General features: G+C 47.3%; 37 protein-coding genes and 2 pseudogenes (1 of these 39 cut by a window edge). 6 read left to right on the forward strand and 33 right to left on the reverse strand.

Features of this window, described 5'->3' with window-relative positions; genetic code table 11:
* Window positions 1–1,139, forward strand: the 3' portion of a protein-coding gene (locus DW743_RS12710; RefSeq protein WP_022462725.1) for a tRNA(Met) cytidine acetate ligase. 112 nt of this gene lie to the left of the window's left edge; the window shows 1,139 of its 1,251 coding nt (coding positions 113–1,251); its start codon lies beyond the left edge, outside the window; it ends in the stop codon at window positions 1,137–1,139.
* On the opposite strand, the gene DW743_RS12715 is transcribed toward DW743_RS12710, so the two are convergent.
* The 4 genes and pseudogenes from DW743_RS12715 to DW743_RS12730 all read right to left on the reverse strand — a co-directional run bounded on the left by DW743_RS12715 (window position 1,082) and on the right by DW743_RS12730 (window position 4,525).
* A complete protein-coding gene (locus DW743_RS12715; protein WP_147326121.1) occupies window positions 1,082–1,393 on the reverse strand; it encodes a hypothetical protein in 312 nt (103 codons plus the stop codon). The genes DW743_RS12710 and DW743_RS12715 overlap by 58 nt on opposite strands.
* A gap of 121 nt (window positions 1,394–1,514) precedes the next feature.
* Window positions 1,515–1,838 (reverse strand): annotated as a pseudogene (locus tag DW743_RS12720) (response regulator); the annotation flags it as partial.
* Between the two features lie 239 nt (window positions 1,839–2,077).
* On the reverse strand, window positions 2,078–2,263 hold the full coding sequence (locus DW743_RS12725; protein WP_243004583.1) for a hypothetical protein: 186 nt from the start codon (window positions 2,261–2,263) through the stop codon (window positions 2,078–2,080).
* 87 nt (window positions 2,264–2,350) lie between these two features.
* Complete coding sequence (locus tag DW743_RS12730; protein WP_117761779.1) at window positions 2,351–4,525, reverse strand: hybrid sensor histidine kinase/response regulator; 2,175 nt, start codon at window positions 4,523–4,525, stop codon at window positions 2,351–2,353.
* Window positions 4,526–5,005: 480 nt separating this feature from the next.
* On the opposite strand from DW743_RS12730, the pseudogene DW743_RS12740 reads away from it, so the two are divergent.
* Window positions 5,006–5,188, forward strand: a pseudogene (locus tag DW743_RS12740) (IS66 family transposase); the annotation flags it as partial.
* On the opposite strand, the gene DW743_RS19085 reads toward DW743_RS12740, so the two are convergent.
* The 25 genes from DW743_RS19085 to DW743_RS12860 form a co-directional block, all read right to left on the reverse strand.
* The gene (locus DW743_RS19085) at window positions 5,109–5,348 is read right to left on the reverse strand and encodes a hypothetical protein (protein ID WP_438267032.1); all 240 of its coding nucleotides are present in this window, start codon (window positions 5,346–5,348) and stop codon (window positions 5,109–5,111) included. The pseudogene DW743_RS12740 and the gene DW743_RS19085 overlap by 80 nt on opposite strands.
* A 220-nt stretch (window positions 5,349–5,568) precedes the next feature.
* Window positions 5,569–6,933, reverse strand: coding sequence for a PFL family protein (locus tag DW743_RS12750; RefSeq protein WP_055267333.1), 1,365 nt, complete (start codon window positions 6,931–6,933; stop codon window positions 5,569–5,571).
* Window positions 6,934–6,952: 19 nt separating this feature from the next.
* Complete coding sequence (locus tag DW743_RS12755) at window positions 6,953–7,225, reverse strand: ACT domain-containing protein (RefSeq protein WP_022462719.1); 273 nt, start codon at window positions 7,223–7,225, stop codon at window positions 6,953–6,955.
* Between the two features lie 99 nt (window positions 7,226–7,324).
* Window positions 7,325–8,122 carry an MBL fold metallo-hydrolase gene (locus DW743_RS12760; protein ID WP_117761781.1) on the reverse strand — a complete coding sequence of 266 codons (798 nt, stop codon included), beginning with the start codon at window positions 8,120–8,122 and terminating at the stop codon, window positions 7,325–7,327.
* Window positions 8,109–8,708 carry a dephospho-CoA kinase gene (gene coaE, locus DW743_RS12765; RefSeq protein WP_117510320.1) on the reverse strand — a complete coding sequence of 200 codons (600 nt, stop codon included), beginning with the start codon at window positions 8,706–8,708 and terminating at the stop codon, window positions 8,109–8,111. The genes DW743_RS12760 and coaE overlap by 14 nt, the downstream gene beginning before the upstream one ends.
* Window positions 8,709–8,742: 34 nt before the next feature.
* Window positions 8,743–11,418 (reverse strand): DNA polymerase I, encoded by a 2,676-nt coding sequence (gene polA, locus DW743_RS12770; RefSeq protein WP_117761782.1) that lies wholly within the window; start codon window positions 11,416–11,418, stop codon window positions 8,743–8,745.
* Window positions 11,415–11,774: a zf-HC2 domain-containing protein gene (locus tag DW743_RS12775; protein ID WP_055267330.1), complete on the reverse strand. Its 360-nt coding sequence runs from the start codon at window positions 11,772–11,774 to the stop codon at window positions 11,415–11,417. The genes polA and DW743_RS12775 overlap by 4 nt, the downstream gene beginning before the upstream one ends.
* A gap of 164 nt (window positions 11,775–11,938) precedes the next feature.
* A complete protein-coding gene (locus DW743_RS12780; RefSeq protein ID WP_022462715.1) occupies window positions 11,939–12,931 on the reverse strand; it encodes a 2-hydroxyacid dehydrogenase in 993 nt (330 codons plus the stop codon).
* A 150-nt stretch (window positions 12,932–13,081) separates the two neighbouring features.
* Window positions 13,082–14,902 carry an ATP-dependent helicase gene (locus DW743_RS12785; RefSeq protein ID WP_117761783.1) on the reverse strand — a complete coding sequence of 607 codons (1,821 nt, stop codon included), beginning with the start codon at window positions 14,900–14,902 and terminating at the stop codon, window positions 13,082–13,084.
* Entirely contained in the window at window positions 14,899–16,350 is a 1,452-nt protein-coding gene (gene gltX, locus DW743_RS12790; protein ID WP_022462713.1) for a glutamate--tRNA ligase, read from the reverse strand. The genes DW743_RS12785 and gltX overlap by 4 nt, the downstream gene beginning before the upstream one ends.
* A gap of 142 nt (window positions 16,351–16,492) precedes the next feature.
* The gene (gene acpP, locus DW743_RS12795; protein WP_022462712.1) at window positions 16,493–16,726 is read right to left on the reverse strand and encodes an acyl carrier protein; all 234 of its coding nucleotides are present in this window, start codon (window positions 16,724–16,726) and stop codon (window positions 16,493–16,495) included.
* Window positions 16,727–16,821: 95 nt separating this feature from the next.
* A complete protein-coding gene (locus DW743_RS12800; protein WP_022462711.1) occupies window positions 16,822–18,054 on the reverse strand; it encodes an FtsW/RodA/SpoVE family cell cycle protein in 1,233 nt (410 codons plus the stop codon).
* A gap of 30 nt (window positions 18,055–18,084) precedes the next feature.
* Window positions 18,085–19,932 (reverse strand): glycerophosphodiester phosphodiesterase, encoded by a 1,848-nt coding sequence (locus tag DW743_RS12805; protein ID WP_055228402.1) that lies wholly within the window; start codon window positions 19,930–19,932, stop codon window positions 18,085–18,087.
* Window positions 19,933–20,118: 186 nt separating this feature from the next.
* Window positions 20,119–20,289, reverse strand: a complete 171-nt coding sequence (locus tag DW743_RS17985; protein WP_156327612.1) for a hypothetical protein — start codon at window positions 20,287–20,289, stop codon at window positions 20,119–20,121.
* A 165-nt stretch (window positions 20,290–20,454) separates the two neighbouring features.
* Window positions 20,455–21,108 carry a manganese catalase family protein gene (locus tag DW743_RS12810; RefSeq protein ID WP_055218834.1) on the reverse strand — a complete coding sequence of 218 codons (654 nt, stop codon included), beginning with the start codon at window positions 21,106–21,108 and terminating at the stop codon, window positions 20,455–20,457.
* A 3-nt stretch (window positions 21,109–21,111) separates the two neighbouring features.
* A complete protein-coding gene (locus DW743_RS12815) occupies window positions 21,112–21,393 on the reverse strand; it encodes a spore coat protein CotJB (protein ID WP_330418105.1) in 282 nt (93 codons plus the stop codon).
* Window positions 21,390–21,659: a spore coat associated protein CotJA gene (locus DW743_RS12820; RefSeq protein WP_238033462.1), complete on the reverse strand. Its 270-nt coding sequence runs from the start codon at window positions 21,657–21,659 to the stop codon at window positions 21,390–21,392. Before DW743_RS12820 ends, DW743_RS12815 begins: the two co-directional genes overlap by 4 nt.
* Window positions 21,660–21,774: 115 nt before the next feature.
* Window positions 21,775–23,532 (reverse strand): ABC transporter ATP-binding protein, encoded by a 1,758-nt coding sequence (locus DW743_RS12825; RefSeq protein WP_117761784.1) that lies wholly within the window; start codon window positions 23,530–23,532, stop codon window positions 21,775–21,777.
* A complete protein-coding gene (locus DW743_RS12830; RefSeq protein WP_055218831.1) occupies window positions 23,525–24,973 on the reverse strand; it encodes a response regulator in 1,449 nt (482 codons plus the stop codon). Before DW743_RS12830 ends, DW743_RS12825 begins: the two co-directional genes overlap by 8 nt.
* Window positions 24,945–26,810 (reverse strand): sensor histidine kinase, encoded by a 1,866-nt coding sequence (locus DW743_RS12835; protein ID WP_117761785.1) that lies wholly within the window; start codon window positions 26,808–26,810, stop codon window positions 24,945–24,947. The genes DW743_RS12830 and DW743_RS12835 overlap by 29 nt, the downstream gene beginning before the upstream one ends.
* Before the next feature lie 198 nt (window positions 26,811–27,008).
* Window positions 27,009–27,827, reverse strand: coding sequence for an ABC transporter ATP-binding protein (locus tag DW743_RS12840; protein ID WP_022462701.1), 819 nt, complete (start codon window positions 27,825–27,827; stop codon window positions 27,009–27,011).
* Window positions 27,820–28,827 (reverse strand): ABC transporter ATP-binding protein, encoded by a 1,008-nt coding sequence (locus DW743_RS12845; protein ID WP_022462700.1) that lies wholly within the window; start codon window positions 28,825–28,827, stop codon window positions 27,820–27,822. The genes DW743_RS12840 and DW743_RS12845 overlap by 8 nt, the downstream gene beginning before the upstream one ends.
* A 10-nt stretch (window positions 28,828–28,837) precedes the next feature.
* A complete protein-coding gene (locus DW743_RS12850; RefSeq protein WP_022462699.1) occupies window positions 28,838–30,091 on the reverse strand; it encodes an ABC transporter permease in 1,254 nt (417 codons plus the stop codon).
* Window positions 30,092–30,106: 15 nt separating this feature from the next.
* Window positions 30,107–31,111: an ABC transporter permease gene (locus DW743_RS12855; RefSeq protein ID WP_117510332.1), complete on the reverse strand. Its 1,005-nt coding sequence runs from the start codon at window positions 31,109–31,111 to the stop codon at window positions 30,107–30,109.
* 98 nt (window positions 31,112–31,209) lie between these two features.
* Entirely contained in the window at window positions 31,210–33,138 is a 1,929-nt protein-coding gene (locus DW743_RS12860; RefSeq protein ID WP_158568572.1) for an ABC transporter substrate-binding protein, read from the reverse strand.
* A gap of 315 nt (window positions 33,139–33,453) precedes the next feature.
* Here DW743_RS12860 and DW743_RS12865 point away from each other — a divergent pair, with 315 nt between their 5' ends.
* Window positions 33,454–34,380, forward strand: coding sequence for a DMT family transporter (locus DW743_RS12865; protein ID WP_117761787.1), 927 nt, complete (start codon window positions 33,454–33,456; stop codon window positions 34,378–34,380).
* Window positions 34,381–34,682: 302 nt separating this feature from the next.
* Window positions 34,683–36,173, forward strand: coding sequence for an AAA family ATPase (locus DW743_RS12870; protein WP_117761788.1), 1,491 nt, complete (start codon window positions 34,683–34,685; stop codon window positions 36,171–36,173).
* A 240-nt stretch (window positions 36,174–36,413) separates the two neighbouring features.
* Here DW743_RS12870 and pckA read toward each other — a convergent pair whose 3' ends face one another.
* On the reverse strand, window positions 36,414–38,018 hold the full coding sequence (gene pckA / locus DW743_RS12880) for a phosphoenolpyruvate carboxykinase (ATP) (protein ID WP_117761790.1): 1,605 nt from the start codon (window positions 38,016–38,018) through the stop codon (window positions 36,414–36,416).
* Between the two features lie 314 nt (window positions 38,019–38,332).
* Between pckA and DW743_RS12885 the strand changes: the two genes are divergently transcribed.
* On the forward strand, window positions 38,333–39,667 hold the full coding sequence (locus tag DW743_RS12885) for an MATE family efflux transporter (protein ID WP_117761791.1): 1,335 nt from the start codon (window positions 38,333–38,335) through the stop codon (window positions 39,665–39,667).
* A 10-nt stretch (window positions 39,668–39,677) separates the two neighbouring features.
* Here DW743_RS12885 and DW743_RS12890 read toward each other — a convergent pair whose 3' ends face one another.
* The gene (locus DW743_RS12890) at window positions 39,678–40,580 is read right to left on the reverse strand and encodes an AraC family transcriptional regulator (RefSeq protein ID WP_055228413.1); all 903 of its coding nucleotides are present in this window, start codon (window positions 40,578–40,580) and stop codon (window positions 39,678–39,680) included.
* Window positions 40,581–40,869: 289 nt separating this feature from the next.
* On the opposite strand from DW743_RS12890, the gene DW743_RS12895 reads away from it, so the two are divergent.
* Window positions 40,870–41,124 (forward strand): heavy-metal-associated domain-containing protein, encoded by a 255-nt coding sequence (locus DW743_RS12895; RefSeq protein WP_022461058.1) that lies wholly within the window; start codon window positions 40,870–40,872, stop codon window positions 41,122–41,124.
* Window positions 41,125–41,246: 122 nt separating this feature from the next.
* On the opposite strand, the gene DW743_RS12900 is transcribed toward DW743_RS12895, so the two are convergent.
* The gene (locus DW743_RS12900) at window positions 41,247–42,185 is read right to left on the reverse strand and encodes a hypothetical protein (protein ID WP_117761792.1); all 939 of its coding nucleotides are present in this window, start codon (window positions 42,183–42,185) and stop codon (window positions 41,247–41,249) included.
* A gap of 230 nt (window positions 42,186–42,415) precedes the next feature.
* Window positions 42,416–42,880, reverse strand: coding sequence for a low molecular weight protein-tyrosine-phosphatase (locus DW743_RS12905; protein ID WP_117761793.1), 465 nt, complete (start codon window positions 42,878–42,880; stop codon window positions 42,416–42,418).
* Between the last annotated feature and the right edge of the window lie 104 nt (window positions 42,881–42,984).

Genomic DNA, 42,984 nt, shown 5'->3' on the forward strand with positions numbered 1-42,984 from the left:
GCGGCGATTTCGTCCAGCGCGGCGCACCTGCGATTCTTGACCAACACGACCGTGCGGAGCTGGCGCTTCTTGGCGGCGCGGACCTTATCTTACAGCTTCCGTGTCACTTTGCACTCGGCAGTGCACAGCATTTCGCACGCGGGGCGGTATCGCTTCTTACTGCGCTTGGCTGTGTCGATTTTCTCTGCTTTGGCAGTGAATATGGAGACACGGCGCCGTTTCTGGAACTCGCTGATGTTCTGCTCCACGAGCCGGAGGAATACCGTGAGCTGCTCTCCGGTCTGCTTCGGAACGGACTTTCCTTCCCGACGGCGCGCGCACAGGCACTTTCCGCTTATTTTTCTGACAGCGCTTCCTTCTCTTCGCTTTCAAAAGAAGAACTTGATACCTTTTTAAAAGAACCAAACAATATTTTAGGCATTGAATATGTCCAGGCACTTCTGCTGTCACAAAGCCGCATTCGGCCGGTAACGATCCGCCGGGAGGGCAGCGGCTACCACGAAGGAGCGCTTTTCACACAGGCACTCCCTTCTGCTACAGCAATGCGGAATCTTCTTTTTTCCAATCCGCATAAGGGTCCGGAACTGTCCGCGCTCGCCTCCTGCATGCCGGAAGCAGTCTATCCCGCTTTCCAGGACGCCGTCACCGCACACGGCCTGCTTTCCAGCGATGATTTCAGCCTGCTCCTCGCCGCGCGGCTCCTCACAGAAACGAAGGAATCCCTTTCCTCTTATCTTGATCTTTCGCCGGATCTTGCCAATCGCATCCTCCGCCAGCGCCACGCATGCTCCTCATTCTCGGAGTTCGCCCTGCAGCTCAAAACAAAAGAGATGACCTACACCCGCATCAGCCGTGCCCTGATGCATCTGCTTCTGAACCAGAAAACATTGTACCCGGCCGGCTATAACCGTGTTCTCGGTTTCCGAAAAAGTGCCGGTGCATTGTTAAAAGAGATTAGAAGACGTTCTTCTCTGCCGCTCATTGCCAAGGCAGCCGACGCCCCGCGGCTTCTTACCGGCGATGCACTTGCCGCCTTTGAGAGCGATATACAGGCCTCTCTTTTTTACGAGACTGTCCGTTCTCACAAAACAGGGACACCGTTCGTCCATGAATACACAAAAAAGCTGGTTCTGTTATAGAACCAGCTTTTTTCCAGCAGCAGCATCATCTGCTGCTGTGGAACTGTATAGTCCTCCACAAACAGGAAAACATTTTTTGTATCTGCACTTTCTCTTGTAAAGTCAAACTGCATGAAACGCATCTCACCATTCAGTATAAAATTGATCATAACATGATGCATGATGTGTTCTGCTGTTCCCTGTGTGATTGCTTCCATCGTCATCTGCTGTTTTATCCGATTAAGATCATCTATATTGCCAGATGCATAACGCATGAGTATCTTCAAAATCAATGTACAGGATTTCTATATAATGATTTTTAAGAGCTTTTTCATATATTGCAGCCTGAACCGCTTTCTCCAACAACTGAATTCCTCCTTGTTTTCTCATGTACTATTAATGCTTCATAGCACTCCCGCTATAAATTACTTTCATCAGTAATTCCACATCAACAGGCTTAGCAACATGTTCATTCATCCCTGCTTCTTTTGCCCTTATTCTGTCCTCCGTGAACGCATTTGCTGTCATTGCAATGATCGGTATTTTCTTTGCATCCTCTCTGTCCAGAGACCTAATCATCTTTGTAGCTTCATAACCATTCATGACCGGCATCATAATGTCCATAAGAATGACATCAAATTCACCAGGTTCACTATTTCTGAACAGTTCAACAGCTTCCTGACCATCCCATGTTTTTGTCACGTCGGCACCTTTTTTCTTTCAGGAAATCCTCTCTTAGCTGCCCGCCGTTTTCTGTTTCCATTTTAATATTTTTACTCATTTGTCTGGCACTTTCAATGGCACGGAGGAGACTTTTGGATTCCGAAGATTCATTATAATGGGTGTAGTGGAACACTGCACTTTCACATAGTTTACAATCTCCACCATTCTTTTCTCTGCTTCTGCTTTTTCTGCGTGGAAGAAATAAAACAGAGAGACTACAGCTACACAGATTCCTATCAGACCGCCGAGCAGCTGGATCCGTTTTTCTCCACCTCCAGATACTTCTGGGGATCATCCAGGTATTTTTCAATGATTTTCAGGGATGTGCCATCCAGACGCATCTCTTCCTGTGTCTGGCCCATCTGCTCACAGATTCCCCTGTCATCCTCTTTTGCAAAAGCAACGCCTATTCCGGTGATCATCAGAGGCTCTTCCAGGATACGGAAGCGTCCTAATAAAATTACTATAGTTTTTCTTAATTTCAATGAATGATTATGTTTTTGCTTTTACTACCCCTTTTTTGTCAGCAGTTTTGTGATCGCTCTTTTTAATCGCGGAATATCAATCGGCTTTCCAATATGTTCATTCATCCCGGCCTCCAGACATGCTTTCCGATCTTCCTCAAAAGCATTTGCCGTCATGGCAATGATTGGAATCTTTTTGGCATCTTCACGTTCCAGCATACGAATTGCTTTTGTTGCTTCCAGCCCATCCATTACCGGCATCATCACATCCATGATGATGACATCATACTCATCCAACCTGGAATTCTGAAATATTTCAAATGCCTCTTTTCCGTTTTTCGCTTCTGTAATGTTCAGATGCTCCTCCCCCAGGATTGCATGGGCTATCTCCATATTAATGACATTATCTTCAACAAGAAGCACCCGTTTTCCTGACAGATCCATGTCCTGTGAGTAGCTGTCCTTCTGTGAATCATTATTTTCAACCAAATAATCTATTTCAAATGGAACCGTAACCGTAAACGTGCTTCCTACATTTTCTTCGCTTTCCAGTTCTATCGTTCCACCCATCCGTTCAACAATATCTTTGACAATCGAAAGTCCCAGACCGGAGCCACTGAATGTTGTAGTTGACTGTTTGCCTTCCTGCGCAAAAGCATCAAACGCATGTTTTTGAAATTCTTCACTCATACCAAGACCGGTATCTGAACATACAAACTGAAAAACAGCTATATTCCCATCATCCGATAATTCTTCGCATTGAACATTCACTGTTCCATGAAAATGATTGTATTTAATCGCGTTGGAAGAAAGATTCATTAAAACCCTGCTCAGATGTACCGGACTTCCAATCAAATATCTGTGGCGGATTGTGCTTGCTTCCACGCCGCCTTCAAATCTTACACCATTCTCATAAGCACTCATTGCAACAACCGTCAGATTATTCCTTAACAGTTCTGCCAGATCAAAGGATTTATGTTCCAACACAAGGGAACCGGATTCCAGTTTGCTGATATCCAGGACATTGTTGATCAGATTTTGCAGATAATCGGCGGACTGAAGTACCTTCTTCCTGCATTCCCTTAACTTGACCACATCATTGTTATATTTTTCAGCGATATGGATCATCCCCACGATTCCGTTTAGCGGTGTACGGATATCGTGGCTCATACGCCGGAGAAAGGCTGTTTTTGAAAGATTCGCGCGATGAGCATCTTCCATGCTTTCCTTAAGCTGTTTCTGATACATGAGTTCCCGTGATTTTTCTTCCGTAATATCTCGTACGACATAAAGCACATCCACAGCGTTTCCATGTGCATCTCTGCTCTTTACAATAAATCTGGCCAGCCGCCATTCTCCGTTTACTCCCATAAATTCAATCGAAACAGAATTCGTATTACGAAGTCTCTCTGTCAATGTATCAAAGTCAAGAAACTCCCGGTATTTTTCTCTCTCTTCCTGGGCGGCAAATGCTGTTGGAAGTCTTTCCATAACATCATCAATTTTCCCCTTTTGTCCAAGGATTTTTTGCACAAGGTCATGGCCTTTCAAAAGCTCATATGTCCGCTCTTTAACATTGGCTTGTACGATTGTTACATACAACGTAGCAATTGCGGCAATAATCTCTGACCTCTTTGTCGCCTCATCAAGAGCCTTTTTCAACAGTACCGTACTTTTCAGATTTTCCCTCACACATCCAAGATGTCCGCCAACATCAGACAGCAGTGTAATGGAAATCTCATTCTGCCTCAAATCAGGATTATCTACCCCGATGAATCCATTCATCTGATGATTGGCATAAATCGGCACCGCAATCAAGGAACATATTTCCTGTGTTTTTAACAATTCATATTCTTCCGGTTCAGAATTTTTTGTCGCTTCCAGATCATGAATCACGATTACTTCCTTGTTTTCAAATCGTTTCACCCAGTTCGGCATCGAACTGACCGGGATTGCCTGAAGGTTATCTATCTCTGGTGCCACTCCATCGGCACACCATTCAAATGTATTGCTCAGACTGTCCTTCTGATCGGTTTCCCAGTCAAAAACATATACCCGGTCTGCCCCTGTATAGTTTCCAATCGCCTGCAACAAAGAGTGAATGATTTCTGACAGCTCCTGCTCATTTTCCACCTGATCCATAAGCGATATCTGATGCAGGATCGTGTCCATACTATGTAATTTTATTTGATAGAGTTCCTGAATCTCTTTTGTTTTCATTTTCTATCCCCCCCTGCAGTAAAACTATTATGGTTACGTCTGTGAAATAACACCGTAAGAAAGGATCCTGCTACGGCAGGATTCTCCGCTTAAACTTATGCAAAAAAACTGGTTTTATTATACTGTAACACTTTACTGCACACAAGAAAAACATTACCTTTTAGCGTTAAAAGGCAAAAAAAGAACAGCAACTGTGCCAAAAGTTCCAGTGATGTGTATCAAAAACGGAAATGGACTTTCGGCAGATATATTTTCTTCTGTTTCTCTGTCTTCAGGATCAGATGGAGGAACTGACAAAACAGACACAGACCCGCAATGATAAGATGCAGCTGATGATGGAACAGATCGTGCTGTCCAATAAGAGCAGCCAAAAAGAAAAAACAGATCGGCAAAAAGAATGAAAACAGCTTCCAGATGCCATATCCAGATGTTACCGCTTTGTGCCTGAAAAGTCGAAGTTGAGGAACATCATATTTTGGAGATCTGAAGATCGCAGGGTGCTGGGTACATTACAGGCGCAAGTTCCATGAGGCACTGGAGGTCATACCGAAAGATCTGAGGAAACAGTCTGTTTTGTACCTCATCATGAACCAGATCCGTGCGATTTACCGGGAGGAAGGAAAGCTTTCCGGTCTTTCATCAGACGAACGGACTGCCCATCGACTTTTACATAATAAATTCCGCTGATCCATTTAGATTCCTGCAGCGCTCCGTTCTTATCCATGTAATACCATTTTCCACCGATCTTCTGCCAGCCAGTCTGCATTTTGCCGTTTTTGTTCAAATAATACTTTGTGTTTTCTATGGCGGCCTTCACATCCACATCCGCAGAGGTATTGCTAGAACAACGGCTGCTACCGCTGAAGTTCCCCGTAATAATTCATTTTTTCTTACACTTTTTATGGGTTGCAAGTAAAATTATCAGTATGTAATATATCATACTATACATTCCTTAAAATTACTATTTTTATTTGCGCAGATAGTAAAAAAGCCGGCAGCGATCCTTTCCATTCAGGATCACTGCCGGCTTTTCAGCTGTCTTTTTAGTTTTTAAACGAATGAATCGGAGCCGGGATTCTTCCGGTGCGGTTGACGAATGCCTCGCAGGAGAAGTTGTTGACCGGCATGATCGGTGCATAGCCGAGGAGGCCGCCGAATTCTACGGTCTCGCCCACGCCTTTTCCGATGACCGGGATCAGGCGGACTGCCGTTGTTTTCTGGTTGACCATACCGATGGCAAGCTCATCTGCGATGATTCCGGAGATGGTCGATGCTTTCGTGTCTCCCGGGATGGCGATCATGTCAAGGCCTACAGAGCAGACACAAGTCATAGCTTCCAGCTTCTCGATGGTCAACGCACCGTCGTTGACTGCGTTGATCATACCCTGGTCCTCAGAAACCGGGATGAATGCGCCGGAGAGACCGCCGACATAGGAAGATGCCATAACACCGCCCTTTTTCACCTGATCGTTCAGAAGTGCCAGCGCTGCTGTCGTTCCCGGTGCACCTGCGTGCTCGAGGCCGATCTCCTCAAGGATATCCGCAACGGAATCTCCGATCGCCGGAGTCGGTGCCAGGGAAAGGTCAATGATACCAAACGGAATGTTCAGCCGCTTGGAAGCCTCCTGTGCAACGAGCTGGCCGACACGCGTTACCTTAAATGCGGTCTTCTTGATCGTCTCGCAGAGTACCTCAAAGTTCTCGCCGCGTACTTTTTCCAGAGCATGTTTGACAACACCAGGGCCGGAAACGCCGACATTGATGATGGCATCCGCCTCGGTTACGCCGTGGAAAGCGCCTGCCATGAACGGGTTGTCGTCCGGTGCATTGCAGAAAACAACGAGTTTTGCGCATCCAAGGCAGTTGTTCTCTTTGCTTGCCTCCGCCGTCTTCTTGATGATCTCACCCATCAGTTTGACAGCATCCATGTTGATACCGGTTTTGGTAGAGCCAAGGTTGATGGAGCTGCAGACAAAATCCGTAACAGCCAGTGCCTGCGGGATAGAACGGATCAGAAGCTCATCTGCTGTCGTCATACCTTTGCTTACCAGAGCGGAATAGCCGCCGAGGAAATTGACGCCGACTTCTTTTGCCGCACGGTCCAGAGTCTGTGCAATCGTCACGAAATCCTCCGGCGTTCTGCAGGCTGCTGCGCCGACTAAGGCAATCGGGGTAACGGAAATTCTCTTGTTTACAATCGGAATACCGAACTCGCCCTCGATCTCCTCACCTACGGAAACCAGATTTCTGGCAGTCGTCGTGATTTTGTCGTAGATTTTGCGGTTCAGCTTGTCAAGATTGGAGTCGATACAGTCCATAAGACTGATTCCAAGGGTAATGGTACGAACGTCCAGATTCTCTTTTTCGATCATCTCGTTCGTTTCCTTTACTTCAAACAGATTTATCATGTCGTTTTTCTCCTTCGCTTTAGATACGGTGCATCATATTGAAAATATCTTCATGCTGGCAGCGGATGACAACGCCGATGGAACTTCCAAGCTCCTCCAGATCTTTTGCAAGCTCTGCGTTGGATTTCTCGCTCTTGGAGACGTCCGTTACCATCATCATGTTGAAATATCCCTGCACAATCGTCTGAGAAATGTCTTCGATGTTTACCTGGTTCTCTGCCAGATAATTACATACCTTTGCGATAATGCCCACGGTGTCCTTGCCTACGACAGTGATAATTGTCTTCTTCATGTTTCCATTCTCCTTTTTCTGGTTTTATGTCAAAGCCCCGGAAAAACCGGTAATGGCGGCCTTGCGAAAAACATGGTATGTAGCTCTAAAAATGTATATTTAAACCTCAATTAACGGTGATACTTCGCTTCTTTTAGCGACAGCGAGATGAAAATCACCCGAGTGATACGGATTATCACCCGTTGTGACCTCGCAGGCCACGGTTTCAAAGGCCAGTGCCTCATAATTATTTTCCTTGCTCAGATGGCCGAGCAGCACTTCCTGCAGATTGTCGTGCAGAATCTCGCAGAGGAGATGGCCTGCCGCCAGGTTCGATAAATGGCCTTTCGCCCCGGCGATCCGCTGTTTTAACGGATACGGGTACGGTCCGACCGCAAGCATGTTCTCGTCGTGATTTGCCTCTAACAAAACGGCATCCAGCCCGGTCAGATTCTGAACCGTGTAATCGCTGTAGACACCAAGGTCCGTCGCGATCGCAATTGATTTCCCGCCGGACTCCATCCGGTAGCCGACCGGCTCTGCCGCATCGTGAGAGATCGTAAACGGATGTACGGCGATGTCTCCCAGTGTAAACGTGTCATCCGCGTGAATCATGTGGAAAATCCCCTCCGGGAACTTTCCAAGGCTCTTCGTCTGCTGCATCGCCTGAATTGTTCCATCCGTTGCGTAAATCGGAATACCGTACCGGCGCGCCAGCACGCCAAGGCCCTGGATATGATCGGAATGCTCATGTGTCACGAGAATGCCGTCCAGCTCCTTCGCACTGCGATCGAGAACAGCCAGTCCCGCCTCCACGCGCTTTCCGCTGATGCCCGCATCGATCAGAAGGCTTGTGGTCTCGCTTCCCGCGAAAATGCAGTTTCCGCTCGAACCACTTGCAATACTACAAAGTTTCATATTTTTTCATCCTATGGTCTAACTGTTTTTTTGTTTCCTCAAAATCGCCGCTGTTGTCGATTTCAAAATCGCAGTGGCTGCTGAATTCATCCTCGGAAAGCTGATTTGCCATGATTTCGCGAACTTTCTTCTCGGAATAGCCGCGTCCTTCGATCAATCGCTCCTTCCGGACTTCTTCATCCGCATAAATATACCACAGTTCATCACAAATTTCATCATATTTTTCTTCGATTAAGAGTGCAGCCTCCACAAAGACGTATTCCGTCCCTGCTTTTTCCGCGGCTGCAATGGCTTTTTTGATATACCGTTTTACCGCCGGATGAACGATCGCATTCAGGGCTTTTAACTTTTCTTCGTCCTGAAAAACGATCTCAGCAATCCGTTTCCGGTCAAGTTCGCCGGTCTCTGTGGTGATCTGTCTGCCGAACAGCTTCACAATCTCTCCATAGCATTCGCCGCCCGGCAGCATCACAAGGTAACCTGCCTCGTCCGCCTGGATCACCGTTGCATCATAATTCTGTCCAAGGTACGTGAGCACTTCGCTTTTTCCGGCGCCCACGCCGCCTGTAATTCCAAAAACTTTCATTCTTTTGTATCCTTTCGCTCCTGGTATGAGTGCGCTATTTCGCCTCGTACCAGTTGTTTCCTGTGTGCATATCGATCTCGAGTTTGACAGCCAGATGTGCTGCCCCGGTCATCTCCTCTTCCAGGATCTGTTCTGCCTTTTCGAGCTCGTCTTCCGGCACTTCCAGCAGCAGCTCATCGTGTACCTGAAGAAGAAGTCTGGTCTTTAACTGCTCCTCTTTCAGCCGTTTCGCCACGCGGATCATCGCTATTTTAATAATATCCGCCGCCGTTCCCTGGATCGGCGCATTCATCGCAACGCGCTCGCCGAATGACCGCTGCATAAAGTTGCTCGATTTCAGCTCCGGCATCGGCCGTCTGCGTCCGAACATCGTCACGGAATAGCCTTTCTCTTTGGCATCCTCTACGCAGCGGTTCAAAAACTCATGGATACCCGGATACGTCTCGAAATACTGCTGGATATAGGCCTCTGCCTCTTTCCGGCTGATGCCGAGATCCTGGCCCAGACCGAACGAACTGATGCCGTATACGATACCGAAGTTGACCGCCTTCGCATTTCTTCTCTGCAGCGGTGTTACCTCTTCAAGCGGCACATGGAACACTTTCGATGCCGTCATGCGGTGGATATCCTCCGCCTCGCGGTACGCCTCGATCAGGTTTTCATCGCCCGACATGTGGGCCAGCACGCGGAGCTCAATCTGGGAATAGTCGGCATCCAGAAAGACACAGCCAGGCTTTGGCACGAAGGCTTTCCGGATCAGACGGCCAAGCTCCATCCGCACTGGAATGTTCTGCAGATTCGGATCGGTACTGCTGATGCGGCCGGTCGCGGTGATGGTCTGGTTAAATGTCGAATGGATTCTTCCATCTTTCCCGATCACGGCCTGCAGACCGTCGGCGTACGTCGATTTCAGTTTGGCAAGCTGGCGGTACTCCAGAATATCGGCAACGAGTTTGTGATCCGGTGCGAGCTTTTCGAGCACATCGGCGGCGGTGGAATAACCCGTCTTGGTCTTTTTGCCGCCCGGAAGCTGCAGCTTTTCAAACAGAATCACGCCGAGCTGCTTCGGGGAATTGATGTTGAACTCCTCGCCGGCCTCCTCGTAGATCTGTGCCTCCAGCTCTCCGATCCGCTCCGCCAGCTCAGCTCCGTAAACGGAAAGTGCTTCTTTTTCTGCGGCGATTCCATCCGCTTCCATCTGACGGAGCGTAAACACCAGCGGAATCTCCACATTCCGGTACAGATCCCACATGCCCTGCTCCTTCAGCAGCTTTTCCATGTTTTCCTGTGCGGCAAATACAGCATACGCCTGATGACCTGCATACGACTCCTGCTGTTCCGGCGTCATCTTTCCTGCGGCCGGAATCTTGCTTCCGCCGAAGATCTCTTCCACTGCCGGCACATAGCGGTGTACGTACTCTTTTACGATATCATCGTACGAATACTGTGATTTCAATGGATTTAATAAATACGCGGCAATTCCGGCATCAAACAGATGGGCTTCATCGGCGTCCGGCATATCCTTCAGAAATTCTTTTCCGTCCATGACGCAGAAAACCGGAATCTGCTTCTGCAGCTCAGTCAATTTTTCTTTTAAATAATCTCCGGTCAGGAAACCTTCTGCTGGGAAGTAAACAACATCCGGCTCTCCGCTTCCATACGCAACTGCCATACCGACAAGTGAACGGCTCCGATCTGCCATCGGTCCGTCCTTCGGGGTTTCTTCTGTCAGAAGAGCGGCTCCTGCCTTCTCCTCCTTCGCGATGGTTCCAAAGAGTTCTTCCGCCTCGGAAAAATCCGTTACGGTGCGCAGAAAGACGGCATCCTCTGGTTCTGCATTCGTCTCCTCGAAGCGGCCCAGCAGGTTTTTAAACTCCAGACGTTTGAACATCTCATACGCTTTTGGTGTATAAAAATTCGAGAGTGCCGCTTTTTCACGGTCGAGCTCCACCGGCGCATCGGTATCAATCGTTGCAAGTTTTTTGCTTAATTTCGCCAGATCATAATGATCACGCATCGCCTCTTTTGCCTTGTTCGGTTTGATCTCCTCGAAATGTGCATGCGCATTTTCCAGTGTCTCGTACTGTAGCAGGATTTTCGTCGCGGTTTTCTCGCCGACACCCGGCAGACCCGGGATATTGTCTGCGGTATCGCCCATCAGCGCTTTCAGATCGATGATCTGTTTCGGGAGAAGACTGTATTTTTCCAACACCTCTGCCGTGTGGTAATTTTCAATCGTCGTCACACGCTTTACGGTCTTTGGAATCCGGATCAGAATGTGATCCGTTGCAAGCTGCAGCAGGTCGCGGTCTCCGGATACGATCGTAACTTCCATCCCTTCCGCCTCGCATTTGCGGCCGAGCGTTCCTAAGATATCATCCGCCTCATAGCCCTCTTTTGTGACAATCTCAATGTCCATTGCTGCGAGCACTTCCTGGATCACCGGAACCTGTTCGCGCAATTCCTGCGGCATCGGCTTTCTCGTTCCCTTGTACTGGTCATACATTTTGTGGCGGAATGTCGGTGCATGGAGGTCAAACGCCACGGCAAGATACTGCGGCTGCTCCTCATCGAGAATTTTAAACAGAATATTCAGGAATCCATATACGGCGTTCGTGTGCAGTCCTTCTGCATTGGACAGATCCGGTACGCCGTAAAAAGCCCGGTTCAGAATACTGTGTCCGTCCAGTAATACGATTTTATCACTCATAATAATCCTTTCAGCCAGGGTAATTCTATCACTTCAAAATAGTGCAGAGCCAGGAGCACCAGAAACAGAACGAGAATCAGCATCAGCACCCGGAAAAACGTATCTTTGTACCGGCGGTATCTCGCTTCTTCCTCTTTTTTCTCCAGATCGCGTTCCAGAAGTCCTGTCAGATTGTAGGAATCGGGCGCGTCATCCTCGAAATATGCCATCGCACGGTTCACAATAAAATATGTCTCCAGTTCCTCGTGGCATGTATGGCATTTCCGGATATGGGAAATAAACGGTTCCATCTCTTTCTCCGGCATATTTCCCTGCACGTATGGCTGTATTAATTTTTCTGCTTCTTTACAGTCCATAAAATCCTGCTCTCCTTTTGTATCCGGCCAGATCACTTTTCCCGGCCGTTTTTTCTGCTATCTATCATCATACACTATTTTCTTATAATTTAAAAGAGACAACCCGCCGAAAATGGGTTGTCTCTTGTTCTCTTATAAGATAACTGTTTTCTAGTGGATTTCCATTATGCACGGACAATGTTCGGGGTCTCTTTTCCTGCCTCGAAATCCAGCGCATTCTGCAGTGTGGTCTCTGCAATCGCACGCAGTGCTTCCTCGGTGAAGAATCCCTGATGTGAAGTGATCATAACGTTCGGGAAGGACAGGAGACGTGCTGTGGTGGAGTGCTCCAGAATCTCATCGGAACGGTCCTCGAATACGTTCGGGGTTTCCTCCTCGTATACGTCAAGGCCGACGCCGAAGAATTTTCTTGCACGGATTCCCTCGATCAGGTCGTCTGTCTTTACCAGACCTCCGCGGGACGTATTGACCAGGATCACGCCGTCTTTCATCTTTTTGATGCTCTCGCGGTTGATCATGTGGTATGTGCTGTCCATCAGCGGGCAGTGCAGGGAGATCAGATCACTCTGTGCCAGCAGTTCATCAAGAGTTACGTACGTAACAAAATCTTTTAAGGATTCATTCTGGTATACATCGTAAGCGATGACTTTCATGCCGAAACCGCGGCAGATTCTTGCCATAGCCGCACCGATTTTTCCGGTTCCGACGATTCCGGCGGTCTTCTGATAGAAGTTAAATCCCATCAGTCCGCCCAGGCTGAAGTCGTTTTCTCTTACTTTCGTATATGCTTTGTGCATGTGGCGGTTGACCGTCATGGCCAGTGTCATCGCATGCTCAGCTACAGCCTCCGGGGAGTAACCCGGTACACGGCGTACATCAATGCCGTATTTTGCAGCTGTCTTTAAATCTACGTTGTTGAAGCCTGCGCAGCGCATTAGGATCAGCTTGACGCCTGCCTCATGCAGTGCTTCTACGGTTTTTGTTCCGACATCGGAGTTTACGAAGGCGCACACGGCATCGTAGCCCTTTGCCAGGGAAGCGGTTCTTGCAGCAAGGCCGGTTTTTAAATATTCCACTTCAATTTCTGGAAACTGCTCTTTGGTTCGGTCGAAAGATTCTCTGTCGTAGCTCTGGGTATCGTAAAATAAAATTTTCATAATGTTTTTCCTCCTCGCTTTGCGGTCATCTTATTGTTCCCGCTTACAGGTATTACTATACTTCATTGTTAAAACTTTGTCAATGTATTATTTGTTAAAATTTTATCAATTAGTAAATTTATTTTCAACATCTTTCACAACAGTACAAATTTACTGGATCACCTCGTCCAGGAACCGGGACGGCTCGACTTTCTTTTCAAACCGTTCCTCCACATAACAGAGCGTCAGCTCTTTCCGGGCGCGCGTCATTCCGACGTAGAACATCCGCCGCTCCTCCTCGATCGCCTCCGCAAGGACTGCTTTCTGATACGGCATTACACCCTCGTTGACGTCAAGAAGATAGACCTTGTCGTACTCGAGTCCCTTGACGCTGTGCAGGGTGGAAACCATAACTCCTTCCGCACTCTCTGCGCGCTGCTTCTGTTTTTCCTTCATCTTCTGCTGGTATTCCTCAATATGTGCAAACCAGCCCTCGATGCTTTTCTGGCTCTTTGCCGCCTCCTGCAGCTCGTCCAAAACGGAAATCAGATCATCCTCTTTCAGATGGCGGTATGCAGCATATTCCTTCACATACTGTTCATAGCCGATCGCATAGCGGATGTAATTGACCGCGCCGAACGGCGATAAATGCGTCAGTGTCGTGATATCCTGCTCCAGTTTGCGGATCCGCTGGCACATCCAGTCTTTTTCTTCGTAATATTCCAGAAGTGCATCGAACGAAACAGTCGCCTCCTCAAAGGCATCCCGCGACAGATAACGGTTCGGGCGGTTGGCAATCTTTAAAAACTCGCCGCGCTTCCGGCTTCCCATCGCAAGATTCAGATACGTCAGCAGATCTTTCGCAATCCAGTGGTCATAGAGATCCGGCAGGGTATCCCGCATCTGGAACGGGATCTGTGCTTCCATCAGTTCCTCTACTGCTGTCCGGCAGCCAAGATTCGTGCGGAACAAAAGCGCCATCTCTTCATACGGACAGCCGTTTTTCTCCGCCTCCCGCAGCTCCTCGGCAACGGCACGCATCTCCTCGCGCGGGTTCTTATATCCCCGGATTGCAACCGGAGCGCCTTTCTCGTTGTCGGTGGAAATCGCCTTTTCATACCGCTTTTTGTTGTGGTGGATCAGGCATTGGGACCGCTTCACGATAAATTCCGTACTACGGTAATTTTTATCGAGCACTACCTGCGCCGCGCCCGGGTAATCTTTCGGAAAATTCAGCATGATCTCCGGCTTGGCCCCGCGGAACTGATAAATCGACTGATCGTCATCCCCGACAATAAAGAGGTTATTTTCCGGCAGCGCCAGCATCCGCACAATCTCATACTGCACGGGGCTGATGTCCTGAAACTCGTCAATCAGGATATACTGAAATTTCTGCTGCCAGGCGCGGAGGACCTCCGGCCGCTCCAGAAAGAGACGTTTGCACTGCACCATCAGATCGTCGAAATCGAGTTTTTTGTTCTCCTTCCGCCATTTCTCATACGCCTCATAGATTTCGCGGAACTTTTCCTGCGGCATACAGGCGGAATAGTAATGTTCCAGCGGGATCTGATTGTTCTTCACAGTGCTGATTTCGCGCGCCAGATTTTCCTCGAGATCCTCTTCCTCCAGGTCTCTGGCATAGTGGTTGACCAGCTCGCGCATCAGCCGCTTTTTCTCTTCCTCGCTTAAAATATTGTTGCCGGACATGCGGTACGTATGGCGCAGAATCGCGTAGAATATCCCGTGGAACGTTCCAAAGGTGACCTGGGTACTCGTCTTTCCCATCGCCTTCAAATACCGCTCCTTCATCTCTTTTGCCGCCGCACGCGTAAATGTTACGACAAGAATACGAGAGGCGGAAATGCCGCTCGTTACAAGCTGGCAGGTCCGCCCCGTAATCACTGCGGTTTTCCCCGACCCCGGTCCGGCAAGGACCATCATGGGGCCGGTGGTATGCATCACCGCTTTTTTTTGTGAATCATTATATATCATTTGGATAATTTCTCAATCGCTTTGTCGATGCGGGCAAGAGACTCCTCTTTTCCCAGAACCTCAAGGATTTCCGTTGCGCCGGCCGGTGTCATCTGTTTTCCGGAAAGAGCGGTACGGATCGGCCACATAATATAACCGGTCTTGTATCCTTTTTCTTTTCCGAATGCGCTGAGCATCTCAAAGAGAGCATCATTGCTGAAATCTTCCTGCGCTGCCAGCAGCGGTTTTACTTCCTGAAGAAGTGCAAGGGAGGTCTCCTCGTTTGTCTTCATCTTTTTGTGAGTGTACATCGAAGCGTCGTATTCCGGAACTTCCTCGAAGAAGTCGATGAGGTCTGCAATATCCGGGAATACTTCGATTCTTGTTTTTACCATGGCTGCAATTTTCTTAAAATCGAGCGGACGGTGGATTGTCTTCTGGATATACGGAAGCGCCATCTCATAGAACTTCTCGTCGTCCATTGCCTTCATGTACTCGCCGTTCATCCAGCGGAGTTTTGTCATATCGAAAACGGCCGGAGATTTGCTGATGTGGTGGTAATCGAAGATTTTTACCAGCTCCTCGAGAGAATAGATCTCGCGGTTTCCTTCCGGGCTCCATCCAAGAAGGGCTACGAAGTTGACAATGGCATCTTTTAAGAAGCCCTGATCGATCAGGTCTTCATAAGAAGAATGGCCGCAGCGTTTGGACAGCTTCTGATGCTCCTCGTTGGTGATCAGCGGACAGTGTACGTAAACCGGAACTTCCCAGCCGAATGCCTCGTAAATACGGTTGTATTTCGGGGATGAGGACAGATACTCATTACCGCGGACAACGTGGGTTACACCCATCAGATGGTCGTCGATGACGTTTGCGAAGTTGTAGGTCGGATATCCGTCGGATTTGATCAGGATCAGGTCTTCCAGCTCCTCGTTGTTTACGGTGATGTCTCCGTAGATCTCATCGTGGAAGGTTGTGGTTCCTTCGGTCGGCATATTGAAACGGATGACGTACGGTTTGCCGGCTGCCAGATTGGCCTCTACTTCCTCTTTGGAAAGACCAAGGCAGTGTTTGTCGTAGATCGAGATTTCTTTTCCGCCTACGTTACGCTTGCACTGGCTCAGGCGCTCTGCGTCACAGAAGCAGTAATAAGCGTCACCCTGCTCTACCAGCTGTTTTGCGTATTTCAGGTACAGACCTGCTGCATTACGCTCGCTCTGTACGTACGGGCCGCAGCCGCCGTCTTTGTCCGGTCCCTCGTCGTGTACCAGGCCGGTCTCTTTTAAGGTACGGTAGATGATATCAAGTGCGCCTTCCTGGAAACGCTCCTGGTCGGTATCCTCGATACGGAGCATAAAGGTTCCGTCATCGTGTTTTGCGATCAGATACGCATACAGGGCAGTACGCAGATTTCCTACATGCATCCGGCCTGTCGGGCTCGGTGCAAATCTTGTTTTTACATTGCTCATTTTTCTTTTCTCCTGATTTCTGGTTTTTCTGGAACAATCCTTTTGTCTGTTCCCTTCCACCATTTATTTAGAATGGAAAACAGCCCGGCGTTTCTTCCGAGCTGCACCATCCTTCCACTTTTGCCAGCGGCAATGCTCTTTTTCAGACCTCTACGCCGTGCTGTTTCAAATATTCCATAAAGTCGCCGACGGTAGAAAGGTCTGTCAGTTCGTCGGTGTCGATTTCAATTCCGTACTCGTCTTCTAATGCCATAACCATCTCGTAGAGATCCAGGGAATCTGCACCCAGGTCATCTTTAAAAGAGGTATCTTCGTTGATGCTGTCTGCATCACAGTTGAGCTGTTCTACTAAAATTTCTTTTATCTTTTCTAACATTATTCTGCTCCTTCCTGCCTCTACCCGGCAGCCAGTATTTCTTTCGAAAAAAGTGTATCTGTTATTCCGGCATTTGTCAATAGATTTTTCTACTTTTACTGTTCTTCCGCCTGTGCCTCTCCTTCTCCGCTCTTTCCATCCTGGAACACAATAAAGCGGGAGACGCACAGGGCAATGCCGATTTCCGTCAGGATAAAGAGCACCGATGTTCCTCCGTAACTGATAAATGGAAGGGTAATTCCCGTTGCCGGCATCAGTTTCAGAACAACGCACAGGTTCAGAATAACCTGAATGGAAATATGTGCAAAAACGCCGCTCACCATCAGCATTCCATACGCGTCCGGTGCATTCTGTGCAACCACAAACAGACGGTACAGCAGGTAGCCAAACAGCAGCAATACAAGAAGCGCGCCAAATATTCCAAGCTCCTCGCAGATGATCGAGAAGATCATATCGTTCTGTGCTTCCGGAATTGTTGTAATCTTCTGCGTACTGTTGCCAAGTCCTTTTCCGAGAAATCCACCGGAGCCAATCGCATAAAGTCCCTGCAGAATCTGATAGCTGCCTCCGGAAAGCCATTCATAGATACGGTTCGACCGGAAGTCACCGCCTATTCTTTCAAAGATCTGCAGATTATTTTTTAAAATGATAATCGCAAAAACGCCAATTACCGCCGCGCCCGGAATCACACGCGCATAAAATTTTACCTCCGGGTCCGCCAGAAACAAAATGACGCAGGCGATGAGTCCCAGAATAATGGCGGTACTCAGGTTGTCCGTCAGAATCCACGCAGCCAGCGCCTGCAGCACGCCAAGTCCGAGGACAATTGCTTTTGCGCGGATGGTACGCATATTTTTTCCCATCTTCAGGATAATGTATGGCAAATACAGAATCAGCCCCAGCTTTCCAATCTCCGCAGGCTGAAGACTGCCACCGCCGATCCGGAGCCATCTTCTCGCCCCGTAGGCTTCATAACCAAGCGGCGTAAACCTTACCGCCGCCATCAGAAGGAGACTTCCCCAGTATACCAGTGCTGCAATCCGCTGGAACCATACACTATGATAATCTACAAACTTCGACAATATCACAATCCCCACCAGAACAATAGCAGAAAGCCCCGCCTGATGCGTGAAATAATACATATCATTTCCCTTGAATGTACTGGCCGCCTCGTAGGCACTCGCGCTGTACAGCATAATCAGTCCGAAGCTGACCAGCAAAATAGTGCAGGCCAGCAGGTTATAATCATAAAAATCCGAAGGAAGTTTTTTCTTCCTCTTTTTCTTCTTTTCTTTCTTCTGGGATGGCATGTTTACTTTCTCTGCCATGAAGTTTCCACCTCCATTGTTTTACTCCATTTATTTCAGTGCATAGCCAAGCAGGCTGACAAAGCCCGGATTTCGGTCGGTCGTTCCGAGGATAACCTTACGCACCAGCTCCGGATCGTCCGTGATAATGTTGTCCACGCCGCAGTTGACCATCCGCTGCATATCTCCCTGATAATTCAGCGTCCAGGCACAGACTTCTTTACCAAGACTGTGCGCATGCTCTACAAAGCTTTCGGTGATGTACGTATATTTTACAGAAAAGAAGTCCGCCGCGTCCATATCCTCCAGGCCTCCGTACGACATTTTCATCGTATACCCGGTCTTGATATCCGGATTGATTTTCTTTGCCTGCCTGAGGAAATTGTAGTTCATGGAAGTCAGCACACACTGATCCACAAAGTCATTGTCCTCGATGATTTTCACCACTTTTTTGACAATATTCTGGTTGTGGCCGTTGTATTTTACTTCAATATTCAGGTTGATTTTTCCTTTCGCGTACGCGATGACTTCTTCCAGCTTCGGAATCTGCTCGCCGCGGAATTTTTTGTTGAATCGTACACCGGCATCGAGCTGGCTGATTTCATCGTAGGTCAGGGTCCAGATGCTGGCATTCAGACCGGTTGTCCGCTTCAGATTTGTGTCGTGCATAAGGACAATCTCACCATCACTCGTCTCCTGTACATCGATCTCCGCGTAATCCGACATGCTGTCCACTGCATATTTGATCGCGCTCATCGTATTTTCCGGTGCTTTTCTGGCTCCGCCCCGGTGCGCTGACACCGAAATATACTGGGAGGAAGCCGTTGCCTCTGCACGTGTTGCGCGCATGGCATATACAAGATAAACCGTTTCTCCCGCCAGCATGGCGATCGTGAGAACCACCGCCGTTACCGGACCGCAGAAGGTGCGTACCAGCTTCGAGCTCGGCTTTTTCGTTGTCCGGCTCTTCTGGTAGCCCTTTCGGGAGGAACGGATAAAAATCAGATACAGATACGTAATGCTTCCGACAAGGCCGAACGCTCCGCCGATCAGGCTCATCGTCGATTTGACCCAGTCACCGTAGACGATGACGGTACTGACAACGGTAGACGGCGTTTTCACCAGCTTTGCATAGGCAACGACAGCCGTTCCGAAAATCAGATACAAAACCCACGTAATCAGAAAAATCATCACCTGGAAAAAGACGTTGATGCCAAGCTCACGCAGCACGCGTTTTTCCAGTGTCTGGCGCACCCGCAGATGGGTATTTTTCTCTTTTTCCGTCATCATGCACCGGAACGGGATGGTGTAGGAAAACACAAACGAGAACGCGACAAGCAGAATCGTCAGCACCACCGGGATCCAGTATGCCGGGAAGGCATTGAAAATCTTCGTCAGGGAAACCTGAAGCAGTTTCATACTGCGGATGGCGCTGTAGCTGCTGTGCAGCCAAAGGTACGGGAAGCTCGCTGCCATGTAGAAAAACCAGGTCCATGGGCGGGCACGCACAAACTGTGCAGCTCCTCTTCCGCCGGCAAGCATCATGACAGGAACGGAAATCCGTTTTCGTTTCCAGGAGGCCTCCAGAGCCGCCATGACAGCATAGATTTCAAACAGCATACAGAAAAAGAAAACAAGCAGAATTCCAAAAATCAGCAGAAGGGTCAGCGGATGCAGCATGATCTTGTTGAAGTTTTCCGATGTCATATAACTCGTTCCCAGCTGTTTTAAGGAAAAGTTGATCGCCGCATTGGCGAGTCTTGAAACCAGCTGGCTGGAAAACAGGCGGTAGACCGTCTCAAATATCACGATGCTAAGCAGGTTTTTCTGCAAAAGTTTCCATGCCATATTCAGATAAATTCGTATCATTCCTGCATTTTTTACTGCCTTTTTTCTCATCTGCTGTTGTTCTCTCCTGTCAGCCGCAATTCCCCCGATGAATCTGTATGCAAAAATTACCTTTATTTTTTCTCTTTTGTATTTTACATTTGACACTTCGAGTCTTTTTTGAAGCTCTTTTCTTTCTGTTCATTTTAAACTATCTTCCAGTATAACACAAAACCGGGTCTTTGAGTATTCTTTTTTCTATTTCTGGTTGCACCACTTCTGCAGTTTTTTTACCATGGCGGATGGGCTGCTTACTGATTTTTCCATCCTGCTGTCCGCATCCGGTGCCTGCCGCAAAGCAACACCGAAAAAATACAGCACGAACGCAACGACGATGAGTTCGGGCTTTACATAATTCATTGCTTCCATGGAACATCCTTTCTGACTGTTCTGTTTTTGAAAGTCTTTTTTCTATATTATGATGGGATAATGATTTACGACTGGATAAGATTTTCTTACTGTAAACCCAAAAAATCCCACCTGTTTTTCAGATGGGATTTTCCAGTGGTGTGCTGTTCTTTGATTTTTAATTTACTATCTTGTGCAGCAATTCCCCTGACCTGCCCCTGGCTGCGGTGCCGCACAGAAAGTCTTTGCATCAAACGACGGATTAAACGCATAAAAGTTCTTCGAATTCAATTCATCCTGTACAGAACGCAGTGCTTCACCAAAACGCTGGAAATGCACAACTTCACGCGCCCGCAGGAAACGAATCGGATCTGCAACTTCAGGATCTTTTACCAAACGAAGGATGTTATCATACGTTGACCGGGCTTTCTGCTCCGCAGCGAGGTCTTCGAACAAATCTGTCAAAGGATCACCTTTCGACTGGAACTCACAAGAATTAAACGGAACTCCGCCAGCCGCCTGCGGCCAGATTCCGGCTGTGTGGTCTACATAGTAATTGGCAAAACCAGAGTTCTGAATTTCTTCCAGAGAAAGATTGCAGGTGAGCTGATGAACGATCGTTGAAACCATCTCAAGGTGTGCGAGTTCTTCTGTCCCAACATCATTCAACACCCCTGCTACAATTCGGTTCGGTGCTGTGAAACGCTGAGAGAGATACCGCATGGATGCGCCCATCTCTCCATCCGGTCCACCGTACTGACTCATGATAATTTGGGCGATTTTGGGGTTTGGTGTCGTGATGTTTACAGGATACTCGAGGCGTTTTTCATAATTCCACATCCGTCAGCACCCTCCTTTCCGGTTGACTTCCCACGGCCATGGCTGCATAACCCATTCGAAAGAACGGCTCATGCGGTCGTTGGCGGTATCGATCGTGAGCGGACCGTACTGTTCGGCGTACTGTTTCAGTGCTTCTTTTCGAAGCGCCACTTTTTCCCGGAAAAAGGCAAGTGCATCTTCATCCTCCGGGTGGGTGTCGAGGTAAAGGTTCATTTCAACAACAGCAAAGCTGACCTGATCAATCCATGCGAGCAGCTTTTCACGGGATGGCATCTGCGGCATCATAGGCACTCTCCTCCTCCCTTTCCACAGAATGGTTTACAGAGTTCCGGAAATAAGGTTCCATTTTTTAATGCAGCGGAAAGATCATAGATCTGTTCAAACCGCTGCATCGGAACGTACGCCATTGCAGGTATCATATGATCTACATGCTGCATTTTCCGCGGGAAATTCCTTGGTTCCATCTTCAGTTCCATATTGTTTGAAGCGGCGCGGCGGTTCTGCATATTGTTCGCACCGCAGCAGCCGCGATTCATACGGGATGAATCCATACCATGTTCCTCTTTCATTTTCTGTTCTTTATAGAGTATGAAGAAAATAAGAAAGTGTCAAAAAAGGCAGCGGTTTCTCTTCCGCTGCCTTTCTGTCATACTAATGAAATTTTCATCAAAACTGCATCTCATACAAATGCGCATAAATCCCGCCCTTCGCGAGCAGTTCCTTATGTGTGCCTTCCTCCGCAATTCCATTCTCCGTCAGCACCAGAATCCGCTTTGCATTCCGGATTGTGGACAGCCGGTGCGCAATCACGAAGGTTGTCCTGTCTTTCGCCAGAAGTTCCAAAGATTTCTGGACGACTTTTTCGCTTTCGTTGTCGAGCGCTGAGGTTGCCTCGTCGAAAATCAGGATCGGCGGGTTTTTGAGGAATACGCGGGCGATAGAAAGCCGTTGTTTCTGGCCACCGGAAAGTTTTACGCCGCGCTGGCCGATATCGGTGTCGTAGCCGTCCGCCAGCTCCATGATAAATTCATGTGCATTGGCCGCTTTCGCTGCGCGGATGACCTCCTCGTCGGTCGCATCCGGTCTGCCATAGCGGATGTTGTCGATGATCGTTCCCGCAAACAGATACACATCCTGCTGCACAATACCGATCTCATCGCGCAGATCCTTCAATTTCACATCGCGGATATCCTTTCCATCCAGCAGAATCCTTCCTTCTGTCACATCGTAAAAACGCGGAAGCAGAGAACAGAGTGTCGTCTTTCCGGCGCCGGAGCTGCCGACCAGTGCCACATAGTCGCCGGCCGGGACATGCAGATTCACATTGCTTAACACGTTTTCCTTCGACTCCTCATAATGGAACGAAACGTTTTCAAAGGTTACTTCTCCCTGCACATTCTTCAGTGGCAGTGCATCCGGCTTGTCCTGGATGTCCGGTGCGATGCTCATAATTTCCAGGAAACGTTCGTAACCGGAATAACCATTCTGGAACTGCTCCGTAAAGTTCACCAGCTTTTTCACCGGATCTGTACAGTTGTTGATGTACAGAAGAAAGGTAACCAGATCCGCCGCCCCAAGCTTCCCACCTGTCATCAGCAATGCGCCGACAATCAGCGAAATAACGGTAATCAGCGTCGAAAAGGCTCCCATTCCCGAATTGTAAATTCCCATATAGCGGTAGCTGACCTTCTTCGAATCGACAAAACGGTCATTTCCCGCATTGAACTTACGCATCTCCTCTGTCTCATTTCCAAACGATTTGACAACACGGATCCCCGAAAGGCTGTCCTCGATCTGACTATTGATATCCGCAATTCTGCGGCGGTTTTCCTTGAATGCACTCTTCATGCGGCTGTTCATTACCAAGGCAAACAGCAGCATCACCACAATAACCACAAGCGGCACACATGCCAGCATCGGATTTACCACAAACAGGATAATCATCGCGCCGATCAGTTTGATAAACGAAATGACAATATCCTCCGGCCCATGGTGTAAAAGCTCACTGATATCGAACAGATCGCTTGTGATGCGTGACAGCAGATGGCCGACCTTCTGGTTATCGAAAAAAGCAAACGAAAGCTTCTGATAATGGCCGAAGATCTCGTTCCGCATATCATGCTCAATCCGCGCCCCCATCACATGGCCGTAATAGGCAATATAAAAGTTACAGTACATTTCAACCAGAACCATAGCAATCATCAGAATACCAAGGCGGATAATCTCACCCGTTGCCTGCTCCAGCGGCTTTTCCACAACCGTACTCGTAATATACCGTACAATCAGCGGAATCACCAGTGTAATGGCTGCTCCAAGCATTGCAAAAAACATGTCGGTAAAAAACAATCCCTTATATGGAATGTAATACCGCGCCAGCTGGCGGATTCTTCCCTTCTCTTTTCCGGTTTCTTTTTCTTTACTCATCCTGTCCTCCCTTTCCGTTGGAAACCATTTTATAATCTTTTCGGAACTCAGACGGTGATACGCCGCATGCCGTTTTAAATGATTTCATGAAATGCTTATCATTTTCAAATCCAACCTGTTTGGCAATTTCCGTAATTTTATCTTCTGTTTGAATCAACAGACGCTTTGCCTCCGCAATGCGGATCTCCTTCAGATAGTTCACAAAATTCACACCGGTATGTTCTTTAAACGCTGCTGAAAACAGCGAATAATTCATACAAATATGGTTAGATACCATTGCCATATTCAGATCTTTTGCATAATTTTCCCGAATATATGAAATTGCCTCTTCCATTTTTTCTTTTCCGGCTGTCTGACTTTTCAGGCTTTCCCTGTAAACGTGTATCCATTCTTCAAACGCATCCAGAAACAGATCTGCATCACGGTACTGCAGAGGACGCGGACATTTTTCCTGTTTTTCCGGCATGCGGTAAAAAAGATCCAGTTCTTTGCAGATTGCTTCCGTCACTGTCAGAAGCTGATAGGGGGAGACCCTCTGATGCGCCGCCTCAAAATACCAGTTCCGCATTTTTCGCAGCACAGTATCTGCCCGGTCCGTTGGCACCTGCAGAATAAATTTTTCCTGAAACTGTGCCAGCTCCGGCTTTTCCTCAAAACATTTTTTCTGATATTCTTCCACAGGATTTTTCTGTATAAATGCCATTTCCCGGGCCAGCAGTGCTTCCTGGTATGCCTCTGGAATTTCCATCACAGAACGATGTTCTTTTCCCACTCCGAGACAAAATCTCTCATCTTTTTCTTTCATGATCCGCTCTGCCTCCGGTTCCGGCAGAAGATACAGAACTCCTCCTTCTACGCCTTCCAGCAGAATTCCGCTGCATTTCGAAAACCGTTCCCCATTTGCCTTGCTGGTCAGCAGGATCCGGAAGCTGTCGTTTCCGATGTGGCGCCGGATCCTGCTTTCCATATCCATCCATTCTTTTTCTTCGGCCATTTCTGCATTCATCATCAGATAACGGAGCTGATTTAAAAAGCACCGTTCTTCCTCTTCTTCCGTTTCCCGGGTCTCCGAAAGCTCTCGTTCCAGATTTTCCAGAAGCTGTTCTATCGTCTCCCGCTTGATCGGTTTTAAAATATAGTCCCGAACTCCATGTTTCATCATTTCAACCGCATAGGAAAATTCATCATAGCCACTTAAAACAATAACAACAGGTTTCTGTGACAGCTCCTCCATTTTGTTGACCAGTGTCAGACCGTCCATTTTGGGCATACGGATATCAGTGAACATGACGTCCACCCTCTGTTTTCTCAAAATCTCCAATGCCTCTTCTCCGTTTCGACACTCCAGAATCTCCTCCACCGGCACGCTGCTTCGCCGGATCATCGCCACGATTCCCTGTCGAATCAATTTTTCATCTTCTACAACCAGCAGTGTATTCATTTTCTTTTTCTTCCTCTTTCTCGTCACCCTCTTGATCCATCGGAGAATATTTCCCCCTCGTGATGGGAAGATGAATGCTCACCTTCGTATAGCAATGCTCTTTTGTATAAACTGACAGTCCATACTCTGTTCCAAATTGAATGTGGATTCTGTCCTGTACATTCCGAAGCCCGATTCCATGTTTCGGCTGTGTATCTGAATTCAGGCGCATTCTTAGTTTACGTCTCAGAATTGCAAGCTGCTTTTCTGACATGCCTATTCCGGAATCTGTGATTTCAATCTCAAAGCTCTTTTCATGCTCTATTCCTTTGATTTCAATGACGGCGTCTGCATCCAGCTCCTCAATTCCATGTGTGATTGCATTTTCCACAATCGGCTGAAGAGACATCTTGGGGATATCCTGCCGATACAAATTTTCCGGTATCTGAACAGATAATGTAATTGTGAAATCATACCGCAGATTCATCAGTTCCACATAGTTCTGAATATAATTCATCTCATCCTGAACGGTTACCAGAAATTTATTCCAGCGCATATTGTAGTGCAGCATTTCACCAAGTGCTGTTACCGCATCGGAAATCGTATACTCTTCATCAATCTCAGCCATCATCTTAATGGATTCCAGAACATTATAAATAAAATGAGCGTTAATCTGGTTCTGCATTGCCCGGATTGCCGTATCTTTCAGCGCTGCCTCCCTTTTGATGCTTTCCTCGTTCTGTTTCTGAATTCTCTCCAGCATTCCGTTGATACCATAGCTCATTTCCCGCATCTCTTCTGCGCTGTAACAAACCTTTATCTTTGTTGTTCCATTGTCAATCTGACGCATCTCACACAGGACGTCATAAAACTCCTTCAGCAGGCCACGCACAATCAGATTGACCACCACAATCAGAAGCAGCCCGAAGCCGGCAAATTCAAGCAGCATTCTCTGCTGCTGTTTGATCATGTTTCCGGTTGCATCATCCAAATTGGTCAGTGTTACAAACATTCCATTGAGTTTATCGACTTTCCGAAGCACAATTGCAACGTTTTTCCGGTCAATCACCGCGCTCTGCTGACTCTCTTTTCTGTCACGGATTCCTGCCCGGAACAGAATCAGCCCCCGATAGGACTGCCATTTGCAGGCTGCCGCTGTTTTTCCGCAGTCATATAAATTCCAATTTTCATCAACAAAGCAGGCCCAGCTGCTGTCACCGGATCGATAAATTTCGGGAAATATGTCTGCCATACGCATGGATACCTCGATCACGCCAAGCCTTCCTCCGCTTTGATCCCGCAGTTCCCGTACATAAGTCATCAAATGGGAACCTTCTTTTTTTGTACCGGAGATAATATTTTTTTCCTGTATGTCAAAAAACCACTGTCCTCCGCCCTGATAGCTTCGGTACCAGGCGCAGTTTTTCATCTTTTCCTTCTGGTACAGGATCGGCTGCTGCTCCAGAAAACCATCTGCCATGGCAAAAATATGGATCTGGTACAGATCTGGCATTGCCTCCTGCATTTTATCGATTATGCTGATGCTGTTGTTTCGAAATTGCTGATAATAGCTCTCCGAGATCTCCTCTCCCCTCCTGAGATGAAGAAGATATTTTTCCAACGGTTCATACTCCTGCAGCGTATCTACAACCATTGAGCAGGCATTCGCTTTTGCATTCACCTCCGCACAGGTAAGATCTATTGCCGTTACTGCTTCATTTACCCCATGATCTATGGCATTCTTTTTGATACTCCTAAACCCAAAGCACATCATGCCAAAAAGCGGAATAAAAATAAAGATCAACGTTGTTACGGTAAATTTTTGGTTCAGTTTCAGTCCGCGAAACCAGTTTCGCATTTTTCATCCCCCAGTTTTCTTTTCGGTTCTGTAACCTTACTAATTTTACCAGTTTTTTCTTTAAAAAGCAATTTTTTCAGAAAAATTATTGACAAAAAGAGAAGACGGTACACTTTTTTTCCGTGCACCGTCTCTCTTTTCGCAAGACTCATATATGACGCAAAGCATGATTCCAGGGAAACAGCTTTCGTACCATTGTTATACTGTTGTCAGATCCCACGGTTCATAAATCTTTGGAACATCGCTGATCAGACGTTTGGTATACGCTGCTGTCGGGTGAAGAATTACTTCTTCTGCCGGTCCCGATTCCACAAATTTTCCATGCTCCATAATATAAACATTATCGGATACATAGTAAGCAAGACCAATATCGTGGGTGATGAAGATAATCGTCATATTAATCTCATCACGCAACTTCAGCAGCATATCCAGGATCGTTGCACGTGAGCAGGCATCAATCATAGACGTCGGCTCATCGGCAAGCAGAATCTTTGGTTTCAGAAGGAAAATACGTGCAATCATCAGTCGCTGCATCTGGCCTCCTGACAGCTCAAATGGATATTTGTTTGTCAGTTCTGCGTATTTTAAGTTTACAAAGCTGCAGGCCTCTGTCATCAGACGTTCTTTTTCTTCTTTCGGCAGATTCTTGTCACCGCGCATATTAATGCAATCCAGCAGAACAGAATCTACACGTTTAAACATATTGTAGGAAGCAAACGGATCCTGGAAAATCGCCTGAATTCCCTTCCAGTACTCTTTTTTCTTCTTTCCGTTCGAGATGTCTCTTGGTTTACCCTGGAAATCAATTTCACCTTCCGTTACGCTGATCAGCCCGAGCAACATCTTCGAAAGGGTTGTTTTTCCGGATCCGGATTCTCCTACGATAGAAACAAATTCACCTTCATGAAAATCGAAATCAACATGGTCTACAGCGACCGTTTTTGCATCGCCAAAGCCAAACACTTTCGTTACGCCTCTTCCGGAGAGGCATGGTTTTAATTCTTTACCATCACGCATTTGCATACACCTCCCGAACCTTTCTCTCAGACATCAGGCAGCGGTACTCTCTTCCGTTCGGCAGTTCGATGACCTCTGGTTTCATACCGCGGCAGGTTGGCTGTGCATAAGGACAGCGGTCTGCGAAACGGCAGCCCTCCGGCGGATGCTTCAGGTTTGGCGGAGTTCCCGGAATTGCAGTCAGCTTCTGTTCTCTTACACCTTCCTCCGGAACGATGATCGATCCCATCAGACCTTTGGAATATGGATGCAGCGGATCGAATACCATTTCTTTTGCGGTACCTTTTTCTACAATCTGTCCAGCATACATAACCATAATATCATCGGTTACGTTGTAAAGAAGCGGCAGCTCGTGTGTGATGAAGATCATGGATTTGATAAATCCTTTTTCCATCAGATCACGCATCATTTTAATAACCATTTTCTGGGAAGTTACATCCAGCGCGGACGATGGCTCATCGGCGATCAGTACCTTCGGAGAAAGAATGGTCGAAATTGCGATAACGGTTCTCTGTTTCATACCTCCGGAAAGCTCAACCGCATGCTTCTGCAGTACCTCCTCCGGCAGGCCTAAGATCTGAAAACGTTCTTTTGCCAGATCATAAATATCCTTTCTCGGCATTTTCGGATCATGCGCATGAATAACGTCTTCTACAAATCGGATGATTTTCTGTGTCGGGTTCAGAGCATTCATTGCTGCCTGCGGAATGTAGGCGATCTCATTGCCCAGAATATTTTTCCGGACATCGTCTGGTTTCATTCCGGAAATTTTTCTTCCATCTACGATAATATCGCCGCTGATGTAGTGAAGCGGTGCGAAATAATAGCCCATCAGGGACAGTGCCAGCGTCGATTTACCACAGCCGGACTCACCTGCTACACCGAGGGATTTTCCCTCCTCAATCTTCAGGGAGACTCCGTCTACGGCGTATACATCTTCATGAAAACGAGTTACATATTTCGTTTTCAGATTGTTTACTTCCAGCATTACTTTTCCCATAGCTGCCTCCTTAGTCTCTTAACTGCGGGTTGAATACCTGGTCAAGACCGGTGTTCATCAGGTTAAGAGAGAATGAAATAAGTGCGATTACAAGAATGACTGGGAAATATGCCCACCATGCACCGTTTAAGTGTGCATTGTACTGGGTTGCCCATTGCATCATAAGACCAAGTGTTGCAGTCTTTGTGGTTGCCGGTCCAAGTCCGATCATAGAAAGCTGTGCCTCTGCCAGAATTCCGGAGGAAATCTGGAGAATGAAGGCCATAACAACGTAGGATGCAACGTACGGAAGGATGTCGGTAAGGACAATCCGCAGCATGCTGTGGCCGGACAGTTTGGAAAGGTTTACATGGTCACGGTTTCGAAGAGAAATAACCTGGGAACGTACGGAACGTGTTGTCCACGGCCATGCGGTAATTCCGATCAGGAGTGCCACCATCATGATTCCCCTCTGAGACTCACCTACGCTGTAGGAGATGAGGATCAAGAGAACGAAGGATGGGATAACGGTGAACAAGTTGGTAAAGAACAGAATCAGGTTGTCCACAAAACCTCCAAGGTAACCTGCAAGAAGTCCGAGGAACAGTCCGATCACGGTTGCAATGATTCCCGCAACCAGACCAATTTTCAGGGATGAACCTGTTGCAGAGATCAGCTCGGTCAAAACATCACGACCAAAGTTATCTGTACCAAGCACGAAAGTCTGGCGGTTAATAACATCTTTTTCATTGATGTACTGCTTGCTGTCGATGCTCTGAACCTCTTCCAGCTCACCGGTCTCTTCATTTTTCTCGGCAATAATAGTTGGAACATCTTCTAAAATACCATCGATCTCTTTGTCGAGACGCTGATATTTTTTCTTTTTTGCTGCGATAAGGCCTTTCTGTTCTGCATTTGGGTCATATTTTTCCTCCCAGAGAGCAATCAGACCTTCTGCATCGGTAACATCGATTTCACTGGCATCTACACCGCCGTATTTTTCCAGCCATTCTGCCATCATAGAACGGTTGTCCATTGTCAGTTTGCTTTCAACGATGGATGCGGTTGCATCAACATTCATCTTATACGTTTTGCCGGAATTCACGGTGTCCTGAATCGAAAGATAGGTACCCGGTTTGAAAAAGTTTCCGTTTCCGATCATTGCCAGCGGATCTTTTGCCACAACAAGCGGATAGATGATAATAGTCAGGAGAATTGCCAAGAAGATTACAAATCCTGTCACGAATTTTCCTGAATGAAAAATCTGTTTGATTGTATTTTTCATAGCGTATTCTCCTTTCTAATCCTGCTGGGATGCTTTGACACGTGGGTCAATGACTGCATACAGAAGTTCAACAAGCAGGTTGGCCAGCAGAACCATGATGGTAATGATTAACGTACAGGCAGAAAGCAGCGGATAATCCTGGCCGGTAACTGCTGAGAGCATCGTTGTTCCAAGTCCCGGGTAACTGAATACCATCTCAGCTACCAGGTTGCCGCCGATCATGGTACCAAGGGACATTGCGAGACCGGTGATCTGCGGAAGCATTGCGTTACGGAACACATATTTCACAATCGTATGATCCTTGATACCAAGGAAACGACTGTATTTTACATAGTCGGCATTCAATTCATAAATTGACATTGAACGCATACCAATAGCCTGGCCGCCGATCGTGATGATTACGATAGACCAGAATGGCAACTGGTAATGTGAAAGCACAGATTTCATAAAAGCAAGGCTCATATGCGGAATCATACTGCTCGCATAGCCGCCTGCTGCAGGTGCAATATGTAATTTCAGTGAGAAAATGAACAAAAGTACGGTTGCCATACCAAAGGCAGGTACGTTACTGATAAACAGGAATGCCGGAAGGATTGCCTTGTCGAAAACACCTTTCATATAAGCTGCAATTGCACCAAGCAGGTTACCAAGAATCCATCCAACAATAATGGCCGGAAGCTGTAAACATATGGTCCACAGAACCGAACTGGAAATAATATCGGATACGGTACGCGGATACTGGCTGAAAGAAACGCCGAAATCACCGCGAAGTGCATTTTTTACCCAGGTAAAAAACTGGACATACATTGGTTTGTTAATACCAAATTTTGCTGCATAGTCTTCATATACTTTCTGAATTGCAGTCGCATCGGTCATACCTTCTACCGATTTGGAAGCAATAGTTGAAACCGGATCGCCCGGCATCAGACGCGGAAGAATGAAGTTCAGCAGTACCGCAAAGACTAACGTCAGAAGATACCACAAGATCTTCTGCGTATAATACTTTTTCATTCCTTTCATAGAAGAACCCTCCTTCTGATTTTTAAAAGCGGCCGGAGCACCCCGGCTCCGGCCGCCTCTGTTACAATTCAGTATGAACTTTCTTTCTGTTTGGCAAATCAGCCGTCAACCAGTCCCAGATTGTACAGTGCTGCTACGCCATAACCATCGGTGCAGTCCATCGGAGGAACGTTACTTCCATCGTCTTTCTGCGGATAGTTGGTCCATACGGACTCGTTTACTTCGTGGAATACCTGCGGTCTGTACATCAACGGTACACACGGGCAATCTTCCAGCATAATCTTGGAAAGTTCTGTATAGTAATCTTTCAGTTTTGCATCATCGGTCTCATGAGGAATTGCTGCAAGGATTTCATCTACACGGTCGTTCTGATAATGACCGAAGTTACCACTGAAGTTAACCTCAAGATCGTTGTAATCAGAGCTCATGAAGAAACGGCATCTCATGTACGGGTTGGCAACCGATGTACCAGGGCCGGACTGCATGGTGATTTCGAAGTTTCCGGTACTGTAATCCGTGCTGTAGTTTGCTGCTTCCGGGAAGTAGGTCTCAATGTTGATACCAATATTCTTTCCTGCTGCTGCTACGATTTCAAGGGTTGCATTCCAGTCAGACCATCCTGTCGGGCACTCAGCCTTATAGGAAAGGTTCTTTCCGTTGTACTCACGGATTCCGTCTCCGTCGGTGTCTACGATTCCGGCATCGTCCAGAAGCTTCTTAGCACCTTCTACATCGGCATTGGACCACTGATACTCTTTTAAGGCATCCTGATCCACCATAGCCTGCTCAGCATCGGTCGGGTTCATGACAGAACGCGGAACATCTGCGAAGGTAGGAGACTGTCCGGACATTGCTGAAGAAATAACCTGATCGTAGTCAACTGCCATAGCGATTGCCTTACGAACAGCTACCTGATCCAGTCCTTCTACTTCTGTATTAAAGAACAGGGTAGGCATTGTCATACACAGCTGATACGGTGCTTCATCAACATAGGTAGAAATCGGAAGATCCTGCTCTAACCACAATTTCTGAAGGTCTGTGATGAATAGCTGTGCCACATCAATATCACCATTCTGGAATGCGGTGGTAGCTGCTGCGTTATCTTTAAAGATCGGGTGAGAAATATATTTCGGAACCGGAAGCTTACCCCACATGGAATCTGCCTGTCCCCAATAATTATCATCGCGGATCAGAACTACGTTCTGGTCATTGTCAAAGTATTTTTTGTACGGTCCGGAAGTTACCAGATCGTCCATCTTATCCATTTTAATTGCTTCAGCATCGTTGTTGTTTCTGTCAGCTACGGTCTTTAAATAATTTTCCTGCATGATGTAGAGCATCGGCAGATATCTTTCCGCAAGAACCGGGTTAACTGCTTCGCCGGAGTCATCGGTTGTCAGTTTGAAGACTACGGTACTGTCATCCTGTGCAACAACATCTGCAATGTAGCTCTTCATTTCAGCGCCGGTAGAAGAATTGTAATCTACATGTGCATGATAGGTAGCTGCTACATCTTTTGCAGTAACCGGTGTGCCGTCATTCCATTTTGCATCAGCTTTGATCTTAACGGTAATTTCGGTACGGGCATCGTTCCAAACCGGATCTCCGTCTGCAAGCAACGGATACATTTTTGCATCCAGTGGATTCCACATATAAAGAGTTTCATAAACAAGTACACGTGAAGCATCGCCCTGTGCTATAACCATTGCATTGTTTGAGTTTGCTGACATTGGGTTGTAATCATTGACGGTACCCCACTGCTGTCCTGCGAAGTAAAGAGTTTCATTTCTTGGAAGCTCGCCTACCACATCATCTGAACCTGTGGTATCTTCGCTGGAAGCATCTGCTGTGCTGGAAGATGCTGCTGTGGTATCGCTTGATGCATCTGCTGTTCCGCTGGAGGATGCTGTTGCTCCTCCGCTTGAACTAGTGCTTGTGCTTCCGCTGTCTCCACATCCGGCAAGCATCGTTCCTGCCATTGTCACTGTCATTAACAGTGCAAGGACTTTCATGTTACGCTTTTTCATACTTTTTACCTCCTTAAGGTTTTCGTTCTTGCTTGATGAATTCATTATACACAAAGACTGTTAGAAAAACAGTGTCTATTTTTTGTTTTTGGTGTTCTTTTTTTGTTTTATGTTGGTTAAATTGCTCATTTTACTCTTTTTAACTCCCTTTGTTCTGCTCATTTTTCACATATCCATTTTCGCAACATCTGCACTATTTCGTCATTATGATTATTTGTGCTATTTTTCCGTCTTTTCCGACATTTTTCCGTTCGCTTTTTCCATCTCTTTGTGCTATGATGAATATCGTATCAATTTCAGGAGGTTTTTTCTATTATGAATACTGTTTCTCATAAGTACCGACAGTCAGCGCTTCTGCTTCTGACCGCTGCGATCTGGGGTTCTGCCTTTGTCGCACAGCAGACCGGTATGGATTATGTCGGACCTTTTACGTTCAACGCGGCACGAAACCTGCTCGGCGGACTTACGCTTCTTCCGCTGATTGTCTTTTTCTCCTCGCGTAAAAAGCGAACCCTACCGCCGGATGCTTCGTCAGAAAATGGCACACAGCCAAAAACGCTCTGGGCGGGCGGTATTCTCTGCGGCATCGCACTGTTTGTCGCCTCAACTCTGCAGCAGATCGGCATCCAGTACACAACCGTCGGAAAGGCCGGTTTTATCACCGCACTTTACATCGTACTTGTTCCGGTCTGCGGTTTTTTTCTCCGAAAGCGTGTACAGCCGAAGGTCTGGCTCGCAGTTCTTATTGCCGTCGCTGGTCTCTATCTGCTCTGTATGACAGACGGCTCCTTCTCTTTGCAGAAGGGAGATTTTCTTGTGCTTGCCTGCGCGCTCGGATTTACCGTACATATTCTGGTTATTGATCATTTTTCTCCGCTTGTCAGCGGCATCAAAATGTCCTGCATTCAGTTTTTTACCTGTTCGATCCTGTCCGCTGTCTGTATGGTTCTCTTTGAAACCGTAAACTTCTCCGATCTTCTGCACGCCTGGATGCCGATTCTCTATGCCGGAATTCTCTCTTCAGGTATTGGCTATACCCTGCAGATCATCGGGCAGAAAGGATTAAATCCTACCACAGCTTCTCTGCTTATGAGCCTGGAATCCGTTTTTTCTGTTCTTGCCGGTTGGATTCTCCTTCATCAGGCTCTCTCCGCTCGCGAGCTCTCCGGCTGTATTCTGATGTTTGCAGCGATCGTGCTGGTACAGCTTCCGGGATTTTCCAAAACCAACGCTGTTTCCTGATGCCATTCCTTTTTCAGTGTAAGAAAGATTCCTGTTTTGCGAGCTTCTTTCTTACGACAGCTTGCTTTGATGACATAATTTCCCTCCGCCGCAGTGTGATCCTGCCCGGAGGGCTTTTTTATGCCTTCCGAAAATTTAACAGAATCTAGTAAGTCCCCTGCTTCCATTGCGAATATCCGCTTGCCCAATATTTTCATAGCATAAAAATACAAAATTCTGCATATTGATTGCAGGATTTTTTAATTCGTGCTACACTGTTTTTATTGTACCAATAAGCACTTATTTTATTAGGAGGTTCTGTCATGCCCGTTTTTGATTTCAGCAATTCCCCGGAAAAAGCAAAAGTTTCCGAATGTACGTATACTGTTTTCCGCACAAACGCACCGTTTACTTCTCCGGATCAGCCGATCCTAATTCTGGATACAAAAGAGAAGGCTTTCCCGCATCATCCCTGTGGTATTTTCACAAACCCATCCAAACGGACCTCGTTTGAATTTAAAGAGGAAGAAGAAACCTTTATTGCCGACATTCTTCAGATTGATGCCCGTTTTGTCAGCCTTTTAAAATGGCTCGGTGAAAACCATATCAATGTCCGCCTTTCCGGTACACAAACATCCGACGGTTATGCAGTTTACAAAATCCGCGAGATCGCTTTCGGTGGCGGCGCAAAGCTTTCGGCTGAGGATGGATTTTTACAGTTTATGATTGAACGTCTCCTCGCCAGCAATGCACCGGAAGAAGAAATCGAAGATGAAGACCAGGAAGAAACCGGTGACAGCATGAAACTCACCAGCATCCAATCCATTACTGATTTTATGAACTGCGCCGGAAGAACGCTGCCGGATAATATCCGCCTTTGGGCGCGTCGAAATCTCGCTGTTGCCCGATCCCACGAGGTTTCTCCGGAGGAGCGTCGTCACGCACAGCGCGCCCTTTCCATGATGATGAACATCCAGTGGAAAAGCAATTATTTTGAAGCCATTGATCCGGTAGAAGCACGCCGGATCCTTGATGAAGAACTGTACGGCATGGAACGCGTGAAGCAGAGAATTATCGAAACTATCATTCAGATTAACCGGACTCATACGCTGCCGGCCTATGGTCTGTTACTGATCGGTCCTGCCGGAACCGGAAAATCGCAGATTGCTTATGCCGTTGCGCGTATCTTAAAATTACCGTGGACAACACTCGATATGAGTTCGATTAATGACCCGGAACAGCTGACCGGAAGCTCCCGCATCTACGCAAACGCAAAACCGGGAATCATCATGGATGCTTTTTCCATGGCTGGTGAATCCAACCTCGTCTTTATCATCAACGAACTCGACAAGGCTGCCTCCGGCAAGGGTAATGGAAACCCGGCAGATGTTCTGCTGACCCTTCTTGATAATCTTGGTTTTACCGATAACTATATCGAATGTATGATCCCGACCGTCGGTGTATACCCGATTGCAACCGCAAACGACAAGGACCAGATCAGTGCTCCGCTGATGTCCCGCTTCGCTGTGATTGAAATTCCGGATTACACACCGGAAGAAAAGAAAATCATTTTCTCCCGCTATGCACTTCCAAAGGTGTTAAAACGTATCGGTATGAAAGAAAAGGAATGCATTCTGACACCGGAAGGACTCGATGCCGTAATCTCCTGCCACGAAAACACAAGCGGTATTCGTGATCTTGAGCAGGCTGCTGAGCATATCGCAGCAAATGCGTTATATCAGATAGAAGTCAACCATGTTTCCTCTGTTACCTTTAATGCAGAAATGGTACGTGAACTGCTCTTGTCCTGCTGATCTGCCTTATTTTCTATTTTGAAGGCGTATCAGGGTACGGCGAAAACCAGTGACGCAACAATTCACGCTCTGTGGTGCTGAAATTTTTTGTATTATTTTAGAGTGTGCTGTAAAATAGTTTCCTGTCCCATCAGTCTGTACTTTCGGGCAGGGAACTATTTTATTTCTCCAGATATTTTCATAAAAGAAAGCCCCTGACACTTTCATGTCAGGGGCTTCCTTTCGGTCAATTCAGAAAATTTATTTCTGCGGGCCGGCGGAAACAAGTGCTTTACCAGCAGCGTTTCCTTCATATTTTGCAAAGTTCTTGATGAATCTTTCAGCCAGATCCAGTGCTTTGGTCTCCCACTCGGAAGCATCAGCATAGGTATCGCGAGGATCCAGGATAGCCGGATCAACGCCCGGAAGTTCAGTCGGAACTTCGAAGTTGAAGTACGGAATAGTCTTCGTCGGAGCTTCGTTGATAGCACCGCTTAAGATTGCATCGATGATTCCACGGGTATCACGGATGGAGATACGTTTTCCGGTTCCGTTCCAGCCTGTGTTAACCAGGTATGCTTTTGCTCCGCTCTTCTCCATTTTCTTAACAAGCTCTTCTGCATATTTGGTTGGGTGCAGTTCCAGGAATGCCTGGCCGAAGCATGCAGAGAAGGTAGGAGTCGGCTCGGTAATTCCGCGCTCGGTTCCTGCAAGTTTTGCAGTAAATCCGGACAGGAAGTAGTACTGAGTCTGCTCTGGTGTCAGAACAGATACTGGCGGAAGTACGCCGAATGCATCTGCGGACAGGAAGATAACATTCTTAGCTGCCGGTGCAGAAGAAATCGGGCGAACGATGTTCTCAATGTGGTTGATCGGATAAGATACACGAGTATTCTCGGTTACGCTCTTATCATTGAAGTCAATTTTGCCTTCTGCATCAACAGTAACGTTCTCAAGCAGAGCGTCACGTCTGATTGCGTTGTAGATATCCGGCTCAGACTCTTTGTCCAGGTTGATAACTTTTGCATAGCAGCCGCCCTCGAAGTTGAATACTCCGTTGTCGTCCCAGCCGTGCTCGTCATCACCGATCAGAAGACGTTTCGGGTCTGTGGAAAGTGTTGTTTTTCCTGTTCCGGAAAGTCCAAAGAAAATTGCGGTGTTCTCACCGTTCAGGTCTGTGTTTGCAGAGCAGTGCATGGAAGCGATGCCCTTCAGCGGCAGATAGTAGTTCATCATGGAGAACATACCTTTCTTCATCTCTCCGCCGTACCATGTGTTGACGATAACCTGCTCACGGCTTGTGATGTTGAATACTACTGCTGTCTCAGAGTTCAGACCCAACTCTTTGTAGTTCTCAACTTTTGCTTTGGATGCGTTGTATACAACGAAATCCGGCTCGAAGTTCTCAAGCTCTTCTGCTGTAGGTTTGATGAACATGTTAGTTACGAAATGTGCCTGCCAAGCTACCTCAACGATGAAGCGGATAGCCATACGGGTATCTTTATTTGCACCGCAGAATGCATCTACAACGAACAGTCTTTTGTTGGAGAGCTCTTTTTTGGCGATCTCTTTTACTGCTGCCCATGCTTCCTGGGTTGCCGGATGGTTATCGTTTTTGTACTCATCAGAAGTCCACCATACAGTATCTTTCGAATTCTCGTCCACAACGATGTATTTGTCTTTCGGTGAACGGCCTGTATAGATACCGGTCATAACGTTAACTGCACCAAGCTCTGTCTCCCGGCCTTTTTCATAGCCTTCCAGCTCTGGTTTTGTCTCTTCCTCAAATAACTGCTCATAAGAAGGGTTGTACACAATTTCTGTGGTACCGGTGATGCCATACTTTGTTAAATCGATCTGTGCCATCTTGTAATTAACCTCTTTCCTTTGATAGTAATACTGCTTCATTCTGCAAAATGCAGAAATTTGAAGGTATCCTTTAGAAGAAACCGGACCAGCCGACCTCTTCTACTCTAATTATACATAAAAGGCCAAAAAAATCAACTGAAAATCTTCCGTTTTTTTACAGAACGTGTCCCAAAATCTGTAAAAATTTTATAAACTTCGATTTTTCGAAGTTTTCTGACAATTGCATTTTTGTACACTTCATCCTGCAAATTGACATTTTTTGATTTTTTATGTTATAATATTAATAATTATGTTCGGAAAGAAGTTTCTTTATGTATTACGATCTGACCCGCGGGAAAATCTCCCGCTCTCTTATCCTGTTTGCCCTGCCGATGATCGCAGGAAATCTGTTGCAGCAGTTTTACAACATTGCCGACACCCTGATCGTCGGACGCGTTCTCGGAAGCAATGCGCTCGCCGCCGTCGGCTCCTCCTATACGCTGATGACGTTTCTGACTTCCATTTTTCTCGGCCTGTCGATGGGCGCCGGTGCGCTCTTTTCGATTTATCAGGGACGAAAAGATCTTTCTTCTTTAAAACTTTCGATTCTCCACGCGTTTCTGCTGATCCTTGCCGTTACGCTCGTGCTGAATCTCGCTGTTTATGCAGGCATCGAGCCGATCCTTACGTTTCTTCGCGTCCCGGATGAAGTCCGTCCCGGCATGCGGACGTATCTTCTGATTATCTTTGCCGGCCTTATTGCAACATCCGTATACAATTTCTTTTCCTGTATGCTGCGCGCGCTCGGAAACTCTTCTGTGCCGCTGATTTTTCTCGCTGTCTCTGCTGTGCTGAACATTGCACTGGATCTGCTCTTTGTCGCTGTACTGCCGTTCGGCATCGCAGGCGCGGCGCTCGCTACGGTTCTTGCGCAGTATGTGTCCGCCGTCGGTATTCTGCTCTATGTGCTGCTCCGCTGCCGCATGTGGCTGCCGTCAAAAAAAGAATGGCGTTTCAGCCATTCCATTTTAAAAGAGATTCTGAATCTTTCTTCGATGACCTGCATTCAGCAGTCGGTCATGAATTTCGGCATTCTGATGGTACAGGGGCTCGTCAACAGCTTCGGTCCGGCGGTCATGGCGGCATTTGCGGCCGCGGTGAAAATTGATACCTTTGCCTATCTGCCGGTGCAGGATTTCGGAAATGCCTACTCCACTTTCACCGCACAGAATTACGGGGCCGGAAATCACGAGCGGATCCGGCGCGGCACGAAAGATGCTTTTGCACTGAGCGCTGCTTTTTCCATCGTCATTTCTCTGCTTGTCAATCTGTTCGCGCATCCGCTGATGCAGATTTTCGTGAAAGCATCAGAAATGGAGGTCATCGCGATCGGCATACAGTACCTGCGGCTGGAAGGCTCGTTCTATCTCGGCATCGGATGGCTGTTTCTGCTGTACGGGTATTACCGCGCTGTCAAACGCGCCGAGATGTCGGTTGTTCTGACCGTCATTTCGCTTGGCATGCGTGTGGCGCTGGCATACCTTTTCTCCGCCACGGCGCTTGGCGTTGCCGGAATCTGGATCGCCATTCCGATCGGCTGGGCACTGGCTGATATGACCGGACTTTTCTTCCTGCGGCGTGCATTCCGATCGCAGAAGCCTGCATAAGTTCCGAATCTTATATCGCAGTACGGTTTTCTGCGGATAAACTGCGGAACTGCCCCGGCGTCTGGTGCATGCGTTCCTGGAAGACGCGGTTAAAATAGCTGATATTTCGGAATCCGCAGTCGCTCGCAATCTTGCTGATCGCCTCCTCGGTGGAAAGCAGCAGCCGGCAGCTCTCGGCAATCCGCAGGTTATTGACATACGTCACGGCGGAAATATGCATAATCGACTTAAAGAAGCGGCAGAAAGCGCTCTCACTCATATGAAACTGGCTCGCCAGTTCCGCGATTTCGAGATCCTCACAGAAATGAGCATTCATGTATGTGAGGATCTCTTTCATTCTGCTGACACGGTAATTCGTCGAGGCATCCGTTTTTCCGCCGTTCTTTTCTGCCGCACTGTAATATCCCTGCCAGATTTTCAGAAGTTCCGCTTTTAACAGCAGCTCCCAGCCCGGTTCTTTTCTTTCCTGCAGATTTCGGATCTCCTGCATGGCCTGTGCCGTTTTTTCTGCAAGGCGTGTCCCCCGCTCTGTCTTGGATGGAAAACGGATCTCGGAGGACAGCACTGGTTCGATATACTGCTGCTGGATCCGGTCAAGCGATGTGCCGGACAGAAAACGCGGCTGGAATACAACGGCAAGAAACGTAAATTCCTGTCCGTCGATTCCCTCTACCTCATGCAGACGGTTTGCATTGACAAAGGCGGTCTCCCCTTCCCGCAGGAGAAAGGTCTCGGTATCCATATGAAAAACAGCTTCGCCCTTTACTGCATAAAAGAGCTCCACTTCCTCATGCCAATGGCAGTACACCCGCACGGTACTCTGCAGGTCTGTCTCGAAAACGTGAATGCTCAGTGGAAAAAGCTCATCACCGTGGGGCTGTGTTTCTTTTCGGTAATTCATCTGTGAGAGCATATTTTTGTCTCCTCTCTTGTTTTGCTCTGCTGTCCCAATTGTAACACGAACTTTGCGATTCCGGCAAGTTTCCATGTTCTGCCGGCGAATCGCCCTTCCATGACCGTATTTTTCCTTCTTAAATGATAATAATTATCATATTTTATCAGCTTATTGACATTTCTTTTCATCCGCGCTATATTTTAGATACCCCGATAGGGTATGTGATTTCAAATTTTTCATCAAATCCCAGGAATACAGTCCGGCACGCTTTCGTTTCGCTGTATTCCCGGAAGAAAGCAGGTATTGTATGATTAAAACAGTCTTAAAAATTGATGGTATGATGTGCGGCATGTGCGAATCCCATATGAATGATGTAGTCCGCAAGAGCTGCTCTCCAAAGAAAGTAAACTCTTCTGCAAAAAACGGCGAGACCGTTGTCATCAGCGAAGCGCCGCTCGATATTCCGTATCTGAAACAGCAGATCAAGGACATCGGATATGAGCTGGTTTCGTATACGAGTGAGCCGTATGAGAAAAAGGGATTTTTCCATTTCGGACGATAAGCGGATTTCATGCCCTTCCTTTTGCAGTTTGTGCGTCGAAAAAAAGCACCGTTTCAGAAGTTTATTTCCTTTTGGAAATCTGCCTCTGAAACGGTGTTTTCTATTTTTTATCTATGATTTGATCAGCCGCAGCAGCATCCGCAGGACGGCGGCGTTTCTTTCTCCTCTTTTTTCGGAGATTCTGCGCCCAGATCGTACCAGGTTGGGTCGATGTCGAATCTGCGGTTGTTTCCAAGATAGATCGGATGGGTCGGGTCTGAGGACAGGTAGGCGCGCTCGGTCGAAACCTTCCACTGTGCATCCCAGTCAATCTTCGGAAGTGCCAGATCGTAGTGTGTGCTGGCGCGGAAGCCGTCTTTCTCTCCCTCAATTCTTCCCTTGGCGTCTGCCGGCGGCACGGCAAAATCTGCAAAGAAGGTGTTCACACCGTCGAAATGGCCTTCGTTGCTTCTGGAGAAGGAACTGCGGTATACCGCGTTGTTGATATTATCGAAGAGCCAGAGATTCATCTTATCAATCTCTTCCCGCAGCTCCACCGGATACAGCTCCGGCGCGCCTTTTTTGTGCCATGGGCGGAAGTTGACCTCGAAATAAGTGGTCAGCCAGTTGTAATCGTTGTTGACTACCTTTCCCGTCGTTGTGTCGATCAGCGCCGGAACGGTCGTTCTTCCCTGGTAATCATCATCAGCACGGTAATACGCCTCAGAGAGGAACTGATCGCCGAGCACCGGGTCGATGTTGTTTTCATTGTAAACGTATTCCCAGCCAAGGTTTTTCTCATGCGGGGCATGTTCTACCATATTGACGGAAATCTGATCTTCCAGGCCCTCCAGCTCTCTTACGATCGCCGCGCGGTTGGACCAGTGGCACAGCTTTGCCCAGACGAGACGGTATCTCTTATTACCTTCTGCCTTCAGATCATTTTCACCGTCGCCGAACGGAGTCGTGAAGTGATTCGGCTGTCTGCGAAAATAGCCGTTTTTGTCGATCTCCGATACGGTTTCTTTTGGTCTTACGCGGATTTTTCTTCCATTTACAATCTCATAATCATAATTCGCCATTGATTTTCTGCCTCTCTTTCGCGTGTTCTATCGAATGAATTTTCAAATAGGAAAGCTTTTGTTTTCCTATTATTTCGCTATGTTTTCTATGCAGTTATCATACCATATCTGTCTGGTTACGTCTAATTGCTAATTCTTTGGAGTGGCTATAGGATTTTCTTATATTAAAAGGCTAGTGCCGCATTCTCTGCAAAATGGGCACTGGCCTTGTTTTCGGCGCTTTTTGTTTTTCAGATTTTTCCTTCCCGGCGCAGATACACCAGAAAGCCGTTGCATCCCTCCACGACATCGCGGTACGTCGCCTCAAAATCTCCCGTATACCACGGATCCGCAATATCGCGGCCGGAACCGGCGAAGGAAAGAAATTTGTAAACCTTTCCATCCGGATCATTCTTCAGCATCCGGTTCAGATTGCGGATATTCGCGGTATCCATGACGATGATGTAGTCGGCGCGCTCGTAATCCTTCCATGTAATCTGCTTTGCGTGATGCGGCACGAGCGGAATGTGCTCCTCGCGCAGTTTATTGACTGTCCCGTAGTGCGGCGGATTGCCGATCTCCTCGCGGCTGGTGGCGAAGCTGTCGATTTCAAAATTGTGGGCAAGGCCGAGGGAATTTACTTTGTGGGTGAATACGCTCTCAGCAAGAGTCGAGCGGCAAATATTGCCGTGGCAGATAAATAGTACTTTAATCATCTTTTTATATCTCCATTTAAGTCTTGTATTTCTTCTCAAAAGCTTGATATTTCACAATGTCATTAACTTAAAAGCAGAAGATATTTATTCCGAAATGGATTAGA

Source organism: Blautia sp. AM28-27, assembly GCF_003480905.1.
In the GTDB taxonomy this organism is placed as follows: domain Bacteria; phylum Bacillota; class Clostridia; order Lachnospirales; family Lachnospiraceae; genus Fusicatenibacter; species Fusicatenibacter saccharivorans.

What these genes read in the sequence shown, in the direction of transcription:
- DW743_RS12715 (WP_147326121.1), bottom strand. Translation starts at nt 1,393, where the DNA reads ATGCGTTATGCATCTGGCAATATAGATGATCTTAATCGGATAAAACAG.
- DW743_RS12725 (WP_243004583.1), bottom strand. Translation starts at nt 2,263, where the DNA reads ATGATCACCGGAATAGGCGTTGCTTTTGCAAAAGAGGATGACAGGGGA.
- DW743_RS12730 (WP_117761779.1), bottom strand. Translation starts at nt 4,525, where the DNA reads ATGAAAACAAAAGAGATTCAGGAACTCTATCAAATAAAATTACATAGT.
- DW743_RS12750 (WP_055267333.1), bottom strand. Translation starts at nt 6,933, where the DNA reads ATGATAAATCTGTTTGAAGTAAAGGAAACGAACGAGATGATCGAAAAA.
- DW743_RS12755 (WP_022462719.1), bottom strand. Translation starts at nt 7,225, where the DNA reads ATGAAGAAGACAATTATCACTGTCGTAGGCAAGGACACCGTGGGCATT.
- DW743_RS12760 (WP_117761781.1), bottom strand. Translation starts at nt 8,122, where the DNA reads ATGAAACTTTGTAGTATTGCAAGTGGTTCGAGCGGAAACTGCATTTTC.
- coaE (WP_117510320.1), bottom strand. Translation starts at nt 8,708, where the DNA reads ATGAAAGTTTTTGGAATTACAGGCGGCGTGGGCGCCGGAAAAAGCGAA.
- polA (WP_117761782.1), bottom strand. Translation starts at nt 11,418, where the DNA reads ATGAGTGATAAAATCGTATTACTGGACGGACACAGTATTCTGAACCGG.
- DW743_RS12775 (WP_055267330.1), bottom strand. Translation starts at nt 11,774, where the DNA reads ATGGACTGTAAAGAAGCAGAAAAATTAATACAGCCATACGTGCAGGGA.
- DW743_RS12780 (WP_022462715.1), bottom strand. Translation starts at nt 12,931, where the DNA reads ATGAAAATTTTATTTTACGATACCCAGAGCTACGACAGAGAATCTTTC.
- DW743_RS12785 (WP_117761783.1), bottom strand. Translation starts at nt 14,902, where the DNA reads ATGATATATAATGATTCACAAAAAAAAGCGGTGATGCATACCACCGGC.
- gltX (WP_022462713.1), bottom strand. Translation starts at nt 16,350, where the DNA reads ATGAGCAATGTAAAAACAAGATTTGCACCGAGCCCGACAGGCCGGATG.
- acpP (WP_022462712.1), bottom strand. Translation starts at nt 16,726, where the DNA reads ATGTTAGAAAAGATAAAAGAAATTTTAGTAGAACAGCTCAACTGTGAT.
- DW743_RS12800 (WP_022462711.1), bottom strand. Translation starts at nt 18,054, where the DNA reads ATGGCAGAGAAAGTAAACATGCCATCCCAGAAGAAAGAAAAGAAGAAA.
- DW743_RS12805 (WP_055228402.1), bottom strand. Translation starts at nt 19,932, where the DNA reads ATGAGAAAAAAGGCAGTAAAAAATGCAGGAATGATACGAATTTATCTG.
- DW743_RS17985 (WP_156327612.1), bottom strand. Translation starts at nt 20,289, where the DNA reads ATGGAAGCAATGAATTATGTAAAGCCCGAACTCATCGTCGTTGCGTTC.
- DW743_RS12810 (WP_055218834.1), bottom strand. Translation starts at nt 21,108, where the DNA reads ATGTGGAATTATGAAAAACGCCTCGAGTATCCTGTAAACATCACGACA.
- DW743_RS12815 (WP_330418105.1), bottom strand. Translation starts at nt 21,393, where the DNA reads ATGATGCCGCAGATGCCATCCCGTGAAAAGCTGCTCGCATGGATTGAT.
- DW743_RS12820 (WP_238033462.1), bottom strand. Translation starts at nt 21,659, where the DNA reads ATGGATTCATCCCGTATGAATCGCGGCTGCTGCGGTGCGAACAATATG.
- DW743_RS12825 (WP_117761784.1), bottom strand. Translation starts at nt 23,532, where the DNA reads ATGAGTAAAGAAAAAGAAACCGGAAAAGAGAAGGGAAGAATCCGCCAG.
- DW743_RS12830 (WP_055218831.1), bottom strand. Translation starts at nt 24,973, where the DNA reads ATGAATACACTGCTGGTTGTAGAAGATGAAAAATTGATTCGACAGGGA.
- DW743_RS12835 (WP_117761785.1), bottom strand. Translation starts at nt 26,810, where the DNA reads ATGCGAAACTGGTTTCGCGGACTGAAACTGAACCAAAAATTTACCGTA.
- DW743_RS12840 (WP_022462701.1), bottom strand. Translation starts at nt 27,827, where the DNA reads ATGCGTGATGGTAAAGAATTAAAACCATGCCTCTCCGGAAGAGGCGTA.
- DW743_RS12845 (WP_022462700.1), bottom strand. Translation starts at nt 28,827, where the DNA reads ATGGGAAAAGTAATGCTGGAAGTAAACAATCTGAAAACGAAATATGTA.
- DW743_RS12850 (WP_022462699.1), bottom strand. Translation starts at nt 30,091, where the DNA reads ATGAAAAATACAATCAAACAGATTTTTCATTCAGGAAAATTCGTGACA.
- DW743_RS12855 (WP_117510332.1), bottom strand. Translation starts at nt 31,111, where the DNA reads ATGAAAGGAATGAAAAAGTATTATACGCAGAAGATCTTGTGGTATCTT.
- DW743_RS12860 (WP_158568572.1), bottom strand. Translation starts at nt 33,138, where the DNA reads ATGAAAAAGCGTAACATGAAAGTCCTTGCACTGTTAATGACAGTGACA.
- DW743_RS12865 (WP_117761787.1), top strand. Translation starts at nt 33,454, where the DNA reads ATGAATACTGTTTCTCATAAGTACCGACAGTCAGCGCTTCTGCTTCTG.
- DW743_RS12870 (WP_117761788.1), top strand. Translation starts at nt 34,683, where the DNA reads ATGCCCGTTTTTGATTTCAGCAATTCCCCGGAAAAAGCAAAAGTTTCC.
- pckA (WP_117761790.1), bottom strand. Translation starts at nt 38,018, where the DNA reads ATGGCACAGATCGATTTAACAAAGTATGGCATCACCGGTACCACAGAA.
- DW743_RS12885 (WP_117761791.1), top strand. Translation starts at nt 38,333, where the DNA reads ATGTATTACGATCTGACCCGCGGGAAAATCTCCCGCTCTCTTATCCTG.
- DW743_RS12890 (WP_055228413.1), bottom strand. Translation starts at nt 40,580, where the DNA reads ATGCTCTCACAGATGAATTACCGAAAAGAAACACAGCCCCACGGTGAT.
- DW743_RS12895 (WP_022461058.1), top strand. Translation starts at nt 40,870, where the DNA reads ATGATTAAAACAGTCTTAAAAATTGATGGTATGATGTGCGGCATGTGC.
- DW743_RS12900 (WP_117761792.1), bottom strand. Translation starts at nt 42,185, where the DNA reads ATGGCGAATTATGATTATGAGATTGTAAATGGAAGAAAAATCCGCGTA.
- DW743_RS12905 (WP_117761793.1), bottom strand. Translation starts at nt 42,880, where the DNA reads ATGATTAAAGTACTATTTATCTGCCACGGCAATATTTGCCGCTCGACT.